The sequence below is a fragment of the Clostridium sp. C8-1-8 genome (assembly GCF_009928445.1).
GTDB lineage: Bacteria > Bacillota > Clostridia > Clostridiales > Clostridiaceae > Clostridium_AR.
Genome location: NZ_JAABNO010000019.1, coordinates 57,672 through 113,787, shown reverse-complemented (window position 1 = coordinate 113,787; position 56,116 = coordinate 57,672). Strand labels below are relative to the sequence as shown.

The 56,116-nt window shown below is 33.2% G+C and carries 62 protein-coding genes and 1 pseudogene (1 of these 63 running past the window's edge); 7 read left to right on the top strand and 56 right to left on the bottom strand.

What is annotated here, in order from left to right; genetic code table 11:
* The 3 genes and pseudogenes from GXK57_RS26910 to GXK57_RS17995 all read left to right on the top strand — a co-directional run.
* Positions 1 to 708: pseudogene (locus GXK57_RS26910) on the top strand (collagen-like protein); the annotation flags it as partial.
* A 182-nt stretch (positions 709 to 890) separates the two neighbouring features.
* Positions 891 to 1,979: a glycosyltransferase family 2 protein gene (locus GXK57_RS18000; RefSeq protein WP_243156466.1), complete on the top strand. Its 1,089-nt coding sequence runs from the start codon at positions 891 to 893 to the stop codon at positions 1,977 to 1,979.
* Positions 1,980 to 2,402: 423 nt separating this feature from the next.
* Positions 2,403 to 3,818, top strand: coding sequence for an aspartate ammonia-lyase (locus tag GXK57_RS17995; RefSeq protein ID WP_160678946.1), 1,416 nt, complete (start codon positions 2,403 to 2,405; stop codon positions 3,816 to 3,818).
* A gap of 216 nt (positions 3,819 to 4,034) precedes the next feature.
* Here the strand turns inward: GXK57_RS17995 and GXK57_RS17990 are convergent, their stop codons facing one another.
* The 5 genes from GXK57_RS17990 to GXK57_RS17970 all read right to left on the bottom strand — a co-directional run bounded on the left by GXK57_RS17990 (position 4,035) and on the right by GXK57_RS17970 (position 10,894).
* The gene (locus tag GXK57_RS17990; protein ID WP_128211318.1) at positions 4,035 to 5,069 is read right to left on the bottom strand and encodes a ribonucleotide-diphosphate reductase subunit beta; all 1,035 of its coding nucleotides are present in this window, start codon (positions 5,067 to 5,069) and stop codon (positions 4,035 to 4,037) included.
* A 41-nt stretch (positions 5,070 to 5,110) separates the two neighbouring features.
* A complete protein-coding gene (locus GXK57_RS17985; RefSeq protein WP_160678944.1) occupies positions 5,111 to 7,342 on the bottom strand; it encodes a ribonucleoside-diphosphate reductase subunit alpha in 2,232 nt (743 codons plus the stop codon).
* A gap of 498 nt (positions 7,343 to 7,840) precedes the next feature.
* Positions 7,841 to 8,197: an arsenate reductase family protein gene (locus GXK57_RS17980; protein ID WP_160678942.1), complete on the bottom strand. Its 357-nt coding sequence runs from the start codon at positions 8,195 to 8,197 to the stop codon at positions 7,841 to 7,843.
* A 173-nt stretch (positions 8,198 to 8,370) separates the two neighbouring features.
* Complete coding sequence (locus tag GXK57_RS26645; protein ID WP_243156465.1) at positions 8,371 to 10,224, bottom strand: HAMP domain-containing sensor histidine kinase; 1,854 nt, start codon at positions 10,222 to 10,224, stop codon at positions 8,371 to 8,373.
* The gene (locus tag GXK57_RS17970; protein WP_160678940.1) at positions 10,202 to 10,894 is read right to left on the bottom strand and encodes a response regulator transcription factor; all 693 of its coding nucleotides are present in this window, start codon (positions 10,892 to 10,894) and stop codon (positions 10,202 to 10,204) included. The genes GXK57_RS26645 and GXK57_RS17970 overlap by 23 nt, the downstream gene beginning before the upstream one ends.
* Positions 10,895 to 11,391: 497 nt before the next feature.
* On the opposite strand from GXK57_RS17970, the gene GXK57_RS17965 reads away from it, so the two are divergent.
* Together GXK57_RS17965 and GXK57_RS17960 are read left to right on the top strand one after the other, a co-directional pair.
* Positions 11,392 to 12,090, top strand: a complete 699-nt coding sequence (locus GXK57_RS17965) for an ABC transporter ATP-binding protein (RefSeq protein ID WP_160678938.1) — start codon at positions 11,392 to 11,394, stop codon at positions 12,088 to 12,090.
* Between the two features lies 1 nt (position 12,091).
* Positions 12,092 to 13,669 (top strand): putative ABC exporter domain-containing protein, encoded by a 1,578-nt coding sequence (locus GXK57_RS17960; RefSeq protein WP_160678936.1) that lies wholly within the window; start codon positions 12,092 to 12,094, stop codon positions 13,667 to 13,669.
* Positions 13,670 to 13,914: 245 nt separating this feature from the next.
* On the opposite strand, the gene galE is transcribed toward GXK57_RS17960, so the two are convergent.
* A complete protein-coding gene (galE, locus tag GXK57_RS17955; protein WP_160678934.1) occupies positions 13,915 to 14,922 on the bottom strand; it encodes a UDP-glucose 4-epimerase GalE in 1,008 nt (335 codons plus the stop codon).
* Between the two features lie 93 nt (positions 14,923 to 15,015).
* Entirely contained in the window at positions 15,016 to 15,174 is a 159-nt protein-coding gene (locus GXK57_RS17950; RefSeq protein ID WP_160678932.1) for a hypothetical protein, read from the bottom strand.
* A gap of 393 nt (positions 15,175 to 15,567) precedes the next feature.
* Between GXK57_RS17950 and GXK57_RS17945 the strand changes: the two genes are divergently transcribed.
* Complete coding sequence (locus GXK57_RS17945; RefSeq protein WP_160678930.1) at positions 15,568 to 16,425, top strand: YitT family protein; 858 nt, start codon at positions 15,568 to 15,570, stop codon at positions 16,423 to 16,425.
* Positions 16,426 to 16,485: 60 nt separating this feature from the next.
* Here GXK57_RS17945 and GXK57_RS17940 read toward each other — a convergent pair whose 3' ends face one another.
* Positions 16,486 to 17,043, bottom strand: a complete 558-nt coding sequence (locus GXK57_RS17940; RefSeq protein ID WP_160678928.1) for a Fe-S-containing hydro-lyase — start codon at positions 17,041 to 17,043, stop codon at positions 16,486 to 16,488.
* 11 nt (positions 17,044 to 17,054) lie between these two features.
* Positions 17,055 to 17,897 (bottom strand): fumarate hydratase, encoded by an 843-nt coding sequence (locus GXK57_RS17935; RefSeq protein ID WP_160678926.1) that lies wholly within the window; start codon positions 17,895 to 17,897, stop codon positions 17,055 to 17,057.
* Positions 17,898 to 18,070: 173 nt separating this feature from the next.
* Between GXK57_RS17935 and GXK57_RS17930 the strand changes: the two genes are divergently transcribed.
* On the top strand, positions 18,071 to 18,880 hold the full coding sequence (locus tag GXK57_RS17930; RefSeq protein WP_160678924.1) for a DUF3048 C-terminal domain-containing protein: 810 nt from the start codon (positions 18,071 to 18,073) through the stop codon (positions 18,878 to 18,880).
* A gap of 104 nt (positions 18,881 to 18,984) precedes the next feature.
* Here GXK57_RS17930 and cwlD read toward each other — a convergent pair whose 3' ends face one another.
* The 47 genes from cwlD to ptsG all read right to left on the bottom strand — a co-directional run.
* Positions 18,985 to 19,683, bottom strand: a complete 699-nt coding sequence (cwlD, locus tag GXK57_RS17925) for an N-acetylmuramoyl-L-alanine amidase CwlD (RefSeq protein ID WP_160678922.1) — start codon at positions 19,681 to 19,683, stop codon at positions 18,985 to 18,987.
* Between the two features lie 301 nt (positions 19,684 to 19,984).
* Positions 19,985 to 20,377 carry a 30S ribosomal protein S9 gene (rpsI, locus tag GXK57_RS17920; RefSeq protein WP_160678920.1) on the bottom strand — a complete coding sequence of 131 codons (393 nt, stop codon included), beginning with the start codon at positions 20,375 to 20,377 and terminating at the stop codon, positions 19,985 to 19,987.
* A 26-nt stretch (positions 20,378 to 20,403) separates the two neighbouring features.
* Positions 20,404 to 20,838, bottom strand: a complete 435-nt coding sequence (gene rplM, locus GXK57_RS17915) for a 50S ribosomal protein L13 (protein WP_128211304.1) — start codon at positions 20,836 to 20,838, stop codon at positions 20,404 to 20,406.
* A 159-nt stretch (positions 20,839 to 20,997) separates the two neighbouring features.
* Positions 20,998 to 21,732 (bottom strand): tRNA pseudouridine(38-40) synthase TruA, encoded by a 735-nt coding sequence (gene truA, locus GXK57_RS17910; RefSeq protein ID WP_160678918.1) that lies wholly within the window; start codon positions 21,730 to 21,732, stop codon positions 20,998 to 21,000.
* A gap of 14 nt (positions 21,733 to 21,746) precedes the next feature.
* Positions 21,747 to 22,559 carry an energy-coupling factor transporter transmembrane component T gene (locus tag GXK57_RS17905; RefSeq protein ID WP_160678916.1) on the bottom strand — a complete coding sequence of 271 codons (813 nt, stop codon included), beginning with the start codon at positions 22,557 to 22,559 and terminating at the stop codon, positions 21,747 to 21,749.
* A gap of 17 nt (positions 22,560 to 22,576) precedes the next feature.
* Positions 22,577 to 23,437 (bottom strand): energy-coupling factor transporter ATPase, encoded by an 861-nt coding sequence (locus tag GXK57_RS17900; protein WP_160678914.1) that lies wholly within the window; start codon positions 23,435 to 23,437, stop codon positions 22,577 to 22,579.
* Positions 23,422 to 24,267, bottom strand: coding sequence for an energy-coupling factor transporter ATPase (locus GXK57_RS17895; protein WP_160678912.1), 846 nt, complete (start codon positions 24,265 to 24,267; stop codon positions 23,422 to 23,424). The genes GXK57_RS17900 and GXK57_RS17895 overlap by 16 nt, the downstream gene beginning before the upstream one ends.
* A 293-nt stretch (positions 24,268 to 24,560) precedes the next feature.
* Positions 24,561 to 24,902 (bottom strand): 50S ribosomal protein L17, encoded by a 342-nt coding sequence (rplQ, locus tag GXK57_RS17890; protein WP_128211299.1) that lies wholly within the window; start codon positions 24,900 to 24,902, stop codon positions 24,561 to 24,563.
* 16 nt (positions 24,903 to 24,918) lie between these two features.
* Positions 24,919 to 25,866 (bottom strand): DNA-directed RNA polymerase subunit alpha, encoded by a 948-nt coding sequence (locus GXK57_RS17885; protein WP_128211298.1) that lies wholly within the window; start codon positions 25,864 to 25,866, stop codon positions 24,919 to 24,921.
* A 97-nt stretch (positions 25,867 to 25,963) separates the two neighbouring features.
* Positions 25,964 to 26,584, bottom strand: coding sequence for a 30S ribosomal protein S4 (gene rpsD, locus GXK57_RS17880; protein ID WP_160678910.1), 621 nt, complete (start codon positions 26,582 to 26,584; stop codon positions 25,964 to 25,966).
* 24 nt (positions 26,585 to 26,608) lie between these two features.
* Entirely contained in the window at positions 26,609 to 27,004 is a 396-nt protein-coding gene (gene rpsK, locus GXK57_RS17875) for a 30S ribosomal protein S11 (protein WP_128211296.1), read from the bottom strand.
* Positions 27,005 to 27,019: 15 nt separating this feature from the next.
* Positions 27,020 to 27,388 carry a 30S ribosomal protein S13 gene (gene rpsM, locus GXK57_RS17870; protein ID WP_128211295.1) on the bottom strand — a complete coding sequence of 123 codons (369 nt, stop codon included), beginning with the start codon at positions 27,386 to 27,388 and terminating at the stop codon, positions 27,020 to 27,022.
* Positions 27,389 to 27,606: 218 nt separating this feature from the next.
* Positions 27,607 to 27,720: a 50S ribosomal protein L36 gene (gene rpmJ / locus GXK57_RS17865; protein ID WP_039312872.1), complete on the bottom strand. Its 114-nt coding sequence runs from the start codon at positions 27,718 to 27,720 to the stop codon at positions 27,607 to 27,609.
* 153 nt (positions 27,721 to 27,873) lie between these two features.
* On the bottom strand, positions 27,874 to 28,092 hold the full coding sequence (gene infA / locus GXK57_RS17860; protein WP_005212092.1) for a translation initiation factor IF-1: 219 nt from the start codon (positions 28,090 to 28,092) through the stop codon (positions 27,874 to 27,876).
* Positions 28,093 to 28,099: 7 nt separating this feature from the next.
* Positions 28,100 to 28,381 (bottom strand): hypothetical protein, encoded by a 282-nt coding sequence (locus GXK57_RS17855; RefSeq protein WP_128215907.1) that lies wholly within the window; start codon positions 28,379 to 28,381, stop codon positions 28,100 to 28,102.
* Positions 28,382 to 28,468: 87 nt separating this feature from the next.
* On the bottom strand, positions 28,469 to 29,218 hold the full coding sequence (gene map / locus GXK57_RS17850) for a type I methionyl aminopeptidase (protein ID WP_160678908.1): 750 nt from the start codon (positions 29,216 to 29,218) through the stop codon (positions 28,469 to 28,471).
* Positions 29,218 to 29,868, bottom strand: a complete 651-nt coding sequence (locus GXK57_RS17845; RefSeq protein WP_128211293.1) for an adenylate kinase — start codon at positions 29,866 to 29,868, stop codon at positions 29,218 to 29,220. The genes map and GXK57_RS17845 overlap by 1 nt, the downstream gene beginning before the upstream one ends.
* Before the next feature lie 23 nt (positions 29,869 to 29,891).
* Positions 29,892 to 31,169 (bottom strand): preprotein translocase subunit SecY, encoded by a 1,278-nt coding sequence (gene secY, locus GXK57_RS17840; protein ID WP_160678906.1) that lies wholly within the window; start codon positions 31,167 to 31,169, stop codon positions 29,892 to 29,894.
* Positions 31,170 to 31,171: 2 nt separating this feature from the next.
* On the bottom strand, positions 31,172 to 31,612 hold the full coding sequence (rplO, locus tag GXK57_RS17835) for a 50S ribosomal protein L15 (protein ID WP_128211291.1): 441 nt from the start codon (positions 31,610 to 31,612) through the stop codon (positions 31,172 to 31,174).
* Between the two features lie 20 nt (positions 31,613 to 31,632).
* Positions 31,633 to 31,812: a 50S ribosomal protein L30 gene (rpmD, locus tag GXK57_RS17830; RefSeq protein WP_128211290.1), complete on the bottom strand. Its 180-nt coding sequence runs from the start codon at positions 31,810 to 31,812 to the stop codon at positions 31,633 to 31,635.
* Positions 31,813 to 31,825: 13 nt separating this feature from the next.
* Complete coding sequence (rpsE, locus tag GXK57_RS17825) at positions 31,826 to 32,323, bottom strand: 30S ribosomal protein S5 (protein ID WP_128211289.1); 498 nt, start codon at positions 32,321 to 32,323, stop codon at positions 31,826 to 31,828.
* Between the two features lie 14 nt (positions 32,324 to 32,337).
* Complete coding sequence (rplR, locus tag GXK57_RS17820) at positions 32,338 to 32,700, bottom strand: 50S ribosomal protein L18 (RefSeq protein ID WP_160678904.1); 363 nt, start codon at positions 32,698 to 32,700, stop codon at positions 32,338 to 32,340.
* Positions 32,701 to 32,718: 18 nt separating this feature from the next.
* Positions 32,719 to 33,261, bottom strand: coding sequence for a 50S ribosomal protein L6 (gene rplF, locus GXK57_RS17815; protein WP_160678902.1), 543 nt, complete (start codon positions 33,259 to 33,261; stop codon positions 32,719 to 32,721).
* Positions 33,262 to 33,333: 72 nt separating this feature from the next.
* On the bottom strand, positions 33,334 to 33,732 hold the full coding sequence (rpsH, locus tag GXK57_RS17810; protein WP_160678900.1) for a 30S ribosomal protein S8: 399 nt from the start codon (positions 33,730 to 33,732) through the stop codon (positions 33,334 to 33,336).
* A 33-nt stretch (positions 33,733 to 33,765) separates the two neighbouring features.
* On the bottom strand, positions 33,766 to 33,951 hold the full coding sequence (locus GXK57_RS17805) for a type Z 30S ribosomal protein S14 (protein WP_128211285.1): 186 nt from the start codon (positions 33,949 to 33,951) through the stop codon (positions 33,766 to 33,768).
* A gap of 14 nt (positions 33,952 to 33,965) precedes the next feature.
* Complete coding sequence (gene rplE, locus GXK57_RS17800; RefSeq protein ID WP_128211284.1) at positions 33,966 to 34,505, bottom strand: 50S ribosomal protein L5; 540 nt, start codon at positions 34,503 to 34,505, stop codon at positions 33,966 to 33,968.
* A 25-nt stretch (positions 34,506 to 34,530) separates the two neighbouring features.
* Entirely contained in the window at positions 34,531 to 34,845 is a 315-nt protein-coding gene (rplX, locus tag GXK57_RS17795) for a 50S ribosomal protein L24 (protein ID WP_128211283.1), read from the bottom strand.
* Positions 34,846 to 34,865: 20 nt separating this feature from the next.
* Positions 34,866 to 35,234 carry a 50S ribosomal protein L14 gene (gene rplN, locus GXK57_RS17790; RefSeq protein ID WP_128211282.1) on the bottom strand — a complete coding sequence of 123 codons (369 nt, stop codon included), beginning with the start codon at positions 35,232 to 35,234 and terminating at the stop codon, positions 34,866 to 34,868.
* Between the two features lie 32 nt (positions 35,235 to 35,266).
* Positions 35,267 to 35,521, bottom strand: coding sequence for a 30S ribosomal protein S17 (gene rpsQ, locus GXK57_RS17785; protein ID WP_160678898.1), 255 nt, complete (start codon positions 35,519 to 35,521; stop codon positions 35,267 to 35,269).
* Positions 35,522 to 35,541: 20 nt separating this feature from the next.
* Entirely contained in the window at positions 35,542 to 35,754 is a 213-nt protein-coding gene (gene rpmC / locus GXK57_RS17780; protein ID WP_128211280.1) for a 50S ribosomal protein L29, read from the bottom strand.
* Entirely contained in the window at positions 35,754 to 36,188 is a 435-nt protein-coding gene (gene rplP, locus GXK57_RS17775; RefSeq protein WP_128211279.1) for a 50S ribosomal protein L16, read from the bottom strand. The genes rpmC and rplP overlap by 1 nt, the downstream gene beginning before the upstream one ends.
* 21 nt (positions 36,189 to 36,209) lie before the next feature.
* On the bottom strand, positions 36,210 to 36,875 hold the full coding sequence (gene rpsC, locus GXK57_RS17770) for a 30S ribosomal protein S3 (protein ID WP_160678896.1): 666 nt from the start codon (positions 36,873 to 36,875) through the stop codon (positions 36,210 to 36,212).
* A gap of 17 nt (positions 36,876 to 36,892) precedes the next feature.
* Positions 36,893 to 37,228 carry a 50S ribosomal protein L22 gene (gene rplV, locus GXK57_RS17765; RefSeq protein ID WP_128211277.1) on the bottom strand — a complete coding sequence of 112 codons (336 nt, stop codon included), beginning with the start codon at positions 37,226 to 37,228 and terminating at the stop codon, positions 36,893 to 36,895.
* A 23-nt stretch (positions 37,229 to 37,251) separates the two neighbouring features.
* Positions 37,252 to 37,533 carry a 30S ribosomal protein S19 gene (rpsS, locus tag GXK57_RS17760; protein ID WP_128211276.1) on the bottom strand — a complete coding sequence of 94 codons (282 nt, stop codon included), beginning with the start codon at positions 37,531 to 37,533 and terminating at the stop codon, positions 37,252 to 37,254.
* Between the two features lie 69 nt (positions 37,534 to 37,602).
* On the bottom strand, positions 37,603 to 38,436 hold the full coding sequence (gene rplB, locus GXK57_RS17755; protein ID WP_160678894.1) for a 50S ribosomal protein L2: 834 nt from the start codon (positions 38,434 to 38,436) through the stop codon (positions 37,603 to 37,605).
* A gap of 57 nt (positions 38,437 to 38,493) precedes the next feature.
* On the bottom strand, positions 38,494 to 38,790 hold the full coding sequence (gene rplW, locus GXK57_RS17750; RefSeq protein WP_128211274.1) for a 50S ribosomal protein L23: 297 nt from the start codon (positions 38,788 to 38,790) through the stop codon (positions 38,494 to 38,496).
* Positions 38,790 to 39,410, bottom strand: a complete 621-nt coding sequence (rplD, locus tag GXK57_RS17745; RefSeq protein ID WP_128215906.1) for a 50S ribosomal protein L4 — start codon at positions 39,408 to 39,410, stop codon at positions 38,790 to 38,792. The genes rplW and rplD overlap by 1 nt, the downstream gene beginning before the upstream one ends.
* Before the next feature lie 25 nt (positions 39,411 to 39,435).
* The gene (gene rplC / locus GXK57_RS17740; protein WP_128211273.1) at positions 39,436 to 40,065 is read right to left on the bottom strand and encodes a 50S ribosomal protein L3; all 630 of its coding nucleotides are present in this window, start codon (positions 40,063 to 40,065) and stop codon (positions 39,436 to 39,438) included.
* Positions 40,066 to 40,148: 83 nt separating this feature from the next.
* Positions 40,149 to 40,457 (bottom strand): 30S ribosomal protein S10, encoded by a 309-nt coding sequence (rpsJ, locus tag GXK57_RS17735; protein ID WP_128211272.1) that lies wholly within the window; start codon positions 40,455 to 40,457, stop codon positions 40,149 to 40,151.
* A gap of 1,158 nt (positions 40,458 to 41,615) precedes the next feature.
* Positions 41,616 to 42,812 carry an elongation factor Tu gene (gene tuf / locus GXK57_RS17730; protein ID WP_128211256.1) on the bottom strand — a complete coding sequence of 399 codons (1,197 nt, stop codon included), beginning with the start codon at positions 42,810 to 42,812 and terminating at the stop codon, positions 41,616 to 41,618.
* Between the two features lie 45 nt (positions 42,813 to 42,857).
* The gene (gene fusA / locus GXK57_RS17725; RefSeq protein ID WP_160678892.1) at positions 42,858 to 44,921 is read right to left on the bottom strand and encodes an elongation factor G; all 2,064 of its coding nucleotides are present in this window, start codon (positions 44,919 to 44,921) and stop codon (positions 42,858 to 42,860) included.
* 78 nt (positions 44,922 to 44,999) lie between these two features.
* Complete coding sequence (gene rpsG, locus GXK57_RS17720) at positions 45,000 to 45,470, bottom strand: 30S ribosomal protein S7 (RefSeq protein ID WP_128211270.1); 471 nt, start codon at positions 45,468 to 45,470, stop codon at positions 45,000 to 45,002.
* Between the two features lie 142 nt (positions 45,471 to 45,612).
* Positions 45,613 to 45,990 (bottom strand): 30S ribosomal protein S12, encoded by a 378-nt coding sequence (gene rpsL, locus GXK57_RS17715; RefSeq protein ID WP_160678890.1) that lies wholly within the window; start codon positions 45,988 to 45,990, stop codon positions 45,613 to 45,615.
* A 58-nt stretch (positions 45,991 to 46,048) separates the two neighbouring features.
* Positions 46,049 to 46,288 carry a ribosomal L7Ae/L30e/S12e/Gadd45 family protein gene (locus tag GXK57_RS17710; protein WP_128211268.1) on the bottom strand — a complete coding sequence of 80 codons (240 nt, stop codon included), beginning with the start codon at positions 46,286 to 46,288 and terminating at the stop codon, positions 46,049 to 46,051.
* Between the two features lie 153 nt (positions 46,289 to 46,441).
* On the bottom strand, positions 46,442 to 49,978 hold the full coding sequence (rpoC, locus tag GXK57_RS17705; protein WP_160678888.1) for a DNA-directed RNA polymerase subunit beta': 3,537 nt from the start codon (positions 49,976 to 49,978) through the stop codon (positions 46,442 to 46,444).
* Between the two features lie 21 nt (positions 49,979 to 49,999).
* Positions 50,000 to 53,698, bottom strand: coding sequence for a DNA-directed RNA polymerase subunit beta (gene rpoB / locus GXK57_RS17700; protein WP_160678886.1), 3,699 nt, complete (start codon positions 53,696 to 53,698; stop codon positions 50,000 to 50,002).
* Between the two features lie 521 nt (positions 53,699 to 54,219).
* A protein-coding gene (ptsG, locus tag GXK57_RS17695; protein ID WP_160678884.1) for a glucose-specific PTS transporter subunit IIBC crosses the window boundary here: on the bottom strand, positions 54,220 to 56,116 show its 3' portion. 143 nt of this gene lie beyond the right edge of the window; the window shows 1,897 of its 2,040 coding nt (coding positions 144-2,040); the start codon falls outside the window, past its right edge; the stop codon is at positions 54,220 to 54,222.

Here is a 56,116-nt window from a genome sequence, read left to right as displayed (position 1 = left end):
CCTGGCGCTACTGGTATTACTGGGCCTACTGGAGATGCTGGCCCTATCGGTCCTACAGGTGCTACTGGTATTACTGGACCTACTGGAGATGCTGGCCCTATCGGTCCTACAGGTGCTACTGGTATTACTGGCCTTACCGGAGTCACTGGTCCTACTGGCTCTACTGGAGATACTGGCCCTATCGGTCCTACCGGCGCTACCGGTATTACAGGGCCTACTGGAGATACTGGTCCTATCGGCCCTACAGGTGCTACTGGTATTACTGGGCCTACTGGGGACACTGGTGCTACCGGAATATCAACCACTGCTAATTCCGCATTTGCCGCAAACACTACAGGAACATCGATTGCTGTACTATTAGGAGGTACGTCTATAAGCTTACCAAACAGCCAAAATATTGGTCCAGGAATTAGTATAGATGCTTCAAACACAGTCTTCACTGTAAGCAATGCTGGAACTTACTATATTTCTTATCACATTAATCTCACAGCAGCTTTAGGTGTTAGTTCTAGACTATTAATAAATTCAGCGTCAAATACAGCCTCAGTGGTAGATCCAACTCTATCGCTATCTAGTTTTAACAACTCAATAATAGTGGATTTGAATGCTAATTCAACCATTATACTACAGTTATATGGAGTATTAGGCACAGCAACTCTGATAGGCGGTGGAGCCGGGGCAGTTCTTTCTATAATACGTTTAAGATAAGTTAATTTCATTTTAAAAATAGCTGAAGCGAGTTTCTTCAGCTATTTTTTCTCATATTCCTTTTCTAACCATCTGTGAAAAAACTTTTGTAGTCTATATTTAGTTCTCAGTAACAAGTGGTACATCTTTAAATACTTAAACATAATATATTAATTATTGTGTATTGTAGAAGTGAGGTTGTTATGTTGGATAATTATATAAGTATAAGTTTATGTATGATAGTTCGCGATGAAGAGTTGACTATAGCAAGATGCCTAGATTGTATAAAAGATGTAGTAGATGAAATCATAATAGTTGACACAGGCTCTACTGACAAAACAAAGGATATAATAAGCAATTATACTAGGGATATTTATGATTTTAAGTGGATTGATGATTTCTCAGCTGCAAGGAACTATGCTTTTAGTAAAGCAACAAAAGATTACATTTTATGGTTAGATGCCGATGACGTTCTTCTACCAGATGCCATTGATAAATTAAAATTACTAAAGCAAACTTTAAAATCTGATGTAGATTCAGTGACTATGAAGTACAATATAGGAATTGATGAATATGGAAATCCTTCTTCTTCCTATAGACGCAATAGACTTGTTAAAAGAGATAGAAATTTTATGTGGAGAGGCTTCATCCACGAATATCTGGAAGTATATGGTAACATAATAAATAGCGATATATCTGTAACACATCAAAAAGTAAAAGCGACCCCTAATAGAAATATAGAAATCTATGAAGCCAAATTAAAAGAAGGTTTTAAACTCATACCTAGAGATATCTTATACTATGCTCATGAACTTTACGATCATGGCAGATTTGAAGAAGCTCTTATCAACTATAATAATTTTTTAGATAGTGGTTTAGGTTGGTATGAAGATAACATAAGAGTTTGTGGAAACATCTCCGATTACTACCAATCAACAAGTAATTTTCAAAAGTCTAGAGAATATTCATTTAAGAGCTTCCAATACGATTTACCTAGAGCAGAAGCTTGTTGTAGAATAGGCTTTTCTTACCTGTGCGAGAATAAAATAGATCAAGCAATCTTTTGGTATGAACTGGCTACCGAACTGAAAAAACCTGAAAACAGCCTAGGTTTCTTTAATGAGGCTTCCTGGACTTGGCTGCCTCACCTTCAATTATGTGTTTGCTATGATAGAATTGGAGATCATACTACAGCTTTTAAACATAACGAAATAGCCTATGGCTATGTTCCTAATGATTCAAAAGTTTTATATAACAAAAATTACTTTCAATCTATAGGCATGACCTCTTAATCTTAATTTTGTAAATCTGAAACATTATTTATCAACTTCAATTATTAGTTTGTACAGTTCCATATCTCCCAAGAAATCAAACCACTCAGTGTAATATTTTTACATTAAATATATTACTTTTTTATTTATATTCAATATTACCACTATATTTATTATTAACATCACAATAATTTTAACTTTTTCATAATGAAATCGTATCAAAAATATTATATATATTTTATTTATCTTATATATTAATTGACAAATTACAAATCAAAAGAATATGATAATGTATGTAGAACAAAGGTGTTTTCGCTGTTGCAGCGAAGACACCTTTTTTATTTGTAAGAAATCTTTGGCCAAAGGTTTTAATAGATATTTATACTGTATTACGAAAAAAGTTGCCTTATAAAAAATTTATAATGAGTAGTGAGGATTAATATTATGAAATATAGAATTGAAAAAGATTTAATTGGCTCTAAAGAAATTGATGATTCTAAGTATTACGGAATAAATACTGTACGTGCTCTTGAAAATTTTAATTTATCTAATAAAACTATAAATATAGATTTTGTAAGAGAAATTGCTCTTGTAAAAAAAGCAGCAGCAATAACCAACATGAAGTTAGGCAACCTAGAAGAAAAAAAAGCAGATGCTATAATCAAGGCTAGCGAAGAAGTAATGGCAGGAAATTTTGATGATCAATTTAAAGTAAGTGCCTTCCAAGGTGGTGCTGGCACTTCAACAAATATGAATGTAAATGAAGTTATTGCTAACAGAGCTATTGAGCTTATGGGTGGTAATAAAGGTGACTACTCAATCATTCATCCTTTAAATCATGTTAATATGTCACAGTCTACAAACGATGTATGTCCAACTGCTCTTAGAATAGCTACCATAAAAAAAGTTAGGGCAGTTATTAAAGAACTACAAAAGCTTAAAGAAGCTTTCAATAAAAAAGAAGAACAATTCTCAGAAATATATCGTCTTGGAAGAACTCAGCTAATGGATGCTGTTCCAATGACTGTAGGCCAAGGATTTGGAGCATATGCAAAAGTACTAGAAAGAGATTTATATAGAATTCGTAAGACTGAAGAAAACTTAAAAGATATAAATTTAGGTGGAACAGCTATAGGTACTGGTTTAAATGCAACAGATAAATATATCTTTATTGTAGCTGATACCTTAAGGCATCTGACTAAGCTTGATATAAACAGATCAGAATCCTTAGTAGATGGTACTCAAAACACTGATGCCTTTGTTGAAGTATCTAGCGCCTTAAAAACCTGTGCAGCTAGTCTTATAAAAATATCAAATGACCTTAGAATTCTAAACTCTGGACCTAGAGGTGGATTAGGAGAAATAGCTCTTCCAGCTCGTCAAGCAGGGTCATCCATAATGCCTGGCAAGGTAAATCCTGTAATCCCTGAGATGATAGGTCAAATTTCAATGAGAATTATAGCAAATGATACTGCAATAACGCTAGCCTCTTCTTCAGGCCAGCTTGAATTGAATGCTTTTATTCCACTTATAGCAGAGAGCTTACTAGAGTCTCTTGATCTCCTAGAAAAAGCCGCAGTGCTCTTTAGAGAGAAGTGTATAGATGGCATTTTAGTAAATGAGGAGCGTTGCCTTGAAAATCTTGAAAAATCAGCAGCTCTAGTTACAGCATTAGTTCCACATATAGGGTATGACAGAGCCTGTGAGCTTGCGAAAAAAGCCCTTAAGGAAGATAAATCAATGAGAGAAATTCTTTATGCTGAAAATATGTACTCTAAGGAACAAGTAGATCTTATGTTAGATCCTTCTCAGTTAATTAAACCTGCAAGCTTTGAAGGCGAAATAAGAGTGGTTTCATAATTATAATAAATTTATATTAATGCTTACTATGTTATTAAATTCTAAATTAATAATTTATTAAGGTTGTAAATAGACACTTTGACTTTAGTTAATTTTGTTTTTAACACTTAATATCCAGGTTAAATAAAACTTTAGGAGTAGTCAATGACCACTGCTAAAGTTTTATTTTTATATAAATTTTAAACAAATTTTCAAAAATATATTATATTGCTTATTCTATAAGTCATCTACTAAAGCACCAGCTTTAGCATATGCAGTCGATTTAGCTTCAAAGAAATCTGTTTTAACTGAGTTCGCATCAGCATAAATATCCACCCAAGTTGCAGGGTTCTTATCATACCCTTCAAATAAAGGCTCAAAACCTATATCCTTAAGTCTTATATTTCCTAAGTACTTTATGTAATCATTTATCATCTTTTTATTTAGGCCTTGAATTCCATCAGATATTACGTAATGTCCCCAAGCTATTTCATTCTCTACTCCGGTTCTAACCATCTCTCTTAGTTCGTCAGCTAGCTTCTCAGTAAACATCTGTGGCTCTTCTCTTTGTAACTCTCTGATTATATTTCTAAATAACCAAAGATGTGTATTTTCATCTCTATTTATATATCTTATCTCCTGTGCTGAACCAGGCATCTTTCCGTTTCTCTCCAAGTTATAGAAGAACATAAAACCAGAATAGAAGTATATTCCCTCAAGAATATAGTTTGCCATTATTGTTTTTAAGAAGGTCTCTTCATTTGGATCTTCAACAAAGTTATTATATAGATCCCCTATGAATTTATTTCTTTCAAGAAGTATCTTATCATCCTTCCATTGAAATAATATTTCGTTTCTCTTCTCTGGTGGACATATTGTATCTAGCATGTAACTATAGCTTTGAGAGTGAACAGCTTCTTGAAAAGCTTGTATAGTTAAACATAGATTTACTTCACTGGCTGTGATATAGTTATTTATATTTCCAAGATTCGCTGTTTGTATAGAATCTAAGAAAATTAAGAAAGATAATATCTTATCATATGCTACTCTCTCTTCTGCAGTTAGCTTAGGATAATCCTTAAGATCTTGTGCCAAATTAATCTCTTCTGGTATCCAGAAGTTATTCATAGCCTGCCTATACCAATCTGATACCCAAGTATATTTCATATTATTAAAGTCATTAAGATTTGTAGTATTCCCATTGACCATTTTTTTCTTTGATATTTCCGTATCTCCATTTTCATTAAATAGAGGCTTTTTACTAATTGCCATATAAAATCCCTCCTTAAGGATGCATATTAAAATATTTTATACTATGCAGAGCAACTTTCACAATCACTTACAGTTAAGGACTTTGACCTCACATAGTATATACTTTTAACCCCAGATTTACACGCTTCTATATATAAATTCATTATCTGTCTCATAGTGTAATTAGTAGTTATATAAAGATTAAAGGATTGCCCTTGATCAATATGTCTTTGTCTTATGCCATTTATCTTTACACACCAAGCCTGATCTATGTTATAAGCCGAATTATAATACCAATAATTTTCTTCTGAAAGATCTGGAGCAATCTTTGGAGTTATGCTTCCTTTCTTTTCTTCCATCCAAAATCTCGCCATAACTGGATCTATTCCTTCTGATGTACCAGCAAGAGTTGCTGTAGATCCATTTGGAGCAACAGCCAACAGATAACCATTTCTCATTCCATATTCCTTTATCTCTTCCGCTAGTTCCATCCATTGGTTTGACTCATAGTTTCTTATCTTGAAATAATCACCATTATGCCAATCAGAACCCTCAAAGTGCGGATACGCGCCCTTCTCCTTAGCTATTTTCATAGAAGCTTTTATTGCATAGTAGTTAATCTTTTCATAAACCTTATCTGCAAACTCCGCATGATAATCACTAGTCCATGATATCTTGTTGTTAGCTAACATATGATGATATCCGCTAGTTCCAAGACCTACTGCTCTATATTTTTTATTTGTAATCTCAGCAAAAGGTACTGAATAATAGTTTAAGTCAATAACATTGTCCATAGCTCTTATTTGAGTTTCCACTATATACTCAAGCTCTTCATCATTATTTACATCAACGTTTCCTAGAACTACTGATGATAGATTACATACTACAAAGTCCCCAGCTTTAGTTCTTTCTATAACGATTTTGTCTCCATTTTCGTCTAGTATTTCATCCTGTTGGATGTCCATAGCACTCATATTTTGCATTATTTCCGTACACAAATTTGATGAATAAATCATTCCTTTATGTTTGTTAGGATTCATTCTATTTGCTGCATCTCTATAGAATGCAAATGGTGTTCCAGTCTCTGCAGCACTCTTTATTATAAGTCTGACAATATCCTTCACACACATAACTTTCTTTTCGATTCTTTCATCATTTACACATTGCCAGTATCTCTCTTCCCACTCTTCACCATAAAAGTCTTCAAGTGAATAGCCCTTAACTGTTCTAATTTCATGTGGGCACATTAAGTACCAGTTGCTGTCTATCTTTTCCTCTGCAAGCTTCCAGAAAAGATCTGGATAGCATATACCTGGAAATACATCATGAGCTTTCTTTCTATCATCACCATTGTTAGTCTTCAATTGAAGAAATTCTGGAAGATCCTTATGCCACGCATCTAACCAAATAGAAACACTACCATTCCTAACACCAAGCTGATCCACAGCTATTGCAGTATCATTGTATAGCTTTATCCAAGGAATAACCCCTCCAGATGCTCCTTTAAAGCCTCTTATAGCTGAGCCTAGAGCTCTTACCTTACCAAAGTATATTCCCATACCTCCACCGAACTTTGATACCTTTGCAAAGTTATCTAGAGATTTATATATTCCATTTAAACTATCTTCTACAGTATCAATAAAACAAGAACTCAACTGATAAAATGGCTTTCTAGCATTTGACATTGTAGGAGTAGCCATTGTTGCTTTTAAGGAACTAAGTACATCATAAAATCTTTTAGCCCAATAAACCCTTTTATCATCTTTTTCTGGTATAGCTAAATGCATAGCAATGCCCATAAACATCTGCTGAGGTAATTCAAGTGGCTTTCTATTAAAGTCTTGAATTAAATATCTTTTAGCTAATAGACTTATTCCACTATATGTAAATAAAAAATCTCTATCGGGATTAATATACTTTTCTAGTTGGTCTATATCATCTCTTGAATAATTCTCTAAAATATACTTCCCATAAAGACCTTTATCTGTAAGCTCAGAAACAAAATCATAAAAGTTTTTATAAGGATCTTCTTCTTTAGCAAGTGATCTATTTTCTCTAACTTCATCGTACAACTTTACTATATATAGTTTAGCTGCTCCATTAAGCCATTTTGGTTCCTCTTCTGTAGTAAGTTCAAGACAAACTTGAATTATAGAGTTTAGCATGTCATTATGACTCATGTTGTCTCTCATTATATGCTCTAATGAATCAGTAAATTTTTTCTTTGAATATATTTCCGTATCCCCATTAATGGCGCTTAGCGCTATATCACATAACTCTGATAGATTTTTCATACCAATTCTCCTCCCCACAATATATAGTATATTTATTAGCATTCTATTCTTAGCAACACAATATATTGTCTTATATATTATAATAACCAAACATTAATTTTGTAAAATTACCTTTTTCCCGAAATAAGTGAATATAATATACCTTTATTGTATACATTTCATTTTTTCTTCTATTTCCTTACTAAACCATTTTAATTTTAAAGGGTATATTTTCATGTTTTTATTATAAATTTCCATGTATATAAAGCATCATATTTATCCATACCATTCTATAATATTTTGTAGATTTTATCACAAATTTAACTTAGTTATCTTTTACTTTAAGAGTTACTCCTTATACTCATAGTTATCAATAATTTTATTTCCAACATAGTTTCTCTAAAAATAAATTATGATGTTTCACCAGGTACTTAGAATGCAGTTCATTTTTTTAGAATAAATAAATCTCAAACTCGAAAGCTTGAGATTTATAGTAAAATATAATTAAGTTGTAAAGGACTATTTTATATGCTCTTCCCACTGTTCTTCCTTGAATCCAACTAATACAGTATCACCTTTTATTAATATTGGTCTTTTTACAAGCATACCATCTGTTGAAAGGATTTGTAATAGTTCATCCTCCGAAGCTGTCTTCACCTTATCTTTCAGATTTAGCTCCTTATATAATCTTCCACTAGTATTAAAAAATTTATTAATTGACAATCCACTTTTACCTAACCAAAGCTTCAGCTCCTCTTTTTTAGGATTATCTTCGTTTATTATTCTATCAACAAAATCTATATCATTATCCTGGAGCCACTTTTTAGCTTTTCTGCAGGTACTGCATTTTGGATACTGTATAAATGTAACGTTCATATAATATTCCTCCTCACATCAATTTAGCCTTAATCAATAAATCTATAAAACTACTAATACTATATGACTTTATAAATTTTTTAGGATTAAAGCATGTCATTGATTATTATATTTATGTTTTATAAATCATGTTAATTCAATTAATATAAAAAGTAAAGAGCATATTTAATCTACTATATGTCCTTAGGAATATCTATATAAACCTTAAACATGTCTCCTTCAGTTTCAATATCCATATTTCCGTTATGAAGTTCAACTATGCTTCTAGCTATTGCAAGTCCAAGTCCAGATCCATCAATTTCTGAATTTCTTGAACTATCACCTCTTACAAACCTTTCGAAGATCTCTTCATTATTAAAATTCATTTCATAAAAAGCAACATTTTTAAAAGATATTTTTATAGCTTCACTAGAATCAGCAATGTCTATATATATTCTAGTACTATTCATCGAGTATTTTATTGAATTGATAATCAAGTTATTAAGCACCCTAGACATCCTGTAGCCATCTAGACTTACCATCAGACTTTCTGGAGCATTGACTCTAAATTCAAGCTCCTTTTCCTCATAAAGCTCTATATATTCTCCCAAAGTTTGATACACAAGTTCAACAATATCTAGATCGTTCTTTTCTAACGTTACCTTTCCACTGCTCATTTTTGATATTTCAAACAAGTCATCTATTAAAGTCTTAAGCTTATAAGACTTATTGCTTAGTATTTCTAGATAATCCTTTCTTTCCTCTTCAGTTATATCTTCCCTTTTTAATATATCCACATAATTAATTATAGAAGTCAGTGGAGTTCTAAGATCATGTGACACATTAGTTATAAGTTCTGTTTTTAGCTTTTCTGTTTTAAGCTGGTTCTCCAAAACTATTTCATAACCATCTCTTATAGAATTTATATTATCTATAAGTTCACCAAATGAGTCTCCTGCATCTTCTATTTCAATCTTATTATTCAAGTTTCCAGTGGCTAAAACTTTGGTCTGACTTATAAGCTCCTCTAACTTATAAACTCTATCTAATAGTAATATACCTACTAATATAATAAGTAAATCTCTAATAATCCTGATAATATTACCACTAAAATTGTAGATACCTACACTTATCAACAGATAATCAATCCTATTAATACTAGAATTCATTTTATAGTCTATAATTATCAAAGCAATAAAAGCTACTGCCAGTACTATAATAGTCTTAAACAACTTTACTCTATACTTATTAATTAAGCTTGGCAAAAACAATATTCCACGTTTAGCTCTAGAAAAATATTTATATATTAAAAGGGATTTTATAATATTATTTAAACTTCCTTTACCGTTCCTCTTTCCATATCTTATTATTTTAAGAATCATAGCTACAAGGAAGCTAATTAAAAATATTATGAATATAAAAAATAATTGTACTGCTCTTATATAGGAGGTGTAATAACTATCTCTAATAAAATAAACCTCCTTATAGTTTGATAAAGTCTTTTTATCATAATCTCCTAATAAATCATTTCTTACAATATAAGAATTGAAGGTATTAACATTGTCTACTGTATAATAAGTTACATATCCCAAATCATCTAATATCTGTTCTGTAGTCTTTCCAGAACTGTTCATCTGCTTATATAACCATTCTCTATTAGTAAATACATCTCCACTACTTTTGTTTATTATTGCAAAACCAACGTTATTACTTATTTTATATAAACTATTTCTAAAATCATCTATTTTCCAATCATCTTTGCTATTTCCATCTATCAGCGTATATTTATTAGTACTACTTGAAATTATTTTACTCATATCCCAAGAATCTAACTTTAATCTATTTAATCTATACTCATTCTCACTTAACAATACATTTTTCCACGAAACTCCATACTTCCAATTCCAATCGTCTTGAAAATCTATTTTATAGAAAAAATATATTAATGCTAGAAATGTGGCAAGGATAAGGTATATTTCTATTTTAAAAACTTTACTCCAGTAATTATTAATTTTTGTTCCTGCCTTACTTGTCCATCTTATACCCAATACCCCACACCACCTTTATATACTCAGGCTCTTTTGCATCTATCTCAATCTTTTCTCTTATCCTTCTTATATGTACAGTAACTGTATTCTCGCTCCTGTAAAAAGGTTCTGCCCATACCCTTTCATATATCTCTTTTATCGAAAAAACTCTTCCTGGGTTTTGAGCAAACAGACATAATATCTTAAATTCTGTAGCTGTTAAACGTACTTCTTCTCCCCTTAAAAACACTTTCTTTAAGTTTTGGTCTAGGACCATATCTTTTACATTTATGGTATTACTCTTTTCCTCTACTACAAGAGGACTTTCATATCTTCTTAACTGGGACTTCACTCTAGCTACAAGTTCCAGATGATTGAATGGCTTTGAAATATAATCATCTGCTCCTATATTTAAGCCTAGTATCTTATCACTATCTTCAGTTTTTGCAGATAACATTATAATTGGTATGTTATTTTCTTCTCTTATCCTCATGCAAGTTCTTATACCATCAAGCTTTGGCATCATTACATCCAAAATAATCAAATGAATTGTATTACACTGTAGCATATCTAATGCCTCAACTCCATTTGCTGCCTTAAGAATATTCAATCCTTCTCCTCTTAAATATATCTCTATAGCATCTCTTATTTCCTTTTCATCATCTACAACTAAAATTGAAAACTTCCCCAAAATAAACACTCCTTATCGATAAATGTATTTTATTAACATAGTTCAAGAACTTATAATTTCACCCAATTTATTTAAAAAATAATTAATCAACGTTATATACACTAATATTATCTTAATCTTCTTTAATTAAAAAACACCATATAAAACTCTTACAAATTTATTAAGATTATTCTATTTAACCCAATAAAATATTAATTACTTTAACTACTTTATATTTGCACCAAAATATCCTATAAATATTAGCATTACTATTGTATCAACTTTTCGCTTACTTTCCTATTTATAAGAAGATATATTTATAATATAGTGACTAGATAATTCTCTACTTATCTAAATTCCTAAGATTAATATTTAGACTGCATAAAGTACTCTTTTAAGTCTTACCAGTCTCTTATTTAAGACCTTAAAATTCTCTTAAATTTATTTACTTATAGAGAAATATATGGTATTTGATGGTACAATATAGGATATCATTATAACTACGGAGGAGAGATACTATGCTAGAGGTTATAAATCTGAATAAAAAATATAATAAATTAGAAGCTGCTAAGAATATAAACTTCACCATAAATAAAGGAGAAATTGCGGTTTTAGTTGGCCCAAACGGTGCAGGCAAATCGACTACTTTAAAATCTATTGCTGGCTTACTTAAGTACGATGGCGAAATAAAAATATGCGGAAAACTTAATAAAACTCCCGATGGTAAGCGTCTATTCGGCTATGTGCCTGAGTTGCCCTCACTATATCCTCTACTTACTGTGGAAGAACATATTCACTTTATAGCTAGAGCCTATGGAATAAAAAGTTATGAAGATAAAGCTGAAAAGCTTCTTGCCATATTTGATATGAGTGATAAAAAACAAAAACTCGCTCAAGAGCTGTCAAAGGGTATGCAACAAAAAGTTAGTATAATATGCGGACTTATCACCAACCCTCAAGTTATTTTATTTGATGAGCCTATGATTGGTTTAGATCCAAAAGCAATAAAGGAGTTAAAGCTTTTGATATGTGAACTTAGAGATGAAGGAGCCTCAATCTTAATAAGTACTCACTTACTTGACAGTATGGAGGAACTCTGGGATAGAATATTGATAATGAAGAATGGTGAAATTGTTGTATCAAAAACAAAGAATGAATTTAATGAAGCCGATGAATCCTTAGAAGATATATTCTTTGAGTTTACGGAGGAAAAGTAATATGTCACCGCTTTTATATATAATAAGAAGAAGTTTCATAAACAATATAAAACTTATAAGAAGAAAACCTTCTAAGTTAGTACCAATACTTGTTTACTTTCTGTTGCTTGCTTACTGTGTTATAGTACCTTCCTTAGCGAGGGGTTCCATTGTAAGAAATACTTCGCCTAAGTACTTTATAGGAATCTCTACCTTTGCTACTATAATTATTTTTTTATTTTCTATATACTCAGGTGTTCAAAAGAGAAGCTCCTCATTTTTAATGAGTGATGTAAACCTTGCTTTTACATCTCCAATAAAACCACAAAATATACTGATGTATGGCTTTATAAAAGAAATACAAACAATATTTATAACATCATTATTTATCTTATTTCAAATTCCAAACCTTATTAATTGGTTTAAGTTCGTCCCTTTTGGGGTTTTCCTCTTGCTATTTACGTATATTATATTTTTTGTAACTATATCCTTTATCTCTGTATTTGCTTTTAGTTTGTGCTCAAAAAAACCATTTTTAAAGGAAGTTTTTAAAACAGCGGTACTATCTATCGGTTTAATAATATTGTCATATACAGCTTATAGTGGATATGCTAACAGAGATAATGTATTAGGATATGTAACCTCTATGTATAGCAATAATTCCTTAGATTACATACCTATAATAGGTTGGATTAAGGCTATCATAACTCAATGCTTCTACGGCTTAAACTATAGTATATTTATATATTTGGCACTAATGATATTACTTCTAGCTATCATAGTATTTGTTTTATATAAGCTAGATTTAGATTTCTACGAGGATGTACTTGATAAATCTGAGTTAAATGAGAACATGAAAAATCTTAAGACTAAGCAAATGAAATCAAATGAGTTTATGCTTCAAGGGAAAAGAAAAAGAAAGACCCGTAAGGTAACCTCCAAATACGATAGCATGCTTGGAAAAGCTATTTTTAGTAAGCACCTCCTAGAGTATAGGAAGACAGGCTTTGGATTAATAAACATACATACTGGGTTCCTCATCCTTGGAGCCATAGGCTATGGAGTATTTTTTCCAATTAAAGAGATTAGTATATTTCTATACTTTACTATATATTTAGGTTGCTTATCAAACTTCTCTTCAAAGTTTAATTTTGAAGCTTCCAAACCTTATATATTTTTAATTCCTGATAGCGATGATAAAAAAATATTTTGGGCAACTTTATCCTCAGTATTGAAGTATGTATCTGATAGCATTATAGTATTTACGATTTTAGGTATACTGATAAAGGCTAATCCAATAGATGCTATTATGTGTATGCTTGTTTACATCTCCTTCGGATTTGTATTTACTTATGGAGCAGTATTAAATCTTAGGCTATTCGGTGGGATGAACTCAGAAATGATAAAAGGATTACTAATGTTCCTTTCTATCATAGTATACGTACTTCCAGGAATAATTGGTGCAGCAGTTATTGCTAGCCAACTAGCTTTTTTAGGACATTATGCAATGTATTTGGCTTTCTTAATCTGGAACCTTTTCGCCGCAGTGGTAATATTACAATTATCAAAAGGTATATTAAAGCATATTGAATTAGATTAGTCTTCCAAATGCCCAATAGTCAAATGTTGCTATGGAAAATAACTATTTATAAGCTAAAATAAATAAAACCATGGATAAAAAGAACTTGTTGTACTTTTTATCCATGGTTTTTATTTTTATAAAAAACTCTTACTACTACCATAACAAATGTTTTTTTAATTGTAATTATAAATATATATTTTAGCTATTAAAGCTAAACTTCTTCAGTTCAAATCTATTCTTCAATACTTCTGACAATCATATGCCTAGAATCTAATTATATTTTCTCTAATCTCTGTCCACTTCAGTGCATCTTCAATCCCTTTCTCTATAGAGAAAGTGGGCTCCCAATTAAGGATCTTCTTTGCCTTTTCTATGCTAGCATAAGAACCTGCAACATCTCCAGGCCTTGGAGGTGCCTCCTCTTTATTTATTTCTTTTCCATATACGCTTTCGAAGGCTTTAACAAGTTCTTTTATTGTTACTCCATTTCCAGTTCCTAAATTTATTACCATATAATTATCTCTCACAGATGGATCATCAAAAGCCTCTTCAAATTTCTCTACAGCCTTAACATGTGCAAGTGCTAGATCCCAAATATGAACAAAATCTCTTATTCCTGAGCCATCTCTTGTATCCCAATTAACTCCGGTTATCTTAAAGACTTTTTCATTCCCTATAGCTACATCTACCATTTTTCCTAACACATGACTCGGAAACTGAACATGTATTCCAGAGCGCATTTGTGGATCTGCTCCAATTGGATTGAAATATCTTAAAGCAATACCCTTCATTCCGTATGCCTTACAAAAGTCCGCTAATATCATCTCAATCATGCATTTTGTTCTTGCATAAGGACTTCTAGCATTAAGAGGTGCTTCTTCAGTTACTTTAAAGCCTGGCACATCATCATATATTGAAGCTGAAGAGCTAAATACTATATTATTGCACCCAAATTTATTCAATGTATATAATAACTCTAATGACTTTGATACATTTTCCTTATAATATTCATAAGGATTATCCACTGATTCAGGAACCACAATTAAAGCTGCACAATGTATCACATGCCTTATGTCAGGATGTTCCACAAATATTTTTTCTAAAAGTTTTTGGTCAGCAATATCTCCTTGATAAAATATTCTACCTTTAGTGAACTCTTTTCTTCCTACTATTAACGAATCTAAGATTACCGGAACATGTCCACTATCAATGAGTGCTGAACATATAGTACTTCCTATATATCCAGCTCCACCTGTTACTAATACCTTCATAAATTACTGCTCCTACAATATAACGTATTATTTACGTATATATTGTATTTTAGTAATTTTTTATTTATGCAATCTTGTAGAAGTAATTAGGCGTTATTTAACTTGTATAAATTGCTGATTAGTCTTTGTATTAACATTATTTTCTTTTCTATTTTCTATCCCTTCTTTTATAAAGATAGCGATACTAACAAATACTAATATCACTAGTATAATTATCTTTGTCTTAATATTGCCTGGAAGCTTAACTCTCATTACTAAACTCCTTTAGATATTTTATATGAATATAAATTATAATACTTATATTTTATATCACACCATAGTTATTGTCTATTACTATGAAAGTTGAATTTAAATAGTTATTTAGGAGATGTTATTTTAGCCATATACTAATTAAATGTTTTTAAAAATTGAAGATGCTCATCTGTAATAAATAATAATATATTTATTCAAATTTAGTTATACTTTGATACATATTATTGTATACAAGATCTTATAAGGAATAATGAAGAATTTATAGCATTTTTTACTTTATAATGAATAAAAACTTGTGATTTGATTTCATAGCATATTACGGTTTTTACATATCATGATTATTTTTATATAATTTTCATGTAAACATATTTATATTATTGAGAGGGTTGAAAAATGGACTACATAAAATCTAAGCAAACTTATATATTAGACATAATAATAATAATAAGTGGTTGCTTTATATCATCCTTAGGAATAAATCTATTCTTAACTCATGCTAAACTTTTAAGTGGTGGTGCTACAGGTATAGCACTAATTATTCAGTATCTTACTGGTTTCAAAGCTGGTTTTACTGTATTCATCTTAAATTTACCACTATTTGTAGTTAGCTATTTTAAGTTAGACAAAAAATTTACCATGTATTCAGCATTGGGTATGATTTCCTTATCAGCATCATTAATTATAACCTCACCTCTTTCTAAAATAATAGTACTAGATGAGGCTATTCTTTATTGTATTTATGGTGGAGTTATATGTGGAATAGGTTTCGGACTAGTATTTTCAAGAAATGGTTCAACTGGTGGAACAGATATAATTACAATGCTTATTAGAAAAAGATATTCTAATTTTGAAATAGGTAAGCTAAACTTTATACTTAACTTAGTAATTATAGCAGTTGGAACAGTATTTTTTGGTATTCCTAAATCTCTTTATACTTTAATATCAATGTTTATCCAAAGTTATGTTCTTGATGTTATGGTAAGAGGATTAAACCGAAAGAACTTACTTCTTATTCTAACGGAACGAGAACAAGACGTAATAAGGTACATAATTAATGATTTACATAGAGGAGTAACCTCACTATTTGCAGAAGGTGAATATACTCATGACAGGAAGAAGATGCTTTATTGTATCGTTACAACTCGTCAAATGATAGAACTAAAAAATACAATTCATCTTGTTGATCCGAAGGCTTTTATAACTATAATCGATATATCAGAAGTTAGAGGAAAAGGGTTTAAAAGTATATAATAATAATAAAAAGACGCCTACATTAAGTTTTTAACCTATTGTACACGTCTTTTTATTATATTACTTTAGGCTTTCCAAGTAGTCTCTTCTTCCAATTTCGTATAAGTTATTACCTTTGCTATCTATTATTACAACTACCGGTAAGTCTTCAACTTCTAATCTTCTAACAGCTTCAGCACCTAATTCTTCATAAGCTACAATATCACTTTTTTTAATACATTTTGATATAAGTGCTCCAGCACCACCAATAGCGCCGAAATATATTGCTTTATTTTTCATCATACTTTCTACTACTTCTTTACTTCTTAAGCCTTTTCCTATCATCCCTTTAAGCCCTAAATCAAGTAATTGAGGCGTATATGAATCCATTCTATAGCTTGTAGTTGGCCCTGCTGATCCTATTACTTCTTTTGGCTTTTCTGGTGTTGGACCTACATAGTAAATGATTGAATCTTTTATATCTATAGGTAAGGACTCATTTGAATTAACAAGCTCTATAAGCTTTTTATGAGCTGCATCTCTGGCTGTATATATGACACCACTTAATAAAACCGTATCGCCTGCAGTTAATTCTAATACCTTATCTTCTTTCAACGGAGTAGTAATTTTTCTTTCCATATATATTCCCCCTACAATTCTATTTCAGCATGTCTAGTAGCATGACAATTAATATTAACAGCAACAGGCAATCCTGCAATATGCGTTGGGTACACTTCAATATTAACTCCTAATGCTGTAGTTCTACCTCCAAATCCTTGAGGTCCTATACCCAAGTCATTTATTTTAGAAAGCAGCTCCTCCTCTAGCTCAGCATAGAACGGATTACTGTGTTTTTCATTTGTCTTTCTCACAAGAGCCTTTTTTGCCAAAGTAGCAGCTTTGTCAAAGGTACCACCTATTCCAATGCCTATTACTATAGGTGGACATGGATTTGGTCCAGCCTTACTTACAGTATCAAGAACAAACTCTTTGATACCTTCTAATCCATCCGAAGGTTTTAGCATCTTTATTGCACTCATATTTTCTGAGCCAAATCCTTTTGGAGCCACTGTTATTTTAAGCTTATCTCCACTTGTAATATTATAATATATTACTGCTGGTGTATTATCCTTAGTATTAATTCTTTCTATAGGATCTCCTACCACAGATTTTCTAAGATATCCTTCTTCATAACCTCTTCTTACTCCTTCATTTATAGCATCTTCCAGAAGTCCCCCACTAATATGTACTTCTTGACCTATATCTATAAAAACACAAGCCATACCTGTATCCTGGCAAATAGGCATTCTTTCATTCTTAGCTAAGTCTGCATTTAATACTATGTTTTCTAATACGCTTTTTGCTATAGACCAATTTTCCTCTTCTTTTGCTTTCTCCAAACTATCTCTTAAATCATCTCCTAAAAAATAGTTAGAAGATATACATAATTCTTTTACTGCCTCAACTATTTTTGAAACATGTATCTCTTTCATAAGCCCCTCCCCTAATATATAGATGAATCTAAATTAAAATTGTGATTTGAGTTTCTAATTGTATTCTAATTATATTAAACCATACATTATCCCAAATATAAATTATATAATTCTTGCATATTATTAAAATGATCGACTTATATTTAATTGTAAAATATTTTTAAGGAGCTTATATGAAATTAAAATTATCAACTAAATCTTACGACATTTTAATCTATGCTTTAATTATAGTTTTATTATTGATAGTGTTTTATGATTTTTATAATGTAGTAAACAAAACAAAGAAAAATACAATTCCTCATAATAGTATAAGTGTTTCCCCTATAACAGGTGAAAAAATGGCTGAGGTTTCATCTAAAAATTCTATTATAGGAGTAAAGTACTCACCAGTAAAGATTAAAAATCTCACTAATATATCAATAAGTGACATAGTATATGAAACTTTTAATAAGAATAGTAATCATATAGAGTACTGGGCAATATTCTATAATAAAAAAATAGAAAGAACTGATTCAATCGATGCTATTAAAAATATGTCACTAAATGAGATACCACACTTCAATTTTATAGACAAGCTAGACTTAGAAAAATATAACTTTAAATCTAATTACGACACAATCTTTATTGAGTATACACCAGAAATTTCTTCTAGCTTTACATATAACGGTGATGATTATGTTCACTATAACGGTCCTGTTGTAGAAAGAAATGTTGTAACAAACAAAGAATTATCCTTTAAAAATATCATTATTCAGTATGTTGATGAAGATAAAATAAATCATGAAGATGTCTTCTCTCACAAAGGTGATGGCTACGGCTTTCTATTTACAGGTGGTAAAGCTCAAAAAATATTCTGGAGAGATAATAAGTTTTATTTAAGTGATGGTACTACTCCACTGTCTTTAATTAGAGGAAATACCTATTGGGTAGTTACTGATCAATCGACAAATATAATAACTTCAAAATATCTTGTAAAAAACTAGCAACCATTATAAAAAAAGAGGATGTTTAGAAGGATAATAGGATAATTTCCTTCAAAGCATCCTGTTTTTTATAATATATCTTCATTATTTCCTAGGAAATTTAGTTATTCAGCATCATTTTTAGACTGGAAATACTTATCTATGGCGTGACCTACAGTATCTGCAAGTTTTTGTTGATACTCCTCTGTTTTTAGCAATGATTCTTCATTAGGATTCGATAAAAATCCACATTCAACTATGACACTTGGTACTCCTAATTTATCTCTAAGAATCCTATAATCATCTCCAGCCGACTTTGCTACTCTTTTATTATTTTTATCTATCTTCTCTACCAATGTGTTTTGAATTAGCTCACCTAACTTTTTACTTTCTTCATCACTAGCATACCATGTCTGAGCACCATAATATTTACTTTGAGGAAACATGTTTTGATGTATACTTACGAATATATTGCATTTAGTACTTTCTTTCAGCTTCACCCTATTTCCTAAGTCTTCATCTTTTTTCTCTCTCAGTGTTTTACCCTTTTCATATAATCCAGTATCATCAGCTCTAGTCATAAAGATTTTATATCCCTTTTTTTCAAGATAAGCTCTTAATTTTAAGCCTATGGCCAAATTTATATCCTTTTCTATGGTACCATTTTTAGATTTAGCTCCGCCGTCTATTCCTCCATGTCCTGGATCAATTAAAATTATCTTATCTGATTTTTTTAAATTTTTATCCAAAGCACTGGCACTGACTACAACATTGGTAACCAGTAAAACAACAGCTAAAAATAATATAGATATCTTCTTTTTCATAATAACCTCCATAAGTACAATATCTATAGTATTTTTTGCAATAACTCTATATTTATACTTATTTTAGGGTATATTTTTTATAAAAAAACACTAAAACTAACTTTTCAGTGTTTTTTTATATCAACTGTTCATAATTTTTAGGTAAAGAATCTGGCAACTTATATATCTTTTAGCTACTTAAAGCTATTAGAAAGACTAATATTAGCAGCACATATGAAACCTTACTGTTAATTAATAAAGTTTCACATATGCTGTTTTAAAGGCAAAAAAAAAAAGAGGAATACTCCCCTTTTTTGAAATACTATCTCTTTGAGAACTGTGGTGATCTTCTAGCTTTCTTAAGACCGTATTTCTTTCTTTCCTTCATTCTTGGATCTCTTGTTAAGAAACCAGCTCTCTTAATGTCTGTCTTAACAGTTTCGTCTGATTTAACAAGAGCTCTTGATATACCATGTCTTATAGCTCCTGCTTGACCTGTCAATCCACCACCGTGTACATTAACTATAACGTCAAATTTATCTTTAGTTCCAGTTAATACTAATGGTTGATTAACTATAACTCTTAAAGTTTCTAAACCAAAATATGTTTCTATTTCTTTATTGTTTATTACTACCTTACCTTCACCTGCAACAAGTCTAACTCTTGCAACTGATTTCTTTCTTCTTCCAGTAGCCATGTATTGAACTTTTGCCATTTCAAATCCTCCTCCCGAGCGTCAAATTAGTACTTTAATTCAAGTACTTCTGGATTTTGAGCTGCATGATTATGTTCAGCACCTCTATAAACCTTTAATTTTGTAAGCATCTTTCTTCCTAAAACTCCCTTTGGAAGCATTCTTCTTACAGATTCTTCAAAAGCGAATTCAGGCTTTTTATCTAAAACTTCTCTGTATGGAGTTTCTTTTAATCCACCTGGATAAAGGCTATGCTTTCTTAGGAACTTTTGGTCTAATTTCTTTCCAGTTAAAACAACCTTTTCAGCATTTATAACTATTACGAAATCTCCGCAATCAACATTTGGAGTAAATGTTGGCTTATTCTTACCTCTTAATATTGAAGCAACTTGGCTAGCAACTCTTCCTAGTGGCTTTCCAGCAGCGTCAACTACATACCATTTTCTTTCAACTTCATTAGTTTTTGCAATGTATGATTTCATCGTTTTCCCTCCCTGAACTTTCTTTAAAGCGTACTTATTACATTAAGTCAAATCTATGATGTCAAGATCCCAGGTCAACTGGTTCTTATACACGTATCACACGAACATAGACTATTATAATACACGCTTACGGGCGTGTCAATAAATTTCACCAATATTTTAGTAAAAAACTTTTTCTAAGCATAAACCACTGGCTGGTGAGCATTTGCCTGCTTTCTGCCTTATTCCATCTGATATAATCTTCTCTACATCGCAAGGTTTCAGTTTATTTCTTCCAACTAGAATCAAGGTTCCTACTATTATTCTTACCATATTGTACAAAAAACCATCACCAGACACATAAATTTTAATAATATCATCCTTTATATCAAAATCAAGTTGTGTTATAGTTCTAACAGATGTCTTTACTGAACCGCCTTTATTTTGAAAAGCTTTAAAATCATGAGTGCCTACAAAATATTTAGCCCCATCAAGCATAGCCTCAACATCAAGCTCTTCTTTGACATTATAAAAATAATTTCTGCCTATGACTGTTGGTATGCTATTATTTCTTATAGTATAACTATACATCTTTCCCTTTGAAGAATATCTTGCATGAAAGTCATTTGAAACTTCTTCTGAAAAAGTTATCAAGATATCCTCTGGCAATCTTGTGTTAATTGCATCCTTGAACCTTTCACCAGGAATAGTGCTATTTGTGATAAAGTTTGCTACATATCCTTTGGCATGTACTCCTGAATCAGTTCTAGAACAGCCAATCACTTCTATTTTTTCTTTGGTTAAACTTCCTATAGCCTCTTCTAACTTATTTTGAACAGTAGTTCCATGTTTCTGTCTTTGCCATCCAAAATAATTACTTCCATCGTATTCTAGTATAAGCTTTATATTTCTCAAAAAAATCACCTAATTTATTTTATTCCAAACCTCACATAAAAACTAAAAATAAGTAAAAGAACAATTATTCCATATGCAACAAAGTCTCTTCCTCCATACTTTAGTTGCTTCATTCTTGTTCTTCCTTCTCCTCCCCTATAACATCTGGCTTCCATCGCCATTGCAAGTTCATCTGCTCTTCTAAAAGAACTAATAAACAGAGGCACCAATAGAGGAATTAAGCTTTTTGCTTTTTGTATAATATTACCTGACTCAAAATCTGCACCTCTAGCTTGCTGAGCTTTCATAATCTTATCAGTTTCATCCATTAGTGTCGGTATGAATCTTAAAGCTATAGTCATCATCATCGCAAGCTCATGTGCTGGTACTCCTATTTTCTTAAATGGATTAAGAAGTCGCTCTATACCATCAGTTAGCTCTATAGGCGACGTAGTAAGCGTTAGTAATGAAGTACCTAATATTAAGAATATCAGCCTTAAAGTCATAAATAGGGCTGTATCTATACCTTCCTTGTATATCTTTAGATATCCCCATGCATATAATAAATTCTCTGGCTTTCCTTGTATCATAAAAATATTTAAAGCAGCCGTTATAATTATAAGAAGAAATACAGGCTTTAGGCCTTTATAAAGAAATCTTATATGAATTTTAGAAAATATTATTGCGGCTCCTAAAAATGCTGTTACAAAAATATACCCTACATACTTGTTCATTACAAAAAGACAAATTATGAAAAGTATTGATATTAATATCTTAGTTCTAGGATCTAACTTATGTATAAATGAATCTCCTGGTATATACTGACCAATAGTTATCTCTTTTAACATTGCACCGTCCCCCTTACTTATTGCTTCTTGTTATTGAAATACTCTAGTAACTCCTTCTTAGCCTGTTCCACTGTAAATACACTACCGCTTATATTAAAGCCCTTATTTTTAAGTTCCCTAATCAAGTAGGTCACCTGAGGTGCGGCTAAGCCAACTTCTTCTAGAATATCTATCTTATTAAATATCTCTGAGGGAACACCATCCAATATACACTTTCCTTTATTCATAACAATAACTCTATCGGCTAACTTAGCAACATCTTCCATGCTATGACTTACAAGTATTATAGTCATATTATATTCTTTATGAAGTATCTTAATTTGCTCCAAAATCTCATCTCTACCCTTTGGATCTAATCCTGCAGTAGGTTCATCTAATATTAATATCTTTGGTTCCATAGCAACAACACCTGCTATAGCTACTCTTCTCTTCTGGCCACCACTCAATTCAAAAGGAGATTTATCTTTGTAATATTCGTAGTCTAATCCAACCATCTTCATAGCTCTTGTTGTTCTAACACTAATTTCTTCTTCAGATAAGCCTAAATTCCTTGGCCCAAACTGTATATCTTTTTCTATTGTCTCTTCAAATAATTGATATTCAGGATATTGAAATACAAGTCCTATCTTTTTTCTAATATCAGATAGCTTTACGCCTTTCTCAGTTATACTAATATCATCTACTATTATCTTACCACTAGATGGTTTTAATAGTCCATTTAGGTGTTGAATTAATGTAGATTTTCCTGACCCAGTATGTCCTATCAACGCTACAAATTGACCATCATATATTTCTAACGAAACATCATCAAGTGCTTTCTTTTCAAAAGGCGATTTTGGCATGTATATATGAGTTAAATTTTCTATTCTAATTGACATAATGCATCCACCATCTCATCTACGTTTAATATTTTGGTACTGATATCTATTCCAGAATTTTTTAGTTCATAAGCAAGTTCAGTAACTTGAGGTACATCAAGTCCTATCTTCTTCATGGTTTCCACCTGAGAAAATACTTCTTTCGGTAACCCTTCAATAATTATCTTTCCTTGATCCATAACAACTATCCTATCAGCCTCTGCTGCCTCATCCATATAATGAGTTATTAAGATTATTGTTATACCATAATTCTTATTGACATCTTTTATTGTGTTGATAACTTCTTTTCTTCCTATAGGATCTAACATTGCTGTAGGTTCATCTAAAACTATACATTGAGGCCTCATAGCTAATATGCCAGCTATGGCAATTCTTTGCTTCTGTCCACCTGACAATAAATGTGGAGCATGCTTTCTATATTCATACATCTCAACTTTTTTTAAACTTTCATCAACCCTTTTTCTTATTTCCGAAGGCTCAACCCCTAAATTCTCAGGACCAAAAGCTACATCTTCTTCTACGATAGTAGCAACCATTTGGTTATCAGGGTTTTGAAATACCATACCAGCTCTTTTTCGTACTTCCCATGTATTATTAACATCAGATGTATCTATGCCATCAACATAAACCTTCCCTCCACTAGGAAGAAGTAATGCATTTATATGTTTAGCAATAGTAGATTTACCAGATCCATTATGTCCTAGAACTACTAAGAATTCTCCCTTTTTTACGTCTAGGTCTACTCCGTTTATGGCATACTTCTCTTCTCCACTTTCACCATTAATATATTTAAAGGTAAGATCTTTACATTCAACCATCTTATCGCTCATCTAGACTCCTCCATATAAAATATAAATAGACGTACCAACTTAGAACTTTAACAAATCTATAGGATTATATTAATTTGATATTTAAATCCTAAAGTCAAAACAGCACATCTTTATCACATTATAAAGCTTATTAGATATACTAATAAACTTTATAATATGGACAAATACCTATTGTCTATTATACTTTATAATACATCCTTTTTCTACACTGTTAAGCTACTGATATAGTTAGTTATAATAAATGTACGTATATATTAAAATGGGGACTAAGCCGTAACTTAATCCCCAGTAAATTATACTAATTCAAGTATAACTATTTCAGCTCCGTCGCCTCTTCTTGGGCCAACTTTATACATTCTTGTATAACCACCGTTTCTCTCAGTGTATTTTGGAGCAACATTTTCAAATAAATTCTTCACTACTGCTTCTTCCGTAACAAAAGACAAAACCTGTCTTCTTGCATGAAGATCTCCTCTTTTAGCAAGAGTAATCATCTTTTCTGCAAGGCTTCTCGCTTCTTTAGCTCTTGTTTCAGTTGTTTCTATTTTACCATGCTTTAAGAAGCTTGTAACAAGGTTTCTTAGCATAGCTTTTCTCTGATCAGTAGGACGACCTAACTTACGATATCCTGCCATAGCTTTACCTCCTTACTTACTCGTCATTTAATCTTAGACCTAAACCTAATTCTTTAAGCTTTCTTTCAACTTCTTCAAGGGACTTCTTACCAAGGTTTCTAACCTTCATCATATCATCCATTGATCTTTGAGCAAGCTCTTGAACAGTGTTTATACCAGCTCTCTTTAAACAGTTGTATGATCTAACTGATAAATCAAGCTCTTCTATAGTCATTTCAAGTACTTTTTCTTTATTATCTTCTTCTTTTTCTATCATTATTTCAACATCATTAGTGTTGTCTGTAAGAGTCATGAATAATTTGAAGTGCTCAATAAGAATCTTTGCAGATAAACTTATAGCTTCTTCTATCTTTATTGTTCCGTTAGTCCAAACTTCTAAAGTTAACTTGTCATAATCAGTGATTTGACCTACTCTAGTGTTTTCAACAGTAAAGTTCACTCTCTTTACAGGAGTATATATTGAGTCCATTGCTATAGAACCTATTGGAAGACTATCGCTCTTATTTTTATTTTGAGAAACGTATCCTCTTCCTCTATTAACTGTAATTTCCATATACAATTTAGCATTGTCATCTAAAGTTGCTATATGTAAATCTTCGCTAACAACTTCTACATCACCATCAGTCTTTATATCAGCTCCTGTAACTACTCCAGGACCCTTAGCATCAATATATATAGTCTTTGGGCCATCTCCAGTCATTCTAAGCGCTAATGATTTCATGTTAAGAATTAACTCTGTAACATCTTCCTTAACACCAGTAACTGTAGAGAACTCATGAACTACACCATCAATTTTTACTGATGTTGGTGCAGCCCCTGGTAATGATGAAAGTAATATTCTTCTCAACGCATTACCAAGAGTTGTTCCATAACCTCTTTCTAATGGTTCCACAACAAACTTTCCGTAAGTTCCGTCCTCATTAGATTCAACACATTCGATTATTGGCTTTTCTATTTCTAACATTAACAAACCCTCCTTTTATATAAAATGGCAACCTTATTATGAGGGCAACTGATCCTATATTTGTAAAAGACATTATATCTAATACAAATATTAAAAATTACTTGCTGTATAATTCGACGATAAGTGTTTCATTAACTGGTACGTCGATATCCTCTCTTGCAGGTTCAGCTACAACCTTGCCTTCAAAGTTGTCAGGGTTTCCTGTTAACCATTTTGGTAATGGCTTTGGATTTTCAGCAAAAGTCTTGAACTTCTCAGAAGCTCTGCTCTTTTCTGAAACTGTTATAACATCATTTACTGATAATTTGTAAGAAGCAATATCTACCTTCTTACCGTTAACTAAGAAATGACCGTGGTTAACTAATTGTCTAGCTTCTACTCTTGAAGAACCATATCCTAATCTAAACACAACATTGTCAAGTCTTAATTCAAGAAGCTTTAATAGGTTTTCACCTGAAATACCTCTTAATTTTTCAGCCTTTTCATAGTATGTTGAGAATTGGCTTTCAAGAACACCGTATATTCTCTTAGCTTTTTGTTTTTCTCTTAATTGTACACCATAGTTAGAAAGCTTCTTCTTGCTTGCTCCATGCTGTCCTGGTGCGTAGCTTCTTCTAACAAATGCGCATTTGTCTGTATAGCATCTATCCCCTTTAAGGAATAGTTTCATACCTTCTCTTCTACATAGTCTGCACGTAGCTCCAGTATATCTTGCCATTAATTACACCTCCTAATTCCGTAACTATACTCTTCTTCTTTTTGGTGGTCTACATCCGTTATGTGGTATTGGAGTAACATCTTTTATTAATGTAACTTCAAGACCAGCTGCTTGTAAAGATCTTATTGCTGCTTCTCTACCAGCTCCTGGACCTTTAACATAAACTTCAACACTCTTTAAACCGTGTTCCATAGCTGCCTTTGCAGCAGTCTCTGCTGCCATTTGAGCTGCATATGGAGTGCTCTTTCTTGAGCCTCTGAAACCTAATCCACCTGCACTAGCCCATGATAATGCATTACCTTGAACATCAGTTAAAGTAACAATAGAGTTGTTGAAAGTTGACTTGATGTGTGCAGCACCATGTTCAACGTTCTTTCTCTCTTTTCTTCTTCTTGTCTTCTTAACCTTTTGAGCTGCCATTGTCTTACCTCCTCACTATTTCTTCTTGTTAGCTATAGTCTTCTTAGGACCTTTTCTTGTTCTAGCATTAGTCTTAGTCTTTTGACCTCTTACTGGAAGACCTCTTCTATGTCTAATTCCTCTGTAAGAACCAATTTCAACTAATCTCTTTATGTTTAACGCAATATCTCTTCTAAGATCACCTTCAACATTTAAGTTCTTGTTGATATAATCTCTAACTGCGTTTACTTCTTCTTCAGTAAGATCCTTAACTCTTGTATCAGGATTTACTCCTGTTGCTTCAAGAATTTTGTGTGAAGTAGGTAGTCCTATTCCATATATATAAGTTAGACCTATTTCAACTCTTTTTTCTCTTGGTAGGTCAACACCTGCTATTCTTGCCATTAAAAGTTACACCTCCTGGTAATTGAAATGCGTTTTCTAAAGTTTTTAATTTATATTATATAAAAAATTTTAGGTCTATAGGTAATGCCTATAGTCAGCCGCCCTAAAATTTATTAGCATTAAGAAAATACCTATATAATCTTATTTTAGTTTTAGTAAAAAGTCAATAAATACTTTCATACTAATGTAAATTATTTTTGAAAATTTATATTTTCTTATTAGCCTTGTTTTTGCTTGTGCTTTGGATTTTCACAGATTACCATTACTCTTCCTTTTCTTCTTATAACCTTGCACTTTTCGCAAATAGGCTTAACTGATGGTCTTACCTTCATCGCTAACCCTCCTCAAATTCCTTTAGAGTATCAAAAATATCTTATATATTTTTAAATTACTCTGAATAGTATATTCGCTAGCAACATTTGATTGCTATTAATATGAATTTCATAAAACACAATATATAATATTGTAATAATTTCAGAAAGTTATTATTTAGCTCTCCAAGTAATTCTTCCTCTTGTTAAATCATATGGAGACAATTCTATTGTAACTTTATCTCCAGGAAGAATTCTTATAAAGTTCATTCTAAGCTTTCCTGAAATATGTGCCAATATCTTATGTCCGCTTTCTAACTCAACTTGAAACATAGCATTTGGTAGTGCTTCTAGCACAACTCCCTGCATTTCTATTACATCATCTTTTGACATAAGGTAATCAGACCTCCTTGACAGTGCCATTAAGTTTTAAATATCTCTTTACTTTAAGATCTACAGTACTATCATTAGATAATATGCAATTCTTGATCTGTTCATCCACCTTATTAGTTAAAACTAAATGTTTTAGTTTCTTTTTCTTTGGCATTTTTAATGTCTTTGTATCTCCATTTGCTAGTAAAACATAATTCTCATCAAGTTGATCTACAACTATATAAGCCTTATCTTCATCTCTACCCGCTTTTGAAAATACCATTCCGCCAATTAAAGTGTCTTTTTGCAAAGTTTTCACCTCTATGATTACCTTAGCCATAAATCAACATAGCCAATAAAATGGCATGATGTGAATTTATAACTAAGCAACACGTATTTATTTTATCAGTGTCAATATTTCAGGGCCATTTGGTAGTATAGCTACAGTATTTTCATAGTGCGCTGACAAACTACCATCAACTGTTACTACAGTCCAGTCATCAGATAAAGTCTTAACATGATAATCTCCTATGTTAACCATAGGCTCAATAGCTAAAACCATACCTTCTGTAAGTTTAGGACCTCTACCTGGACGCCCGAAATTAGGAACTTCAGGATCCTCATGTACATCCTTACCAATGCCGTGTCCTACATAATCACGTACTACAGAAAAACCATTTGTTTCAACATACTGTTGAATATCATATGATATATCTGTCAATCTATTTCCTACATGAGCTTTTTCAATTCCTTTAAAGAAACTTTCTCTTGTTACATCTATTAATTTTTTTGCTTGATCAGAAATTTCACCTACAGCAAAGGTTCTAGCAGCATCACTATGATAGCCATTCAAGAATACACCACCATCGACGCTTATAATATCCCCTTCTTTTAATCTGTACTTTCCTGGAAATCCATGAACTACAACTTCATTAACTGATATACAAAGTGAACTAGGAAATCCATATAAGCCTTTAAAAGATGGTTTTGCTCCATGCTTAGTTATAAATTCTTCTGCAATTTTATCTAGTTCAGCTGTAGTTATTCCTGGTCTTATATTTTCTTCTAAAAGTAATAATACTTCTCCAAGAAGTCTTCCTGCTTTTCTCATTAGGTCGATTTCATTATCATTTTTTAATATAATCATTACTTATCGCTCCCTAATATACGACAGATACTTTCAAAGACCTCATTGATTGCTTTAGTACCATCAACAACTGACAGCAAATCTTTACTACTATAAAAATCAATCAGTGGCTGTGTTTGTCTTTCATAGACATCAAGTCTTTCCCTAACGGTCTCATCTGCATCGTCTTTTCTTTGAATGATATCACTTCCGCAAACATCACACTTACTAGCTACTATTGGTGGGTTGAATTTTACATGGTAACTAGCTCCACACGATGGACAAACTCTCCTACCAGTCATTCTTTCTAAAATAAATTCTTTTGGTACATCAATACATAAAGATGTGTCCAAACTTTCTCCTCTATCCTGTAAAAATAACTGTAATGCCTCTGCTTGATGAACTGTCCTAGGAAAACCATCTAATAGATATCCGTTTTTACAGTCTTCTTGCTGAAGCCTATCTTTAACCATATTGATAGTCACATCGTCTGGCACGAGTTGACCATCATTTATATATTTTTTAGCTTCTATACCTAGCGGAGTATTTTCAGAAATATTCTTTCTGAATATATCACCAGTAGATATGTGAGGAATGGAGTATCTATTACTAATTGATTTTGCCTGTGTTCCCTTTCCTGCTCCAGGAGGACCTAATAATACTATTTTCACGGGCATCATCTCCATTGTTTAATCTATTTAAGGAATCCTTGATAATGTCTCATTACTAGTTGAGATTGCAATTGTCTCATAACTTCTAGCGATACACTTACCATTATTAGAAGAGTTGTTCCTCCAAATTGAAGATTCTTAAAGTTTGTATAATTATTTAATATTATTGGTAGTACTGCTATGACTGCCGCAAAAATACCACCTATTAATGAGATTCTATCCAAAACTCTTGTTAAATAATCTGCTGTTGGTTGACCAGGTCTTATTCCTGGTACAAATCCAGATGATTTGTGCATATTCTCAGCCATTTCTTCAGGTTTAAAAGTAACTTGAGTATAGAACCAAGTAAAGAATATAGTTAGTATAGCTTCACAAACTATATATAACCATTTATTTGGATTAAAGGGACTCCATGTTCCTGCCTGAATCCATTGTGCCCAACTCTTTGTTGGGAAAAACTGAGCTATTACATTTGGAAATTGCATTACTGACATAGCAAAGATTATAGCTATTACTGTTGATCCTATTAAACTTAAAGGAATATGAGTTGATTGACCTTTATATACTTTACCGCCAACTGCTTTACCTGCATATTGAACAGTTATTCTTCTCTCAGCAAGTGATAGATAAACAACTGCTGCTAATAAAGCTAGTGCTGCAACAACTAATAAAAATACTTCAACTATATTTGTATCTCCCTTAGATTGAGTACCTATTATAGTATTCACTGTTGAAGGGAACTTAGAAATAATATTTACAAATATTAAAAGTGAAATACCATTTCCTATACCTTTAACAGTAATCTGATCACCTAACCACATACAAAAAGTCGATCCAACAACTAATGTTAACATTATTAAAAATGTATTAAATGCTGTATCTGCTCTTAATGCTCCTATATTATGAATAAGAACATAAGTACCATATGCAGTTATAAATCCAAATACTATGGATGCATATCTAGTAATCTTCTGTATCTTCTTTCTACCCTCTTCACCTTCTTTAGAAAGTTGTTCCAACTGAGGAATAGAAATATTCAATAATGACATTATAATTGATGCATTGATGTAAGGAACTACACCTAATGCAAATATGCTAAATCTCTTAAAAGCACCACCAGAAATTAAATCATAGAATCCAAATAAACTGCCGGATTGTGTAAGAGTATCTAGACGAGATGTATCAATTCCAGGAACAGGAATATGATTTCCTATCCTGAAAATTGCAACTAATACAAAAGTCCATAATAATCTTTTTCTTAACTCCGGAACCTTCCAGGCATTACGTAGGGTTGATAGCATTATTAGATCACCTCAACTTTTCCTCCAGCAGCAACTATTTTATCAGCTGCTGTTTTTGAGAACTTACATCCTTTAACTGTTAGGCTCTTCTCAACATTTCCGTTTCCTAATATCTTAACTCCGTCTAGCACCTTACTTACTACTCTTCTTTCTAGTAGTAAATCAGGAGTAACTTCTGTTCCGTTTTCAAATACGTTTAATCTGTCTACGTTTATTGTAACATATTCTTTAGCGAATATGTTTGTAAATCCTCTCTTAGGAAGTCTTCTGTAAAGTGGCATTTGGCCCCCTTCAAATCCTGGTCTAACTCCACCACCAGTTCTTGAATTTTGACCCTTTTCACCTTTACCAGCGTTTCTTCCTAATCCTGAACCAGTACCTCTACCTACTCTCTTTGGAGCTTTCTTGCTGCCTGCAGCTGGTTTTAACTCATGAAGTTTCATTTAAGTACACCTCCTTGTTATTAAACTTCTTCTACCTTTAACAAGTAGTCAACTTTGTTTATCATACCTCTGATTTGAGCAGTTTCCTCATGTTCTACTGTTTTACCGATTTTTCTTAGTCCAAGGGCATTTGCAGTAGCGATATGGTCCTTTTTTCTACCTATTAAGCTTTTAACTAATGTAACTTTTAGCTTAGCCATCGCTTGATCCCTCCTAACCTAGAATTTCTTCAACAGATTTTCCTCTTAATTTAGCTATATCTTCAGCTGTCCTTAAGCTTGCTAATCCGTTGATTGTAGCGTTAACCATGTTTCTTGGATTATTAGAACCCAATGACTTAGCTCTAACATCCTTTAATCCTGCTAATTCAAGTACAGATCTTGCAGGACCTCCTGCTATAACTCCAGTACCTTCTGTAGCTGGCATTATAAGAACCTTACCAGTTCCGAACTTTCCGTAGATTTCATGAGGAACTGTTGTTCCAACTATTGCAACTTCTACTAAGTTCTTCTTAGCATCTTCAATTCCTTTTCTAATTGCTTCAGGTATTTCAATTGACTTTCCCATTCCAACGCCTACGTGACCGTTACCGTCTCCGACAACAACTAAAGCGCTGAATCTGAAGTTTCTACCACCCTTAACAACCTTAGTAACTCTGTTTATAAAAACAACCTTTTCTTTAAGGTCTAGTGTGCTAGGATCGATTCTCATGTATTTCCCTCCTTTTAGAATTTTAGTCCTGCTTCTCTTGCTCCGTTAGCTAATTCTTGAACTCTTCCATGATATACATATCCGCCTCTATCGAAAACAACTTCAGTTATTCCCTTTTCAGCAGCTCTTTTAGCAACTAATTCACCAACAAATTTTGCAGCTTCTTTGTTGCTTCCAGCTTTTCCTGTAAATTCTTTATCTAGAGTTGAAGCAGCTACTAGAGTAACAGCATTAACATCATCTATTATTTGAGCGTATATATTCTTTTCACTTCTATAAACTGAAAGTCTTGGTCTAGTTGAAGTACCGAAAACTTTCTTACGTACTCTAAGGTGACGTCTTTCTCTTGACGCTTTTCTGTCTACCTTCTTGAACATAAGGTTCACTCCTTTCTATTACTTCTTACCAGTCTTACCTTCCTTACGTCTGATAACTTCATCAGAGTATTTAATACCTTTACCTTTATAAGGTTCTGGTTCTCTCCATGATCTTATATCAGCAGCAACTGCACCAACTTTTTCTTTATCTATACCTTGAACTAGAACTTTTGTAGTTCCATCTAAAGCAAAAGTTACTCCATCAACTGGTTCTACTTCTACTGGGTGTGAGTATCCAAGGTTCATTACAAGCTTCTTTCCTTGTAATTGTGCTCTATAACCTACACCTATTAATTCCAATGTTTTTTGGAATCCTTGAGTTACACCTGTAACCATATTATTTACTAAAGCTCTTGTTAAACCGTGTAGAGCTCTGTGTTCTTTTATATCACTTGGTCTTGTAACAACCACTTGATTGTCTTCAACTGCTATTGTTATGTCCTTGTGCATAGCTTTAACTAGCTCTCCCTTTGGACCCTTTACTGTAACAACGTTGTCTGGTGTTACAGTAATAGTTACGCCAGCAGGGATAGCTATCGGCAATCTACCAACTCTTGACATAATTGCACCTCCTGTATTTTGGCATAAACGATCTAATATATTTAAACAAACTACCTTCTATTGGTCAGTTAATTACCATATGTAGCAAATAACTTCTCCACCAAGGCCTTGTTTTCTAGCTTCTCTATCAACTATTATACCTTTTGAAGTTGATATTACCGCAACTCCTAATCCATTAAGAACCTTAGGAATATCATCTTTCTTACAGTATACTCTTAAACCTGGCTTAGATATTCTCTTTAATCCAGTTATAACTCTTTCTTTGTTAGAACCGTATTTTAAAGCGATTCTTAACATTGGTACAACACCATCATTGTACTCTTCAACATTCTTAATGTAACCTTCTTGTAATAATAAATTTACTACAGCCTTCTTTATGTTAGAAGAAGGAACCTCTACTACTTCATGTCTCACAGCATTTGCATTTCTTATACGTGTTAGCAAATCTGCTATAGGATCTGTCATAACCATTATATTGTGCCTCCTTTCATTACATCAATGATTTTACCAGCTTGCCTTCTTGCATCCAGGTATTTCTCCTTTGTAAGCAAGTTCTCTAAAACAGATACGGCAAATTCCGAATTTTTTAAGTACAGAATGTGGTCTACCACATAGTCTACATCTAGTATAAGCCCTAGTTTGGAACTTAGGCTCTTTTTTCCATTTTTCAATCATTGCTTTACGTGCCATCGTAACCCTCCTTATTATTGAGCGAATGGCATTCCCAAGAATCTTAACAATTCTCTTGCTTCTTCGTCAGTGTTAGCAGTTGTAACGAAGATGATATCCATTCCTCTAACTTTATCAACTTTATCGTACTCGATTTCTGGGAATATTAATTGTTCTTTGATTCCTAGTGAGTAATTTCCTCTACCATCAAAAGATTTGCTTGAAACTCCTCTGAAATCTCTAACTCTTGGAAGAGCTATTGACATTAATTTATCAGCAAATTCATACATCTTTGCCTTTCTTAATGTAACCTTGCATCCTAATGGCATATTTTGTCTTATCTTAAAGTTAGCAACTGATTTCTTTGCTCTTGTTATAACAGGTTTTTGACCTACTATTATTGTTAAGTCACTAACAGCAGATTCTAGGGCTTTAGGATTATCTTTAGCCTCTCCTACTCCCATATTAACTATTATCTTTTCAAGCTTTGGAACTTGCATTACATTCTTATAACCGAACTTTTCCATCATTGCTTGAACTACTTCTTTTTCATATTTTTCTTGAAGTCTTGGCATAATTTTTTGTACCTCCTTTCAGATCCTAGAATGTTTCTCCACACTTCTTACACACTCTAACTTTAGTTCCGTCTTCTAAAACCTTATGGCTTATTCTAGTTGCACTCTTGCATTTTTCGCAATATAGCATAACCTTTGAACTATATATTGGTGCTTCAGTCTCTATTATTCCGCCTTGCATGTTTTGTCTGCTTGGCTTTTCATGTTTTTTAACTATGTTAACACCCTTAACAAGTACTTTTCCTGTCTTTGGTGATACGCTTAAAACTTCACCGATTTTACCAGCGTCTTTACCTGAAATTACAACTACAGAGTCGTTTTTTCTAACATGTACCTTCATCTTAGCCACCTCCTAATCTATTATAGAACTTCAGGTGCTAATGATAATATTTTATTGAATTCTTTATCTCTTAGCTCCCTAGCAACTGGTCCGAAGATACGAGTTCCTCTTGGTTGCTTATCTTCCTTTATTATAACTGCAGCATTCTCATCAAATTTGATGTATGAACCATCTGCTCTTCTTAATCCTCTTACTGATCTAACGATAACCGCTTTTACAACATCACCTTTTTTAACAACTCCGCCTGGTGTTGCACTTTTAACGCTAGCAACGATGATATCTCCGATATTACCATACTTTCTTTTTGAACCGCCTAAAACTCTGATACACATTATTTCCTTTGCTCCAGAATTATCTGCGACTTTAAGTAAGGTTTGTTGTTGTATCATAGAATTACCCTCCTTTCGAAACTTACGCTAAATTACTTAGCTCTTTCAAGTATTTCAACAAGTCTCCATCTCTTATCCTTTGATAATGGTCTTGTTTCCATTATTAATACTCTATCATTTATTTTTGCTTCATTATTTTCATCATGAGCTTTAAACTTAGTAGTTCTGTTTACTGTCTTTCCATACAATGGATGTCTTACCTTAGTTTCTATTGCAACTACTATAGTCTTATCCATTTTATCTGAAACAACTCTTCCTATTCTCTTTTTTCTTAATCCTCTTTCCACAGGACAAACCTCCTTTCAGACTATTGTTGGAATGCCTTCAATTCTTCTTCTCTTATTATTGTTTTAATTTGAGCTATTGATTTCTTAACTTCTTTTATTCTCATTGGATTTTCCAATTGGCCAGTTGCTAATTGGAATCTTAAATTGAATAATTCAGCTTTAAGGTCGTTTAATTTAACCTTTAAATCTTGAGGATTGCTTGATCTTAATTCTTTTAATTCTGTAGCTTTCATTATTCTTCACCACCCATTTCCTCAAAATCTCTTCTTGTAACGAACTTAGTCTTTACAGGAAGTTTGTGTGATGCAAGTCTCATAGCTTCTCTAGCTACTTCTTCTTGAACTCCTGATAATTCGAATAGAACTCTACCTGGTTTAACTACTGCTACCCAATACTCTGGTGAACCTTTACCAGATCCCATTCTTGTTTCAGCAGGTTTCTCAGTAACTGGCTTATCAGGAAATATCTTTATCCAAAGCTTACCGCCTCTTCTGATATATCTGTTTATAGCTATTCTCGCAGCTTCTATTTGATTGCTTGTTATCCATCCACAAGTTGTAGCTTGAATTCCAAAGTCTCCGTACGCAAGGAAATTACCTCTTGTAGCTTTACCTGTCATTCTACCACGTTGTACCTTACGATGCTTTACTCTTTTAGGCATTAACATGATGTTATTCCTCCTTTCTTACTATGCGTTTACTTGTTCTTTCTCTACTTTTTTAGTTGGAAGAACTTCTCCATTGTAAACCCAAACTTTTACTCCAATTTTACCGTAAGTTGTATCTGCCTCAGCAAATCCATAATCTATATCTGCTCTTAAAGTTTGAAGTGGAATTGTACCTTCATGGTAAAATTCAGTTCTTGCAATTTCAGCTCCACCAAGTCTACCAGCACAAGCAGTTTTAACACCCTTAACTCCAGTTCTCATAGCTCTTTGTATTGTTTGCTTCATTGCTCTTCTGAAAGAAATTCTCTTTTCTAATTGTGAAGCTATGTTTTCAGCCATTAACTGAGCATTTGCTTCAGCATTCTTAACTTCTACTATGTTTATAAGTACATTCTTTTCTTTTATAAACTTTTCAAGTTTACCTTTAAGGCTTTCTATACCTGATCCGCCTCTACCAATAATAACACCTGGTTTAGCAGTGTGTATATTTAATTTAACTCTCTTTGCAGCTCTTTCAATTTCTATTTTAGAAATTCCTGCTGAGAATAGTTCTTTCTTCACGAATTCTCTTATTTGATGATCTTCAACTAGATTATCAGCGAAATTTTTCTTATCAGCATACCATTTAGCATTCCAATCTTTAATTACGCCAACTCTTAACCCATGAGGATGTACTTTTTGACCCATCTGTTTCCCTCCTTCTATTAAGCTCTTTCTTTAACAACAAGTGTTATATGACTTGTTCTCTTGTTTATTCTGAACGCTCTACCTTGAGCATGAGGTCTGAATCTCTTTAATGTTGGTCCTTGACCTACATGTGCTTGTGCTACAAATAATCTGCTAACATCTAAACTATGATTGTTTTCAGCGTTAGCTACAGCTGATTTAAGTACCTTAGATATTACCTCAGCAGCATCTTTTGGAGTGTATTGTAATATAGCAAAAGCTTCATTAACATTTTTTCCTCTTATTAAATCAAGAACTACTCCTACTTTTAAAGGAGACATTCTTACATACTTAGCAATGGCTTTAGCTTCCATTTAAGTTCCTCCTTTCCAGGCTATTACTTTCTCTTTGAAGTCTTTTCTGTATCAACATGACCTTTGAAAGTTCTTGTTAATGCAAATTCACCTAATTTATGTCCAACCATATCTTCTGATACATAAACTGGAACATGCTTTCTTCCATCATGAACAGCAATTGTGTGTCCAATCATTTGTGGGAATATAGTTGAGCTTCTTGACCAAGTCTTTACAACTTTCTTGTCACCAGCTTGATTCATTTCTTCTATTTTCTTCATAAGACCAGCATGCACGAAAGGTCCCTTTTTAGTTGATCTACTCACTAGAATATCCTCCCTTCACTTTCTGAATAAGTTAGTAATCTATGAAGAGAATTTAACACTCTCTTCATACTACTTGTTGTTTCTTCTCTTAATGATGAATCTATCTGAGTATTTTTTATGCTTTCTTGTCTTGTATCCAAGAGCTGGTTTACCCCAAGGTGTTAATGGAGATGGTCTACCTACTGGTGACTTACCTTCACCACCACCGTGTGGATGGTCTACTGGGTTCATGACAGATCCTCTTACAGTTGGTCTCCAACCCATATGTCTCTTTCTACCAGCTTTACCTAGCTTAATGATTTCATGAGTTAAGTTTGATACAGTACCTATAGTAGCTCTGCATTCAACTCTAACATATCTCATTTCACCTGAAGGTAATCTTAAAGTAGCATACGCTCCTTCTTTAGCCATTAACTGAGCAGCTGTACCAGCTGATCTAACCATTTGGCCACCTTTACCAGCTTGTAGTTCAATATTATGAACAAAAGTACCAACTGGAATATTCTTCAAAGGAAGAGCGTTTCCTGGTTTTATATCTGATTCTGGTCCTGATACTACTACATCTCCAACCTTTAATCCTACTGGAGCAAGTATGTATCTCTTCTCACCATCAGCATATACAACAAGTGCTATATAAGCAGATCTATTAGGATCGTATTCTATAGTAGCAACCTTTGCTGTAACTCCATCTTTGTTTCTCTTAAAATCTATAATTCTATATTTTCTCTTAGCTCCACCACCGTGGTGTCTAACAGTTATCTTACCCTGTGCATTTCTACCACCAGTGCTACTTAATGATACAAGAAGTGATTTCTCTGGTACATCAGTAGTTATTTCTTCGAAAGTTGACATAGTCATATTTCTTCTAGATGGTGTGGTAGGGTTAAACTTCTTAACTGCCATTTAAATTCCCTCCTTCTTACGCTTATCTGGCCATTCGACCAATAACTGCTTTAATTATTATTGCATTCCTTCAAAGAATTCAATATTCTTACTGTCAGCTGATAATTTAACTACAGCTTTCTTGAAGTCAGCTCTCTTTCCGATGTGAACGCCAACTCTCTTTGTTTTTCCTTCAACTCTCATAGTCTTAACATCTTCAACTTTAACGCCGAAAACTTCTTCTACAGCTTTCTTTATTTGAACTTTGTTTGCTGATTTATGAACTATGAAGGTGTATTTCTTTTCTGCCATTATTGCCATACTCTTTTCAGTTATAACTGGCTTTCTTATTATATCATGGCTATTTAAATTCATTATGCGTACACCTCCTCAATCTTAGCTACTGCATCTTTTGTGATCACTAGCTTATCATATTTTAATAAATCATAAACATTTATATTGTTTACTGGAACTACTGCTACTCCAGGAATATTTCTTGCTGATTTATATACATTCTCATTTGATTCTGCAGTTACTATTAATGTCTTCTTAGCTTCTAATGCATTTAAAAGACTAATAACTTGCTTTGTCTTTGGAGTTTCGAAATCTAATCCTTCAAGAACTAATAAGCTGTTATCAACTACTTTGCTGCTTAGTGCAGATTTCATAGCAACTCTTCTCATAGTCTTTGGTATAGATACTCTATAACTTCTTGGCTTTGGTGCAAATACAATACCACCGTGAGCCCATTGTGGTGATCTAGTTGAACCTTGTCTTGCTCTACCAGTTCCCTTTTGTCTCCATGGCTTTATTCCACCACCTGAAACTTCAGCTCTTGTTTTAGCTGATTGAGTTCCTTGTCTTTTATTCGCAAGTAATGCTACAACTACTTGATGCATTGCATGTTCATTTATTTCAACTCCGAACACATTCTCGTTTAATTGGAAATCTCCAACTTTTTGTCCTTCTTTATTAAATAATCCTACTACAGGCATCATTATTCCTCCTTTCTACAGAAAATTAAGCCTTAACTGTATTTCTTATAACTACAGTCCCTTTATTTGGACCTGGGATACCACCCTTTATTAGTATAAGATTCTTTTCAGGCATTACTTTAACAACTTCTAAATTAAGAACAGTTGTCTTTTCAGCACCCATATGTCCAGGCATTTTCTTGTTTTTGAATGTTCTTGATGGATCTGAAGAAGCTCCCATTGAACCTACAGATCTATGGAACTTAGAACCGTGAGTCATTGGTCCTCTGTGACCATTCCATCTCTTTATAGTTCCTTGGAATCCCTTACCTTTTGATGTACCAGAAACATCTACTTTTTCTCCAGCTTGGAATAAGTCAGCTTTTATTTCTTGACCTACTTCATATGCAGCAACATCTTCAAGTCTGAACTCTTTAAGACGTCTCTTTAATGCTACACCAGCCTTTGCAAAGTGTCCCTTAGCTGGTTTGTTAACCAACTTTTCTCTTACATCACCAAATCCAACCTGTATAGCTTCATAACCATCTTTTTCAACAGTTTTCTTTTGAACAACTACACATGGACCTGCTTCAACAACAGTTACTGGAACAACCTTACCATTTTGATCAAATATTTGAGTCATCCCAATTTTTCTTCCTAATATTGCTTTTTTCATGTGGTTACACCTCCTAAACTTATTAGCGGATTACTTATAAGCAATCATAATAGTTCAAAATCATAAAAACTTATAATCTAAAATTAAAGCTTTATTTCGATATCTACACCTGCTGGAAGATTTAATCTCATTAACGCATCAACAGTTTTAGGTGATGGATTAACTATATCGATTAATCTCTTGTGAGTTCTGATTTCGAACTGCTCTCTTGAATCCTTATATTTGTGAACTGCTCTAAGAACTGTTACAATGTCTTTTTCAGTTGGTAGTGGAACTGGTCCTGCAACCTTCGCTCCAGTAGCCTTAGCAGTTTCAACAATTTTTTCAGCTGATTGATCTAATATTGTGTGATCAAACGCTTTTAATCTGATTCTTATTTTTTGTTTTGACATGTGCTTTCCCTCCTTTTCATGTACGCATTACTTCTTACGCACAACAGCGGAACTTCTGTAAACTGCACCGGGTGTTTCGTACTTTTAGTAATAAATCTACAGATTCCCTGTCGTCGGATTCTAGATCCAGACATACTCATCAAGAATTACCGGGAAGTCCCGCAACCTCTTGATTCATCACTGTTTGCTTTGCAACTTCTTTATTATACTATGAATAAATTCTATTTTCAAGCTTTTTTTAAGTTTTTACTTAATCTTTAGCGAATAATGTTTATGCCATCTACTTCCACTTAATTAAACTAATTTATACCACTTATAAACCTATTTATTTACTAAAAGTCATATTACCAATCATATAAAATCATATAAAATAACATCTAAATCCATGCATTACATCAATTAATTCAAAACACATGCTTTAATTAGACAAATACAACACCTTATTGTATTCTTTTCTCGCATTAAAACCATTATATATACATCCAAAAGAAAAGTCTACTTATGAAATTGTTTACTTAACTCAGTATTATTTACCATCTTTTATTTGAATTATAATTTGAAAATAAACAATAAGCTTTTTGCACTTTTCATTTTTCACCCATACCTTTTTCTAATAAATATAATAACCAATTAATATGTTAACCTTATATAATTTTAATTCCCTACATAAATCTTTCTTATACAAATAAAATCAACAACTCTATTAATGTAAAGAATATAAGAGACAAAAAAGGCTTTGAGACTTTATTTTACATTTAGCCTTGTAGCATCTTCCTTTCCTAAACGCACAGGGAAAAATTCTGATAGGCGTATAAAATATCTTTTATACTATTTTACCTAAACAGCTATTACAATCCCTTTAAATAACCTGGTTTGATTAGAAAAGTTTTATACTAGGTTTTAAAAGAAAAAAATAGCGGGTAAAGACGTCTCTTTACCCGCTATCTTAAGGCCTTTTTGAACTTGTAAGTTGATTTTGCGCTTATCAACCTACGTTTAAGTATATACTCGAACATTTCCTTTACTCCAAATAACTTTCATAGTTCGCGCAAACTAATCTTATCATTCGAATTCAGGCATAAATTCCCGAAAGTTCAACCGGTACTAAAATATAAGACTTATAATAAACTTTTATAGCTAACTTTATTTATAGTATTATTATTTAGCAATAATGCTAGTAACAACACCTGAACCTACAGTTCTTCCACCTTCTCTTATAGCGAATCTTAATCCTTCATCCATCGCTACTTGAGTTATTAATTCAACATTCATATCAATGTGGTCTCCAGGCATAACCATTTCCATTCCTTCTGGTAACTTGATTGAACCTGTAACGTCTGTTGTTCTGAAGTAGAATTGTGGTCTGTATCCATCGAAGAATGGTGTATGTCTTCCGCCTTCTTCTTTCTTAAGTACGTATACTTGACCTACGAACTTGTCATGTGGATTTACTGATCCTGTCTTAGCTAATACTTGACCTCTTTCGATGTCTGTTCTTTGAACACCTCTTAATAGAGCTCCTATATTATCTCCTGCTTGTGCTTCATCTAGTAACTTTCTGAACATTTCTATTCCTGTTACTACTGTCTTTCTTCTTTCTTCTGAAAGACCTATTATTTCAACTTCTTCACCTACATGTAGTATTCCCTTTTCAACTCTTCCTGTTGCAACTGTTCCTCTACCTGTGATTGTGAATACATCTTCTATTGGCATTAAGAATGGCTTATCTGTTGCTCTTTCTGGTGTTGGGATATAGCTATCTACTGCATCCATTAACTCAGTTATGCATGCTGTTGCATCTGCATCTGTTGGGTTTTCTAATGCTTTTAATGCTGATCCCTTTATTACTGGAATGTCATCTCCTGGGAAGTTGTACTCGCTTAATAGTTCTCTAACTTCCATTTCAACTAATTCTAATAATTCTTCGTCATCAACCATATCTGCTTTATTTAAGAATACTACTATATAGTCAACACCAACTCTTGATGCTAGTAGTATATGTTCTCTTGTTTGTGGCATTGGGCCGTCTGCAGCTGATACTACTAGTATAGCTCCATCCATTTGTGCTGCTCCTGTTATCATGTTCTTAACATAGTCAGCATGTCCTGGACAGTCAACGTGAGCGTAATGTCTGTTTTCTGTTTGATACTCAACGTGTGCTGTGTTGATTGTGATTCCTCTTTCCTTTTCTTCTGGTGCCTTATCTATTTCGTCATACTTAAATGCTTCTGCAAATCCCTTGTTTGCTAATACTGTTGTGATTGCAGCTGTTAATGTTGTCTTACCGTGGTCTACGTGTCCTATTGTTCCGATATTTACGTGTGGCTTATTTCTTTCAAATTTAGACTTTGCCATTTTTGAATTCCTCCTTAAAATAACTTTATATAATTAAGCTATCTATTAAGCTTTTTTACCTGCTATTTGTTCTTGAATACTCTTTGGAACTTCTTCATAGTGGTCGAATACCATTGTGTAAACGCCTCTACCCTGAGTTCTTGATCTTAATGTTGTAGCATAACCAAACATCTCTGAAAGCGGAACGAATGCTCTGATAACTTGAGCTCCATTTAGAGCTTCCATACCTTCGATTCTACCTCTTCTTGAGTTAAGGTCACCCATAACATCTCCCATGTACTCTTCTGGCATAGTAACTTCAACCTTCATCATAGGCTCAAGTAATACTGGATTAGCTTTAGCCATAGCGTTCTTAAATGCCATAGATCCAGCAATCTTAAATGCCATTTCAGATGAGTCGACTTCATGGTATGATCCATGAACAACTTTTACTTTGAAGTTTATAACTGGGTATCCAGCTATAATACCATTCTTAGAAGCTTCTTGTATACCGTTGTCGATTGCAGGAATGTATTCTCTTGGAATAGCTCCTCCGACTACAGCGTTCTCGAATTTGTATTCTCCTTCAGTTGGTTCCATTTCAATTACGCAGTGACCGTATTGTCCTTTACCACCTGATTGCTTAGCATACTTAGCTTCTGCTTTAACTGCAGCTCTAATTGTTTCTTTATAAGCAACTTGAGGAGCACCTACATTACATTCAACCTTGAATTCTCTTGTAAGTCTATCAACTATAATTTCAAGGTGTAATTCACCCATACCAGCTATAATTGTTTGACCTGTTTCTTGGTTTGTGTAAGTTTTGAATGATGGATCTTCTTCTGCAAGTTTAGCAAGAGCTAAGCCCATCTTTTCTTGACCAGCTTTTGTCTTTGGCTCAATAGCAACATTTATAACTGGTTCTGGGAATTCCATAGACTCAAGAACTATTGGTTGGTCTTCGCTACATAAAGTATCACCAGTAGTAGTGTTCTTTAGTCCGATAACTGCTCCTAATTCTCCTGCTTCTAATTCTTCAACTTCTTCTCTAGAATTAGCATGCATCTTAACAAGTCTACCAATTCTTTCTTTCTTACCCTTTGTTGAGTTAAGTACATAAGTACCACTCTTCATAACACCTGAGTAAATTCTTGTAAATGCTAACTTACCAACAAATGGGTCAGTAGCTATCTTGAATGCTAACGCTGACATTGGAACATCATCTGATGCTTCTCTTGAATCAGCTTCACCTTCTAAGTTTGTACCTTGAACTGGAGGTATATCTAATGGTGATGGTAGATAATCAACAACACCATCGATCATTAATTGAACACCTTTGTTCTTATATGAAGAACCACATATACATGGTACTATTTGATTAGCTATAGTAGCTTTTCTTAAAGCTATCTTTAACTCTTCAGCAGTTATTTCTTCACCTTCAAGATATTTCATCATTAATTCTTCATCAGTTTCAGCAATAGCTTCAACCATAGCTGCTCTATATTCTTCAGCTTGATCTGCTAATTCTGCTGGTATTTCTTCTTCTCTAACATCTTTTCCAAGATCATCATAGTAGATTTCAGCTTTATTCTTTATAAGGTCTATTATACCTTTAAAGTTTTCTTCTGATCCAACTGGTATTTGTATTGGAATAGCATTAGCTTTTAATCTATCTCTAACTGTAGTAATACATCTGAAGAAATCTGCTCCAGTAGCATCCATTTTGTTTACATAAATCATTCTTGGAACACCATACTTATCTGCCTGTCTCCATACAGTTTCAGTTTGAGGTTCAACTCCTGATTTAGCATCAAGAACAGTAACAGCACCATCTAGTACTCTTAATGATCTTTCAACTTCAATTGTAAAATCTACGTGTCCTGGTGTATCTATTATATTTAATTCATGTTCTTTCCATACACATGTTGTTGCAGCAGAAGTAATTGTTATACCTCTTTCTTGTTCTTGAACCATCCAGTCCATTGTTGCTGCACCTTCATGTACTTCACCTATTTTATGACTTTTTCCTGTATAGAATAATATACGCTCAGTAGTTGTTGTCTTACCAGCATCTATATGAGCCATTATTCCGAAGTTACGGAACTTTTCTAACGAATATTTTCTAGCCATGAAACATTTCCTCCTCTCGCTTTATAATTATATAAATTCGACAAAACTGCTTTGGCACAAGCCAAAACAGTTTCAAAATTAGTATCTGTAATGAGCGAATGCTTTATTAGCCTCAGCCATTCTATGCATATCTTCTCTCTTCTTAACAGCTGCTCCAGTATTATTAGCTGCGTCTAAAAGCTCGTTAGCTAATCTTTCTCTCATGTACTTTTCGCCTCTGTTATTTGAAGCTGCAAGTAACCATCTAAGAGCTAGAGTCTGTCTTCTTTCAGGTCTAACTTCTATAGGAACTTGGTAGTTTGCTCCACCTATTCTTCTAGCCTTTACTTCTAGTAATGGCATGATGTTGTTCATAGCTGTTTCAAAAACTTCAAGAGCATCTTTACCTGTTCTTTGAGCCATAATTTCAAATGCATCGTAGCATATTTTTTGCGCTACTCCTTTTTTACCATCTTCCATAACATTGTTTATTAACTTTGTTACAACTTTTGAGTTGTATACTGGATCTGGTAATACATCTCTCTTCGCAATATGTCCTTTTCTTGGCACTTTTCTTCCCTCCTTAACAATTTAGTTTTAAGTTCATCGGTACTCGGTAAATTAATACCGTAAAGCGCTCTGACTTCTGCTATCTAAATAAACTTAATATAAATCTATGTAAATGCTGAAGACATAGCACTGTCAGCAAAAATTACTTTTGCTTTGGTCTCTTAGCACCATATTTTGATCTTGACTGCATTCTGTTAGCTACTCCAGCTGAGTCTAATGCTCCTCTAACTATGTGGTATCTAACACCAGGAAGATCCTTAACTCTTCCACCTCTTATAAGAACAACGCTGTGCTCTTGTAAGTTGTGGCCAACACCTGGGATGTAAGCTGTAACTTCATATCCATTAGTTAATCTAACTCTGGCAATTTTTCTAAGTGCTGAGTTAGGCTTCTTTGGAGTAATTGTTTTAACAACAGTACAAACTCCTCTTTTTTGAGGGCTTTCCTTAAGTGCTGGTGCAGTTGATTTAGTTGCTAGTGTCTTTCTGCCTTTTCTTACTAATTGGCTTATAGTTGGCATTCATTTCACCTCCTGAAAGTTTTTTGAACTATCTATATAAAATTAGGTGTTCGCTTAGTTACTCTAGCATAAGTGTGGCAGCAGAACCTACTTCTATGCCGCACATACGACCAAGTTCCTTCATTGTATTAATATACTTCACTTCAACACCATGTTCTTTAGCCAAATCCACTATAGGATTAACTAACTTTTGTTCAGCATCTTTAGCTATATATAGTGTTTTTCCTTCTCCACTTTTCATGGATTTGATACATTGCTTAGTGCCTATGACCTTTTTACCTAAAAGTCTGTCTATCATGAAAATACCTCCCTAATAAACAGTAACATGGAGGTAAAGCATAGAACTTCACCTCAATGCTATCATGTAAACAAGTTAATCTTGTAGAATTATGCTAAATCACACAAATTGTATTGTATCATCTATCAATTTTGCTGTCAATAAAATTAATTACTACTCTTCAAGAGCATTAGCTGTTTCTTTTTCAGCTAAAGCACTCTCCGTGCTCAATTTTACTGATCTATATCTCATCATTCCAGTACCAGCCGGAATAAGTTTACCAATTATTACATTTTCCTTTAATCCAAGAAGTGGATCTACTTTACCCTTTATAGCTGCATCAGTTAAAACTCTAGTAGTTTCTTGGAATGATGCTGCTGAAAGGAAACTATCAGTAGCAAGAGCTGCTTTAGTTATACCAAGAAGAACTTTTTCACCTTGAGCTAGTTCTCCTCCAAAAGCTTTAACTCTTTCATTTTCTTCATCAAAGTCAAACATATCTATCATTGTTCCAGGTAAAAGTTCAGTATCTCCTGATTCTGTCACCTTAACCTTTCTAGTCATCTGTCTAACAACTACTTCTAGATGCTTATCATTGATATCAACACCCTGTAGTCTATAAACTTTTTGAACTTCTGATAGAAGGTATTGTCTTGCTCCATCCACACCCTTTATTGCCATTACATCATGTGGATTTACTGAACCTTCTGTAACTTCATCTCCAGCTTCGATTATATTGCCATCTGAAACCTTAAGTCTTGATCCAAAAGGTATATCATAGCTATATTCTTCACCTTCGTTTGAAGTCACTACTACTACTCTCTTTTTCTTAGTTTCTTCTACTCTTACTGTTCCTGATATTTCACTTACTATTGCTAACCCCTTAGGTTTTCTTGCTTCGAAAAGTTCTTCAACTCTAGGAAGACCTTGAGTTATATCTGCTCCAACAACTCCACCTGTATGGAATGTTCTCATTGTAAGCTGTGTACCAGGTTCACCTATAGATTGAGCCGCAACTATACCTACAGCTTCACCAATGTTAATTTTTTGTGCAGTAGCCATGTTCATTCCATAACATCTAGCACATACTCCAACTTTAGCTTTACATGTAAATACAGATCTTATCTTAATTTTCTTAACGCCTGCAGCAACAACCTTATCAGCTATATCATTTTCTATATAAGATTGTGCAGGAACAATAACTTCATTAGTCTCTGGATGTACTATATCTTCAGCTATATATCTTCCTACAATTCTTTCTTTAATAGTTTCAATTGTTTCATTACCATCTTTTATTTCACTTACATATATGCCTTCTTCAGTACCACAGTCTTCATGTCTTACTATAACATCCTGACTTACATCAACAAGTCTTCTTGTTAAGTATCCTGAGTCAGCAGTCTTAAGAGCTGTATCTGCATTACCCTTTCTAGCACCATGTGTGGATATAAAGTACTCTGAAACGTCAAGACCTTCTCTAAATGAAGCTCTTATTGGCAACTCTATAATCTTACCGGATGGACTCGCCATAAGCCCTCTCATACCAGCAAGCTGCTTAATCTGAGACTTAGATCCTCTGGCTCCAGAGTCAGCCATCATGAATATAGGATTAAATTTATCCAAACTATCCATAAGAGCATTGGCAACTTCTTCAGTGGTCTTAGTCCACTTCTCTATAACTCTTTCATATCTTTCATCTTCTGATATGAATCCTCTTCTATACATCTTTTCAATCTTATCAATCGTTTCATCAGTTGCTCTAAGAAGTTCATATTTTGCTTGAGGCACTATCATATCAGATGCTGCTACTGTTACAGCTCCAATAGTTGAATAGTGATATCCTTGTGCTTTTATCTTATCAAGCATGATTGATGTCTTTGTTGGTCCGTGAACCATATAACAAGCATCTATAATCTGTCCAAGGGACTTCTTAGTTATTAAGAAATCTACTTCTAGATTAAATTCATCTGCTGGATTAGTTCTATCTACAAATCCTAGGTCTTGAGGTATAGATTCGTTAAATATTATTTTACCAATAGTAGTTTTGATACTACCAGACTTCTTAACACCATCAACAACCTTAGTCATTCTTACAAATATCTTTGCATGAATTTCAATTTCTTTTAATTGGTAAGCCATTAACGCTTCTTCAAAAGATGCAAAATGTTTGCCTTCTCCTTTAGCTCCATCCTTATCCATAGTTAGATAGTATGATCCTAATACCATATCCTGTGTAGGTACAGATACTGGCTTACCATCTGAAGGTTTAAGGATGTTTCCTGCTGCAAGCATTAAGAATCTTGCCTCAGCTTGAGCTTCTACTGATAGAGGCACATGGACAGCCATTTGGTCTCCATCAAAATCCGCATTATATGCTGTACAAACTAGAGGATGTAGTTTTATTGCTCTACCTTCTACAAGTATAGGCTGGAACGCTTGAATTCCAAGTCTGTGTAGAGTAGGAGCACGGTTAAGTAATACTGGATGGTCTGCTATTACATCTTCAAGCACATCCCATACTTGAGGCATTACTCTTTCTACCATTCTCTTAGCACTCTTTATATTATGAGCTACTCCATCTTGAACTAACTTTTTCATTACGAAAGGTTTAAATAATTCTAAAGCCATTTCCTTTGGAAGTCCACATTGGTACATCTTAAGTTCAGGCCCTACAACTATAACAGATCTTCCTGAGTAGTCAACTCTCTTACCAAGAAGGTTTTGTCTGAATCTACCTTGCTTACCTTTAAGCATGTCAGAAAGTGATTTTAGAGGTCTGTTTCCAGGACCAGTTACAGGTCTACCTCTTCTACCATTGTCAATCAAGGCATCTACAGCTTCTTGAAGCATTCTTTTTTCATTTCTTACTATTATGTCTGGGGCACCAAGATCTAATAGTTTTTTAAGTCTGTTATTTCTGTTAATAACTCTTCTATAAAGATCATTTAAATCTGATGTAGCAAATCTTCCTCCATCTAATTGAACCATTGGTCTTAAATCTGGAGGTATAACTGGAATTACATCAACAATCATCCACTCAGGCTTATTACCTGACTTTCTAAATGATTCTATAACTTCAAGTCTTCTTATAACCCTAACTCTTTTTTGTCCAGTGCTTGTTTTTAAATCTTCTTTTAGCTCAACTGATGATCTTTCTAAATCAATTTCAGCTAATAAATCCTTAACTGCTTCAGCACCCATTCCTGCAACAAAGCTCTCTTCACCATACTTATCTACAGCTTCTCTATATTCCTTTTCATTTAGAAGTTGCTTCTTAAGTAATGGTGTTTCCTTTGGATCTATAACTATATAAGATGCAAAGTATAAAACTTTTTCTAGAGCTCTTGGAGACATATCAAGTATTAATCCCATTCTAGATGGTATTCCTTTAAAGTACCAAATATGAGATACTGGGGCAGCCAGCTCTATATGCCCCATTCTCTCTCTTCTAACCTTAGCTTTGGTAACTTCAACACCACATCTATCACAAACAATACCTTTGTATCTAACTCTCTTATACTTACCACAATGACATTCCCAGTCTTTTTGTGGTCCAAATATTCTTTCACAGAACAAACCATCTCTTTCTGGCTTTAACGTTCTATAGTTTATAGTTTCAGGTTTTTTCACTTCACCTCTAGACCATTCTCTAATCTGTTCTGGAGATGCCAATCCTATTTGTAAAGCGTCAAAATTATTTAACTCAAACAAGGGTATATCCTCCCTTCACTTTTAGTGTTCATCATTAAAATCATCAAGTTCTAAGTCTGTATTGAATTCATCAAAATCCAAACTATCGTAGTCGATATCTTCTTCAGAATCTTCTGCGCTAGTATAGCTGTCGTCTACATCTGGAGTTTGTGGCACTAAATCTTCAGTACCTTCTATATTTACTTCTAATTCTTCTATATCTTCATCTACAAGTTCTTTAAGTCTAACTTCTTGATTTTCATCATTTAGAACTCTAACATCTAAACATAAAGCTTGTAATTCCTTAATTAGAACCTTGAATGATTCTGGTACACCAGGTTCAGGAATATTTTCACCTTTAACAATTGACTCATAAGTTTTAACTCTTCCTACGACATCATCTGATTTAACTGTTAAAATTTCCTGAAGTGTATGAGCAGCACCATAAGCTTCTAATGCCCAAACTTCCATTTCACCAAATCTTTGGCCTCCGAATTGAGCCTTACCACCTAGTGGTTGTTGTGTAACTAATGAGTATGGTCCAGTTGATCTAGCATGTATCTTATCATCAACTAAGTGGGCAAGTTTTAAGATATACATTATTCCAACAGTAACTTCATTATCAAACTCATCACCAGTTCTACCGTCTCTAAGTTTAGTCTTTCCATTTCTGTTGTATCCAGCTTGTTCTAGACAGTCTTCTATATCAGTTTCAGTTGCTCCGTCAAATACTGGAGTAGCTATATGCCATCCTAATCTAGAAGCAGCCCATCCTAGATGCACTTCTAGTACCTGACCTATATTCATACGAGAAGGTACTCCTAGTGGATTCAAGCATATCTGTAGCGGTCTTCCATCTGGTAAGAATGGCATATCTTCTTCAGGCAATACTCTAGATATAACACCCTTGTTACCATGTCTACCAGCCATCTTATCACCAACTGATATTTTTCTCTTTTGACAAATATAACATCTTACAAGCTCATTAACTCCTGGAGGTAATTCATCTCCATTTTCTCTTGTAAAGACCTTAACGTCTACTATTATACCTGCTTCTCCATGAGGAACTCTTAAAGAAGTATCTCTTACTTCTCTTGCCTTTTCACCAAATATAGCTCTAAGTAATCTTTCTTCTGCAGTAAGCTCAGTTTCACCCTTAGGTGTTACCTTACCTACAAGAATGTCACCTGATCTAACTTCAGCACCAATTCTTATTATTCCTCTATCATCAAGATCCTTTAATGCATCTTCACCTACATTTGGTATATCTCTTGTTATTTCTTCTGGCCCTAGCTTAGTATCTCTAGCCTCACATTCATATTCTTCAATATGAATAGAAGTAAATACATCTTCTCTTACTAGTTCTTCAGAAATAAGCATAGCATCCTCGTAGTTATAACCTTCCCAAGTTATGAAACCAATTCTTATATTTCTTCCTAAAGCTATTTCTCCAAGATCAGTAGAAGGGCCATCAGCTAAAACCTGATTCTTAGCAATCTTCTCTCCCTTAGAAATAATAGGTCTTTGGTTAATACAAGTACTTTGGTTACTTCTCTTAAACTTAAGAAGTCTATAAGTGTCTATACCACCATCGGAATCTCTCTTTATTCTTATTTCATTTGCACTTACATATATTGCTTCACCGGCATTTCTTGCCTTAGGTAAAACTCCTGAGTCTACAGCCGCCTTATATTCAATTCCTGTTCCAACTATAGGAGCTGCAGGTTTTAGAAGTGGAACTGCCTGACGTTGCATGTTTGATCCCATAAGAGCTCTTGACGCATCATCATTTTCCAAGAATGGTATCATCGCTGTAGCAACAGAAACAATTTGTCTTGGAGAAACATCGATTAAATCAACTTCTTCTCTAGGAACAAATAATACTTCACCTTTTTCTCTTACTGTAACTTTTTTATCAACAAAGTTACCTTCATCATCTATAGGTTCTTTTGCTTGAGCTATTAAGTATTGATCTTCTTCATCAGCGGTAAAGTATCTTATTTCATTAGTAGCTCTTCCAGTCTCCTTATCTACAACTCTATAAGGAGTTTCTATAAATCCATATTCATTAACTTTTGCAAAAGTTGCAAGTGAGTTAATAAGACCTATGTTTGGTCCTTCTGGAGTTTCTATAGGACACATTCTACCATAGTGAGAATGATGAACGTCTCTTACTTCGAAGCCAGCTCTTTCTCTTGAAAGACCTCCTGGTCCAAGTGCTGAAAGTCTTCTCTTATGAGTTAACTCAGAAAGTGTATTTATCTGATCCATGAATTGAGAAAGCTGCGAACTACCAAAGAACTCTTTAATAGCTGCTGCTACAGGTCTTATGTTAATCAACCCACCTGGAGTCAATCCTTCTTGATCCTGTATAGTCATTCTTTCCTTAACTACTCTTTCCATTCTTGAAAGACCAATTCTAAATTGGTTCTGTAGTAACTCACCTACAGATCTAAGTCTTCTATTACCTAAATGGTCTATATCATCAACATATCCTACACCCCAAGCTAAGCCTAATTCATAACTTATTGTAGCGAAAATATCATCTCTTACAATATGCTTAGGTATAAGTCTATTTATGTTTTTCTTTATAGCCGCTTTAATAGACTCTTCATCTGAATAATTTTCTTTAATTTCTTTTAAAGTTGGATAGTGAACTAGTTCTCTAATATTCAAATCATCAGTATTAAAGTTGAATTGTTTATGTATGTTAACAAAGTGGTTACCTATTACTCTAACAACCTTATCATCAACAATAATATCAACAATGTTAATTCCTGAATCTTGAATTTCTTCAGCCTTAGCTCTTGATATCTTTTCACCTTTGGAAACTAAAACTTCTCCAGTTTCAGGATTCACAATATCACTTGCAGCAACTTGGTTAGCAATTCTTAAATTTATAGCTAACTTTTTATTGAACTTGTATCTACCTACTCTTGATAAATCATATCTCTTTGCATCAAAGAATAATGAGTCTATAAGTGACACTGCACTATCAACAGTTGGTGGTTCACCTGGTCTTAATCTCTTATATATCTCTAGTAAAGCTTCTTCTTTTGTCTTAGTATTATCTTTTTCGATAGTAGCTTTGAATCTTTCATCTTCACCAAAGTATTCTACAAGCTCTTGATCACTTCCAAAGCCCATAGCTCTTGCTAATATGGTTATTGGTAGTTTTCTAGTTTTATCTATTCTTACATAGATAACGTCATTTGAGTCTGTTTCGTACTCTAACCAAGCACCTCTGTTTGGTATAACTGTTGAAGAATAAAGTTTCTTACCACTTTTATCAACAGCAAAGTTATAATATACCCCTGGAGATCTTACCAATTGTGAAACTATAACTCTTTCTGCACCATTAATAACAAATGTTCCTTGTTCAGTCATCAATGGGAAATCACCCATGAAAACTTCTTGTTCCTTAATTTCACCAGTTTCTTTGTTTTGGAGTCTGACTGCTACCTTTAGCGGAGCAGCAAATGTTGTATCTCTTTCCTTGCATTCTTCTACAGAATACTTGATATTATCCATATCAAGCTTGTAACCTACAAATTCAAGTACTAGATTACCAGTAAAGTTACCTATAGGATTAATATCATCAAATACTTCTTGAAGACCTTCATCCCAAAACCACTGATATGAATCTAATTGCACCTCAATTAGGTTCGGCATTTCTGCAACATCTTTTACCTTTCCAAAGCTCATTCTAGTTCTTTTTCCATTTTGGACAGGATGTACCATCAACTTTCACCCCTTGTATAAACTAAAATAACCAATAAACATAAAAATGTTATTGGAGTTAATACACTGCATCTAATTATTTTGCCTAAATCTTATAATTTAATTCATAACTTTCCAATTTATATGCGAAAAGTTATATTTCAATGCAATTAAATATACTACCATAACATTGAATAGTTGTCAATGAAATTTATAAAAATACATTATAATGTATTTATGGTAACTTTGCAAATACAATTTTTAATCAAATTCTTGCTAGTAGTAATTCAATCTAGTTTTTACATGATAAAGCTTTTATTTTCTTGTCCTTCATTTCAATTCACTATATTATTCAGTAAATCTCCAAGCTTTACAGTAAAAAGCACCTTCGTCTATTCTGCCTAATAATGTTTGTTTCTTTTAATACCACAGCTTATAAACGGACCACTAAATAAACATTTTATATTTTGCGTAGTTTTAGTATTTTATTCTTCTAAAATATAAACCTAGAGTTTTCACCTAGGTTTATATTTAATCCCCTATTATCTTTTAACTATTGATATAGCTCCTTTTTCTCCACTAACAACATCCTTATTGGAAGCTATTCTTATAACTTCATCTTCAGACATATTAGTGAAGATAACTGGAGATATTATAGACTTAGCATTTGCCCTTATATATTCTACATCAATTTTTAATAACGGCTCTCCTTTTTTAACCTTTTGTCCAACCTCTACTATTAGCTCAAACCCCTCACCTTTTAGATCTACTGTATCAATACCGACGTGAATAAGAAGTTCTCTACCATTTGACGCTATCATAGCAAATGCATGTTTTGTTGGGAATATCGAATCTATAATACCATCTACTGGAGCTACTACAACCCCCTCTGTTGGCTCTAATGCAAATCCATCCCCCATCAATTTAGATGAAAAAACATCATCTGGAACTTCTCTTAAATCTAATAACTTACCAGTCATAGGAACTACTATATTTTCAACACTAATAATTTCTTTACTATCTACCGTATCTTCTACTGCCAACTCTTGTTTAGCTATAGTTTTTACAGTAACTCTACCTAATATTATATCGTTTATCTGTGATTTTATTATATCAGACTTAGGTCCAAATATAGCTTGTATATTATCACCCACTTGCATCACACCAGCAGCACCAAGTTTCTTTAGCCTGTTACTATCAACTTTTCTAATATCATTTACTGTAACTCTTAGTCTTGTTATACACGCATCTAAATCCCTAATATTCTGTCTGTTTCCTAGCGCAGCTAATATACTTTCAGCTAAATCATCATTCTCTCCTTGTGGAACTGCATTTTCATTCTCTTCTTCATCTTCCCTACCTGGAGTTTTAAGATTAAATTTTCTTATTACAAATCTAAATCCAACATAGTAAATTATAGCAAATATCAATCCAACTGGTATAACTAACCACCATTCCGTCCTATTCGGTATGACTCCAAATAGTATATAGTCTATAGCTCCACCAGAGAATGTCATACCAATCTTTACATTTAATATATTCATTATCATAAATGATAACCCTGCAAATACACAATGAACAGCGAATAGTGCTGGTGCAACAAATAAAAATGAAAACTCGAGAGGTTCAGTTATTCCTGTTAAAAATGAAGTCAATGCAGCTGAAGCCATTATACTTCCAACTAAAATCTTCTTCTCCGGCTTAGCCTCATGATATATAGCTAGCGCAGCTGCTGGTAAACCGAACATCATGAATACAAACTTACCAGTCATGAAAGTACCTGCTGTAAATGGAACTCCATCATTAAGCTGAGCCATAAATATCTTTTGATCTCCCATAACAAGCTGCCCAGCTTTATTTGTGTATTCTCCAAATTGATACCAGAATGGATTGTAAAATATATGATGTAATCCAAATGGAATTAATGCTCTTTCTATTACACCAAATATAAATGCAGCTAAGGTCTTATTTGTATCAATCATCCCTCTAGAGAACTCCAAAAGACCATTTTGTATATGAGGCCAAATAAACGTCATTACCAAACCAACCAGTATAGCACTTGCAGCTGTAACTATAGGAACAAATCTCTTACCAGCAAAGAAACCTAAGTATGAAGGCAACTCAATCCTATAATATTTGTTAAACAAACTAGCTGCAATAACCCCTATTATTATCCCCCCAAATACTCCAGTTTGAAGTGTTGGCACACCTAATACATTTGCATACATTGGATCCTTCAACATGCTATCACTTACACCTAAGAATGTGCCCATAGTAACATTCATTATTAAAAAGCCTACCATTGCCGCTAGCCCAGCTACTCCATCTCCATCGCTTAAACCAACCGCAACACCTACCGCAAATAAAAGAGGAAGATTATTAAACACTATATTCCCTGCATTCTCCATAACTGAAGCAACAACTTGAATCCAATAGCTG

Excerpts from the sequence above, each read along its gene's own strand:
- GXK57_RS17995 (WP_160678946.1), top strand. The coding sequence starts at position 2,403 with ATGAAATATAGAATTGAAAAAGATTTAATTGGCTCTAAAGAAATTGAT.
- GXK57_RS17935 (WP_160678926.1), bottom strand. The coding sequence starts at position 17,897 with ATGAAAGAGATACATGTTTCAAAAATAGTTGAGGCAGTAAAAGAATTA.
- GXK57_RS17985 (WP_160678944.1), bottom strand. The coding sequence starts at position 7,342 with ATGAAAAATCTATCAGAGTTATGTGATATAGCGCTAAGCGCCATTAAT.
- rpmD (WP_128211290.1), bottom strand. The coding sequence starts at position 31,812 with ATGGCTAAGCTAAAAGTTACATTAGTTAAAAGCTTAATAGGTAGAAAA.
- rplC (WP_128211273.1), bottom strand. The coding sequence starts at position 40,065 with ATGAAAAAAGCAATATTAGGAAGAAAAATTGGGATGACTCAAATATTT.
- GXK57_RS17965 (WP_160678938.1), top strand. The coding sequence starts at position 11,392 with ATGCTAGAGGTTATAAATCTGAATAAAAAATATAATAAATTAGAAGCT.
- rpsK (WP_128211296.1), bottom strand. The coding sequence starts at position 27,004 with ATGGCAGCTCAAAAGGTTAAGAAGACAAGAAGAAGAAAAGAGAGAAAG.
- rplF (WP_160678902.1), bottom strand. The coding sequence starts at position 33,261 with ATGTCAAGAGTTGGTAGATTGCCGATAGCTATCCCTGCTGGCGTAACT.
- GXK57_RS18000 (WP_243156466.1), top strand. The coding sequence starts at position 891 with ATGTTGGATAATTATATAAGTATAAGTTTATGTATGATAGTTCGCGAT.
- GXK57_RS17805 (WP_128211285.1), bottom strand. The coding sequence starts at position 33,951 with ATGGCACGTAAAGCAATGATTGAAAAATGGAAAAAAGAGCCTAAGTTC.
- infA (WP_005212092.1), bottom strand. The coding sequence starts at position 28,092 with ATGTCAAAAGATGATGTAATAGAAATGCAGGGAGTTGTGCTAGAAGCA.
- rpsC (WP_160678896.1), bottom strand. The coding sequence starts at position 36,875 with ATGGGTCAAAAAGTACATCCTCATGGGTTAAGAGTTGGCGTAATTAAA.
- secY (WP_160678906.1), bottom strand. The coding sequence starts at position 31,169 with ATGCTATCAACCCTACGTAATGCCTGGAAGGTTCCGGAGTTAAGAAAA.
- GXK57_RS17930 (WP_160678924.1), top strand. The coding sequence starts at position 18,071 with ATGAAATTAAAATTATCAACTAAATCTTACGACATTTTAATCTATGCT.
- rpsE (WP_128211289.1), bottom strand. The coding sequence starts at position 32,323 with ATGAGAATCGATCCTAGCACACTAGACCTTAAAGAAAAGGTTGTTTTT.
- GXK57_RS17980 (WP_160678942.1), bottom strand. The coding sequence starts at position 8,197 with ATGAACGTTACATTTATACAGTATCCAAAATGCAGTACCTGCAGAAAA.
- map (WP_160678908.1), bottom strand. The coding sequence starts at position 29,218 with ATGATTATATTAAAAAATGATAATGAAATCGACCTAATGAGAAAAGCA.
- GXK57_RS17950 (WP_160678932.1), bottom strand. The coding sequence starts at position 15,174 with ATGAGAGTTAAGCTTCCAGGCAATATTAAGACAAAGATAATTATACTA.
- rplP (WP_128211279.1), bottom strand. The coding sequence starts at position 36,188 with ATGTTAATGCCTAAAAGAGTAAAGCATCGTAAGGTACAACGTGGTAGA.
- GXK57_RS17895 (WP_160678912.1), bottom strand. The coding sequence starts at position 24,267 with ATGAGCGATAAGATGGTTGAATGTAAAGATCTTACCTTTAAATATATT.
- rpoB (WP_160678886.1), bottom strand. The coding sequence starts at position 53,698 with ATGGTACATCCTGTCCAAAATGGAAAAAGAACTAGAATGAGCTTTGGA.
- fusA (WP_160678892.1), bottom strand. The coding sequence starts at position 44,921 with ATGGCTAGAAAATATTCGTTAGAAAAGTTCCGTAACTTCGGAATAATG.
- GXK57_RS17990 (WP_128211318.1), bottom strand. The coding sequence starts at position 5,069 with ATGGCAATTAGTAAAAAGCCTCTATTTAATGAAAATGGAGATACGGAA.
- rplQ (WP_128211299.1), bottom strand. The coding sequence starts at position 24,902 with ATGGCAGGATATCGTAAGTTAGGTCGTCCTACTGATCAGAGAAAAGCT.
- rpmC (WP_128211280.1), bottom strand. The coding sequence starts at position 35,754 with ATGAAAGCTACAGAATTAAAAGAATTAAGATCAAGCAATCCTCAAGAT.
- GXK57_RS17710 (WP_128211268.1), bottom strand. The coding sequence starts at position 46,288 with ATGATAGACAGACTTTTAGGTAAAAAGGTCATAGGCACTAAGCAATGT.
- tuf (WP_128211256.1), bottom strand. The coding sequence starts at position 42,812 with ATGGCAAAGTCTAAATTTGAAAGAAATAAGCCACACGTAAATATCGGA.
- rplR (WP_160678904.1), bottom strand. The coding sequence starts at position 32,700 with ATGTTCAAGAAGGTAGACAGAAAAGCGTCAAGAGAAAGACGTCACCTT.
- rplV (WP_128211277.1), bottom strand. The coding sequence starts at position 37,228 with ATGGAAGCTAAAGCCATTGCTAAGTATGTAAGAATGTCTCCTTTAAAA.
- rpsD (WP_160678910.1), bottom strand. The coding sequence starts at position 26,584 with ATGGCAAGATATACTGGAGCTACGTGCAGACTATGTAGAAGAGAAGGT.
- rplX (WP_128211283.1), bottom strand. The coding sequence starts at position 34,845 with ATGAAGGTACATGTTAGAAAAAACGACTCTGTAGTTGTAATTTCAGGT.
- GXK57_RS17960 (WP_160678936.1), top strand. The coding sequence starts at position 12,092 with ATGTCACCGCTTTTATATATAATAAGAAGAAGTTTCATAAACAATATA.
- GXK57_RS17905 (WP_160678916.1), bottom strand. The coding sequence starts at position 22,559 with ATGTTAAAAGAGATAACTATTGGTCAGTATATACCAGGAGATTCATTT.
- galE (WP_160678934.1), bottom strand. The coding sequence starts at position 14,922 with ATGAAGGTATTAGTAACAGGTGGAGCTGGATATATAGGAAGTACTATA.
- rplB (WP_160678894.1), bottom strand. The coding sequence starts at position 38,436 with ATGGCAGTTAAGAAGTTTAACCCTACCACACCATCTAGAAGAAATATG.
- rpsJ (WP_128211272.1), bottom strand. The coding sequence starts at position 40,457 with ATGTCAAAACAAAAAATAAGAATCAGATTAAAAGCGTTTGATCACACA.
- rpsL (WP_160678890.1), bottom strand. The coding sequence starts at position 45,990 with ATGCCAACTATAAGCCAATTAGTAAGAAAAGGCAGAAAGACACTAGCA.
- rplM (WP_128211304.1), bottom strand. The coding sequence starts at position 20,838 with ATGAAATCATACATTGCAAAAACTAATGAAGTTGAAAGAAAATGGTAT.
- rplW (WP_128211274.1), bottom strand. The coding sequence starts at position 38,790 with ATGAATTTAAATAGCCATGATATAATAAGAAAGCCAGTTATAACTGAA.
- GXK57_RS17900 (WP_160678914.1), bottom strand. The coding sequence starts at position 23,437 with ATGTCAATTAGAATAGAAAATTTAACTCATATATACATGCCAAAATCG.
- GXK57_RS17940 (WP_160678928.1), bottom strand. The coding sequence starts at position 17,043 with ATGGAAAGAAAAATTACTACTCCGTTGAAAGAAGATAAGGTATTAGAA.
- rplE (WP_128211284.1), bottom strand. The coding sequence starts at position 34,505 with ATGCCAAGACTTCAAGAAAAATATGAAAAAGAAGTAGTTCAAGCAATG.
- rpsM (WP_128211295.1), bottom strand. The coding sequence starts at position 27,388 with ATGGCAAGAATAGCAGGTGTTGACCTACCAAGAGAAAAAAGAGTTGAA.
- cwlD (WP_160678922.1), bottom strand. The coding sequence starts at position 19,683 with ATGAAAAAGAAGATATCTATATTATTTTTAGCTGTTGTTTTACTGGTT.
- rpsH (WP_160678900.1), bottom strand. The coding sequence starts at position 33,732 with ATGGTTATGACAGATCCTATAGCAGATTTGCTAACACGTATAAGAAAT.
- rplN (WP_128211282.1), bottom strand. The coding sequence starts at position 35,234 with ATGATACAACAACAAACCTTACTTAAAGTCGCAGATAATTCTGGAGCA.
- GXK57_RS17945 (WP_160678930.1), top strand. The coding sequence starts at position 15,568 with ATGGACTACATAAAATCTAAGCAAACTTATATATTAGACATAATAATA.
- rplD (WP_128215906.1), bottom strand. The coding sequence starts at position 39,410 with ATGCCTGTAGTAGGATTATTTAATAAAGAAGGACAAAAAGTTGGAGAT.
- GXK57_RS17885 (WP_128211298.1), bottom strand. The coding sequence starts at position 25,866 with ATGTTAGAAATAGAAAAGCCAATAATCGAATGTGTTGAATCTAATGAG.
- rpsI (WP_160678920.1), bottom strand. The coding sequence starts at position 20,377 with ATGGCAAAAGTTCAATACATGGCTACTGGAAGAAGAAAGAAATCAGTT.
- rpmJ (WP_039312872.1), bottom strand. The coding sequence starts at position 27,720 with ATGAAGGTAAGACCATCAGTTAAGCCTATTTGCGAAAAGTGCAAGGTT.
- rplO (WP_128211291.1), bottom strand. The coding sequence starts at position 31,612 with ATGAAACTTCATGAGTTAAAACCAGCTGCAGGCAGCAAGAAAGCTCCA.